Annotated in this window: 52 protein-coding genes and 4 pseudogenes; 33 read left to right on the top strand and 23 right to left on the bottom strand. The window is 68.6% G+C overall.

Features of this window, described 5'->3' with window-relative positions; all coding sequences use genetic code 11:
• Positions 1–275: 275 nt before the first annotated feature.
• Entirely contained in the window at positions 276–1,154 is an 879-nt protein-coding gene (locus tag ACTWQR_RS43410; RefSeq protein WP_443232800.1) for an alpha/beta fold hydrolase, read from the bottom strand.
• Between the two features lie 190 nt (positions 1,155–1,344).
• On the opposite strand from ACTWQR_RS43410, the gene ACTWQR_RS43405 reads away from it, so the two are divergent.
• The 3 genes from ACTWQR_RS43405 to ACTWQR_RS43395 all read left to right on the top strand — a co-directional run bounded on the left by ACTWQR_RS43405 (position 1,345) and on the right by ACTWQR_RS43395 (position 4,907).
• Complete coding sequence (locus ACTWQR_RS43405) at positions 1,345–3,333, top strand: BTAD domain-containing putative transcriptional regulator (RefSeq protein WP_443232799.1); 1,989 nt, start codon at positions 1,345–1,347, stop codon at positions 3,331–3,333.
• 693 nt (positions 3,334–4,026) lie between these two features.
• Entirely contained in the window at positions 4,027–4,206 is a 180-nt protein-coding gene (locus tag ACTWQR_RS43400) for a hypothetical protein (protein WP_443232798.1), read from the top strand.
• 227 nt (positions 4,207–4,433) lie between these two features.
• Positions 4,434–4,907, top strand: coding sequence for a carboxymuconolactone decarboxylase family protein (locus tag ACTWQR_RS43395; protein ID WP_443232797.1), 474 nt, complete (start codon positions 4,434–4,436; stop codon positions 4,905–4,907).
• A gap of 93 nt (positions 4,908–5,000) precedes the next feature.
• Here the strand turns inward: ACTWQR_RS43395 and ACTWQR_RS43390 are convergent, their stop codons facing one another.
• From ACTWQR_RS43390 to ACTWQR_RS43365, 6 genes are read right to left on the bottom strand one after another with little or no spacing between them, the layout of a single operon-like run.
• Complete coding sequence (locus ACTWQR_RS43390; protein WP_443232796.1) at positions 5,001–5,795, bottom strand: aminotransferase class IV; 795 nt, start codon at positions 5,793–5,795, stop codon at positions 5,001–5,003.
• Positions 5,796–5,826: 31 nt separating this feature from the next.
• Positions 5,827–7,005: an FAD-dependent monooxygenase gene (locus tag ACTWQR_RS43385; protein ID WP_443232795.1), complete on the bottom strand. Its 1,179-nt coding sequence runs from the start codon at positions 7,003–7,005 to the stop codon at positions 5,827–5,829.
• 1 nt (position 7,006) lies between these two features.
• The gene (locus ACTWQR_RS43380) at positions 7,007–8,599 is read right to left on the bottom strand and encodes a class I adenylate-forming enzyme family protein (protein ID WP_443232794.1); all 1,593 of its coding nucleotides are present in this window, start codon (positions 8,597–8,599) and stop codon (positions 7,007–7,009) included.
• A 41-nt stretch (positions 8,600–8,640) separates the two neighbouring features.
• Positions 8,641–10,200, bottom strand: coding sequence for an AMP-binding protein (locus ACTWQR_RS43375; protein ID WP_443232802.1), 1,560 nt, complete (start codon positions 10,198–10,200; stop codon positions 8,641–8,643).
• 5 nt (positions 10,201–10,205) lie between these two features.
• On the bottom strand, positions 10,206–12,359 hold the full coding sequence (gene pabB / locus ACTWQR_RS43370) for an aminodeoxychorismate synthase component I (protein ID WP_443232793.1): 2,154 nt from the start codon (positions 12,357–12,359) through the stop codon (positions 10,206–10,208).
• A gap of 26 nt (positions 12,360–12,385) precedes the next feature.
• Positions 12,386–13,018: an antibiotic biosynthesis monooxygenase gene (locus ACTWQR_RS43365; RefSeq protein ID WP_443232792.1), complete on the bottom strand. Its 633-nt coding sequence runs from the start codon at positions 13,016–13,018 to the stop codon at positions 12,386–12,388.
• Between the two features lie 222 nt (positions 13,019–13,240).
• Between ACTWQR_RS43365 and ACTWQR_RS43360 the strand changes: the two genes are divergently transcribed.
• A complete protein-coding gene (locus ACTWQR_RS43360; protein ID WP_443232791.1) occupies positions 13,241–14,032 on the top strand; it encodes a DUF3050 domain-containing protein in 792 nt (263 codons plus the stop codon).
• 606 nt (positions 14,033–14,638) lie between these two features.
• On the opposite strand, the gene ACTWQR_RS43355 is transcribed toward ACTWQR_RS43360, so the two are convergent.
• On the bottom strand, positions 14,639–14,971 hold the full coding sequence (locus tag ACTWQR_RS43355) for a hypothetical protein (protein WP_443232790.1): 333 nt from the start codon (positions 14,969–14,971) through the stop codon (positions 14,639–14,641).
• Positions 14,972–15,237: 266 nt separating this feature from the next.
• On the opposite strand from ACTWQR_RS43355, the gene ACTWQR_RS43350 reads away from it, so the two are divergent.
• The 3 genes from ACTWQR_RS43350 (at position 15,238) to ACTWQR_RS43340 (ending at position 17,205) form a co-directional block, all read left to right on the top strand.
• The gene (locus ACTWQR_RS43350; protein WP_443232789.1) at positions 15,238–15,918 is read left to right on the top strand and encodes an HAD-IA family hydrolase; all 681 of its coding nucleotides are present in this window, start codon (positions 15,238–15,240) and stop codon (positions 15,916–15,918) included.
• Positions 15,919–15,928: 10 nt separating this feature from the next.
• Entirely contained in the window at positions 15,929–16,846 is a 918-nt protein-coding gene (locus ACTWQR_RS43345; RefSeq protein ID WP_443232788.1) for a TIGR03619 family F420-dependent LLM class oxidoreductase, read from the top strand.
• A gap of 200 nt (positions 16,847–17,046) precedes the next feature.
• A complete protein-coding gene (locus tag ACTWQR_RS43340) occupies positions 17,047–17,205 on the top strand; it encodes a hypothetical protein (protein WP_443232787.1) in 159 nt (52 codons plus the stop codon).
• Positions 17,206–17,315: 110 nt separating this feature from the next.
• Here ACTWQR_RS43340 and ACTWQR_RS43335 read toward each other — a convergent pair whose 3' ends face one another.
• Positions 17,316–17,804 carry a TetR/AcrR family transcriptional regulator gene (locus ACTWQR_RS43335; protein ID WP_443232801.1) on the bottom strand — a complete coding sequence of 163 codons (489 nt, stop codon included), beginning with the start codon at positions 17,802–17,804 and terminating at the stop codon, positions 17,316–17,318.
• Positions 17,805–18,003: 199 nt separating this feature from the next.
• Between ACTWQR_RS43335 and ACTWQR_RS43330 the strand changes: the two genes are divergently transcribed.
• Positions 18,004–19,548 carry an MDR family MFS transporter gene (locus tag ACTWQR_RS43330; RefSeq protein WP_443232786.1) on the top strand — a complete coding sequence of 515 codons (1,545 nt, stop codon included), beginning with the start codon at positions 18,004–18,006 and terminating at the stop codon, positions 19,546–19,548.
• A 60-nt stretch (positions 19,549–19,608) separates the two neighbouring features.
• Here the strand turns inward: ACTWQR_RS43330 and ACTWQR_RS43325 are convergent, their stop codons facing one another.
• Positions 19,609–19,872: a hypothetical protein gene (locus tag ACTWQR_RS43325; protein WP_443232785.1), complete on the bottom strand. Its 264-nt coding sequence runs from the start codon at positions 19,870–19,872 to the stop codon at positions 19,609–19,611.
• Here ACTWQR_RS43325 and ACTWQR_RS43320 point away from each other — a divergent pair.
• Entirely contained in the window at positions 19,864–20,004 is a 141-nt protein-coding gene (locus ACTWQR_RS43320; RefSeq protein WP_443232784.1) for a hypothetical protein, read from the top strand. The two genes, ACTWQR_RS43325 and ACTWQR_RS43320, sit on opposite strands and share 9 nt — an antisense overlap.
• Positions 20,005–20,285: 281 nt before the next feature.
• Here the strand turns inward: ACTWQR_RS43320 and ACTWQR_RS43315 are convergent, their stop codons facing one another.
• Complete coding sequence (locus tag ACTWQR_RS43315; protein WP_443232783.1) at positions 20,286–20,759, bottom strand: TetR/AcrR family transcriptional regulator; 474 nt, start codon at positions 20,757–20,759, stop codon at positions 20,286–20,288.
• A 235-nt stretch (positions 20,760–20,994) separates the two neighbouring features.
• On the opposite strand from ACTWQR_RS43315, the gene ACTWQR_RS43310 reads away from it, so the two are divergent.
• Positions 20,995–22,437, top strand: coding sequence for an aldehyde dehydrogenase (locus ACTWQR_RS43310; protein WP_443232782.1), 1,443 nt, complete (start codon positions 20,995–20,997; stop codon positions 22,435–22,437).
• 168 nt (positions 22,438–22,605) lie between these two features.
• Positions 22,606–22,896 (top strand): annotated as a pseudogene (locus tag ACTWQR_RS43305) (transposase); the annotation flags it as partial.
• Between the two features lie 188 nt (positions 22,897–23,084).
• Here the strand turns inward: ACTWQR_RS43305 and ACTWQR_RS43300 are convergent.
• Positions 23,085–23,732 (bottom strand): dihydrofolate reductase family protein, encoded by a 648-nt coding sequence (locus tag ACTWQR_RS43300; RefSeq protein ID WP_443232781.1) that lies wholly within the window; start codon positions 23,730–23,732, stop codon positions 23,085–23,087.
• Positions 23,733–24,074: 342 nt separating this feature from the next.
• Between ACTWQR_RS43300 and ACTWQR_RS43295 the strand changes: the two genes are divergently transcribed.
• The gene (locus ACTWQR_RS43295) at positions 24,075–24,407 is read left to right on the top strand and encodes a hypothetical protein (protein WP_443232780.1); all 333 of its coding nucleotides are present in this window, start codon (positions 24,075–24,077) and stop codon (positions 24,405–24,407) included.
• A gap of 717 nt (positions 24,408–25,124) precedes the next feature.
• Positions 25,125–26,240: a peptidoglycan recognition protein family protein gene (locus ACTWQR_RS43290; RefSeq protein ID WP_443232779.1), complete on the top strand. Its 1,116-nt coding sequence runs from the start codon at positions 25,125–25,127 to the stop codon at positions 26,238–26,240.
• A 353-nt stretch (positions 26,241–26,593) separates the two neighbouring features.
• Here the strand turns inward: ACTWQR_RS43290 and ACTWQR_RS43285 are convergent, their stop codons facing one another.
• Positions 26,594–27,391 carry a hypothetical protein gene (locus ACTWQR_RS43285; protein ID WP_443232778.1) on the bottom strand — a complete coding sequence of 266 codons (798 nt, stop codon included), beginning with the start codon at positions 27,389–27,391 and terminating at the stop codon, positions 26,594–26,596.
• 46 nt (positions 27,392–27,437) lie between these two features.
• A complete protein-coding gene (locus ACTWQR_RS43280) occupies positions 27,438–28,643 on the bottom strand; it encodes an AAA family ATPase (protein WP_443232777.1) in 1,206 nt (401 codons plus the stop codon).
• A gap of 452 nt (positions 28,644–29,095) precedes the next feature.
• Here ACTWQR_RS43280 and ACTWQR_RS43275 point away from each other — a divergent pair, with 452 nt between their 5' ends.
• From ACTWQR_RS43275 to ACTWQR_RS43265, 3 genes are all read left to right on the top strand, one after another.
• Complete coding sequence (locus tag ACTWQR_RS43275; RefSeq protein WP_443232776.1) at positions 29,096–29,707, top strand: TetR/AcrR family transcriptional regulator; 612 nt, start codon at positions 29,096–29,098, stop codon at positions 29,705–29,707.
• Positions 29,708–29,750: 43 nt separating this feature from the next.
• Complete coding sequence (locus tag ACTWQR_RS43270) at positions 29,751–30,422, top strand: enoyl-CoA hydratase-related protein (RefSeq protein WP_443232775.1); 672 nt, start codon at positions 29,751–29,753, stop codon at positions 30,420–30,422.
• A gap of 96 nt (positions 30,423–30,518) precedes the next feature.
• Entirely contained in the window at positions 30,519–30,863 is a 345-nt protein-coding gene (locus tag ACTWQR_RS43265) for a hypothetical protein (RefSeq protein WP_443232774.1), read from the top strand.
• A 195-nt stretch (positions 30,864–31,058) separates the two neighbouring features.
• Here the strand turns inward: ACTWQR_RS43265 and ACTWQR_RS43260 are convergent, their stop codons facing one another.
• Complete coding sequence (locus ACTWQR_RS43260) at positions 31,059–31,673, bottom strand: TetR/AcrR family transcriptional regulator (RefSeq protein ID WP_443232773.1); 615 nt, start codon at positions 31,671–31,673, stop codon at positions 31,059–31,061.
• Between the two features lie 249 nt (positions 31,674–31,922).
• Between ACTWQR_RS43260 and ACTWQR_RS43255 the strand changes: the two genes are divergently transcribed.
• The 4 genes and pseudogenes from ACTWQR_RS43255 to ACTWQR_RS43240 all read left to right on the top strand — a co-directional run.
• The gene (locus ACTWQR_RS43255) at positions 31,923–32,567 is read left to right on the top strand and encodes an isochorismatase family protein (protein ID WP_443232772.1); all 645 of its coding nucleotides are present in this window, start codon (positions 31,923–31,925) and stop codon (positions 32,565–32,567) included.
• A gap of 75 nt (positions 32,568–32,642) precedes the next feature.
• A complete protein-coding gene (locus ACTWQR_RS43250; RefSeq protein ID WP_443232771.1) occupies positions 32,643–33,395 on the top strand; it encodes an SDR family NAD(P)-dependent oxidoreductase in 753 nt (250 codons plus the stop codon).
• A 47-nt stretch (positions 33,396–33,442) separates the two neighbouring features.
• Complete coding sequence (locus tag ACTWQR_RS43245; protein WP_443232770.1) at positions 33,443–34,795, top strand: FAD-binding oxidoreductase; 1,353 nt, start codon at positions 33,443–33,445, stop codon at positions 34,793–34,795.
• Positions 34,796–35,298: 503 nt separating this feature from the next.
• Positions 35,299–35,523: pseudogene (locus tag ACTWQR_RS43240) on the top strand (hypothetical protein); the annotation flags it as partial.
• Between the two features lie 204 nt (positions 35,524–35,727).
• Here ACTWQR_RS43240 and ACTWQR_RS43235 read toward each other — a convergent pair.
• From ACTWQR_RS43235 to ACTWQR_RS43215, 5 genes are all read right to left on the bottom strand, one after another.
• Positions 35,728–36,483: an alpha/beta fold hydrolase gene (locus ACTWQR_RS43235; RefSeq protein WP_443232769.1), complete on the bottom strand. Its 756-nt coding sequence runs from the start codon at positions 36,481–36,483 to the stop codon at positions 35,728–35,730.
• A 564-nt stretch (positions 36,484–37,047) separates the two neighbouring features.
• Positions 37,048–37,854 (bottom strand): SGNH/GDSL hydrolase family protein, encoded by an 807-nt coding sequence (locus ACTWQR_RS43230; RefSeq protein WP_443232768.1) that lies wholly within the window; start codon positions 37,852–37,854, stop codon positions 37,048–37,050.
• A 455-nt stretch (positions 37,855–38,309) separates the two neighbouring features.
• A complete protein-coding gene (locus tag ACTWQR_RS43225) occupies positions 38,310–39,020 on the bottom strand; it encodes an AAA family ATPase (RefSeq protein ID WP_443232767.1) in 711 nt (236 codons plus the stop codon).
• A 376-nt stretch (positions 39,021–39,396) separates the two neighbouring features.
• Positions 39,397–39,792: a VOC family protein gene (locus ACTWQR_RS43220; protein ID WP_443232766.1), complete on the bottom strand. Its 396-nt coding sequence runs from the start codon at positions 39,790–39,792 to the stop codon at positions 39,397–39,399.
• A 328-nt stretch (positions 39,793–40,120) separates the two neighbouring features.
• Positions 40,121–40,723, bottom strand: coding sequence for a hypothetical protein (locus ACTWQR_RS43215; protein ID WP_443232765.1), 603 nt, complete (start codon positions 40,721–40,723; stop codon positions 40,121–40,123).
• Between the two features lie 261 nt (positions 40,724–40,984).
• Between ACTWQR_RS43215 and ACTWQR_RS43210 the strand changes: the two are divergent.
• From ACTWQR_RS43210 to ACTWQR_RS43190, 5 genes and pseudogenes are all read left to right on the top strand, one after another.
• Positions 40,985–41,147 (top strand): annotated as a pseudogene (locus ACTWQR_RS43210) (RNA-guided endonuclease TnpB family protein); the annotation flags it as partial.
• 417 nt (positions 41,148–41,564) lie between these two features.
• Positions 41,565–41,924, top strand: a complete 360-nt coding sequence (locus ACTWQR_RS43205) for a DUF2637 domain-containing protein (RefSeq protein WP_443232764.1) — start codon at positions 41,565–41,567, stop codon at positions 41,922–41,924.
• On the top strand, positions 41,918–43,237 hold the full coding sequence (locus ACTWQR_RS43200; protein WP_443232763.1) for an alpha/beta fold hydrolase: 1,320 nt from the start codon (positions 41,918–41,920) through the stop codon (positions 43,235–43,237). Before ACTWQR_RS43205 ends, ACTWQR_RS43200 begins: the two co-directional genes overlap by 7 nt.
• Positions 43,238–43,449: 212 nt before the next feature.
• Positions 43,450–44,868, top strand: a complete 1,419-nt coding sequence (locus tag ACTWQR_RS43195; RefSeq protein ID WP_443232762.1) for an FAD-dependent oxidoreductase — start codon at positions 43,450–43,452, stop codon at positions 44,866–44,868.
• A gap of 248 nt (positions 44,869–45,116) precedes the next feature.
• Entirely contained in the window at positions 45,117–45,758 is a 642-nt protein-coding gene (locus tag ACTWQR_RS43190; protein ID WP_443232761.1) for a nitronate monooxygenase, read from the top strand.
• A 116-nt stretch (positions 45,759–45,874) separates the two neighbouring features.
• Here the strand turns inward: ACTWQR_RS43190 and ACTWQR_RS43185 are convergent, their stop codons facing one another.
• The 3 genes from ACTWQR_RS43185 to ACTWQR_RS43175 all read right to left on the bottom strand — a co-directional run bounded on the left by ACTWQR_RS43185 (position 45,875) and on the right by ACTWQR_RS43175 (position 47,941).
• Positions 45,875–46,852: a hypothetical protein gene (locus ACTWQR_RS43185; protein ID WP_443232760.1), complete on the bottom strand. Its 978-nt coding sequence runs from the start codon at positions 46,850–46,852 to the stop codon at positions 45,875–45,877.
• Positions 46,849–47,520, bottom strand: a complete 672-nt coding sequence (locus ACTWQR_RS43180) for a hemerythrin domain-containing protein (RefSeq protein ID WP_443232759.1) — start codon at positions 47,518–47,520, stop codon at positions 46,849–46,851. Before ACTWQR_RS43180 ends, ACTWQR_RS43185 begins: the two co-directional genes overlap by 4 nt.
• A gap of 160 nt (positions 47,521–47,680) precedes the next feature.
• Positions 47,681–47,941, bottom strand: a complete 261-nt coding sequence (locus ACTWQR_RS43175; protein WP_443232758.1) for a DUF3159 domain-containing protein — start codon at positions 47,939–47,941, stop codon at positions 47,681–47,683.
• A gap of 400 nt (positions 47,942–48,341) precedes the next feature.
• Here ACTWQR_RS43175 and ACTWQR_RS43170 point away from each other — a divergent pair, with 400 nt between their 5' ends.
• The 8 genes and pseudogenes from ACTWQR_RS43170 (at position 48,342) to ACTWQR_RS43135 (ending at position 55,908) form a co-directional block, all read left to right on the top strand.
• Complete coding sequence (locus tag ACTWQR_RS43170) at positions 48,342–48,977, top strand: TetR/AcrR family transcriptional regulator (protein ID WP_443232757.1); 636 nt, start codon at positions 48,342–48,344, stop codon at positions 48,975–48,977.
• A 339-nt stretch (positions 48,978–49,316) separates the two neighbouring features.
• Positions 49,317–49,976 (top strand): TetR/AcrR family transcriptional regulator, encoded by a 660-nt coding sequence (locus ACTWQR_RS43165; RefSeq protein ID WP_443232756.1) that lies wholly within the window; start codon positions 49,317–49,319, stop codon positions 49,974–49,976.
• Between the two features lie 61 nt (positions 49,977–50,037).
• Positions 50,038–51,942, top strand: a complete 1,905-nt coding sequence (locus ACTWQR_RS43160; protein ID WP_443232755.1) for a S9 family peptidase — start codon at positions 50,038–50,040, stop codon at positions 51,940–51,942.
• Positions 51,943–52,061: 119 nt separating this feature from the next.
• Positions 52,062–52,757, top strand: a complete 696-nt coding sequence (locus ACTWQR_RS43155; protein WP_443232754.1) for a DUF3159 domain-containing protein — start codon at positions 52,062–52,064, stop codon at positions 52,755–52,757.
• 317 nt (positions 52,758–53,074) lie between these two features.
• Positions 53,075–53,781 (top strand): annotated as a pseudogene (locus ACTWQR_RS43150) (flavodoxin family protein).
• A 24-nt stretch (positions 53,782–53,805) separates the two neighbouring features.
• Positions 53,806–54,711 (top strand): hypothetical protein, encoded by a 906-nt coding sequence (locus tag ACTWQR_RS43145; RefSeq protein ID WP_443232753.1) that lies wholly within the window; start codon positions 53,806–53,808, stop codon positions 54,709–54,711.
• A 147-nt stretch (positions 54,712–54,858) separates the two neighbouring features.
• A complete protein-coding gene (locus ACTWQR_RS43140) occupies positions 54,859–55,242 on the top strand; it encodes a hypothetical protein (RefSeq protein ID WP_443232752.1) in 384 nt (127 codons plus the stop codon).
• A 159-nt stretch (positions 55,243–55,401) separates the two neighbouring features.
• The gene (locus ACTWQR_RS43135) at positions 55,402–55,908 is read left to right on the top strand and encodes a DM13 domain-containing protein (RefSeq protein WP_443232751.1); all 507 of its coding nucleotides are present in this window, start codon (positions 55,402–55,404) and stop codon (positions 55,906–55,908) included.
• Positions 55,909–55,971: the final 63 nt, after the last annotated feature.

Genomic DNA, 55,971 nt, shown 5'->3' with positions numbered 1-55,971 from the left:
CGAGGACGGCTCTGAACGACATGTCAGACGATCTTCGCCGTGGACACCGGCCGACGACCAGCGCGAGTAACTCTCCCGACCCTCAAACCAGATCCGTGACCAGCAACTTCACGATGCACACCACTCATTCCCGCTCCGCCGTCTACGGCGCGCGAGTTCGATGGCCCGCTCAGGATCGGGCGTCGGCGGCCTCGCCCACACGGCGCCGTCCGTGTCCGGCGAGGCCACCGTTTTGCGCCGGGCAGCACCGCCGGGTGCTGCCGCGCGTCGCCGCGCTATCGTGCCAGCAGGTCCCGCAGGGCCTTGGCGATGTCGGCGGGAGCTTCCTCCGCCATGAAGTGGCCGCACGAGACGGTGGAGTGATGCAGGTCGCGCGCCCAAGTCGCCCACAGGGCAGCAGCTTCGTATCCGAGCGCGGCGCCCCAGTCCTGCTGGAGGACGGTCACCGGCATGGCCAGCTGGTTCCCCGCCGCACGGTCGAGCTGGTCGTGCTCCACGTCGATGCCGGCGGACGCACGGTAGTCGGCGACGATCGACGGCACGGCGTTCCGACAGGCCTCCAGGTAGGCGGCACGGACCTCGCCCGGGATGGCGTCGGGGTCGTTGGCCCAGACATCGAGGAAGTGGGCGAAGAACGCGTCGGCACTGGCGGCGATCATCTGCTCAGGCAGGCCGGGCGGCTGTGCCATGAGGTAGAGGTGGAAGCCGACGGCCGCGGTAGTGCCGTGCAGTGCTTCCCACATGTCGAGCGTGGGGAGCACGTCGAGGCAGGCCAGGTGAGTTATCACCTCCGGGTGGTCGAGGCCGGCGCGGAAGGCCACCAGGGCGCCGCGGTCGTGCCCGGCCAGCGCGAAGCGGTCGTGCCCCAGCTTCTTGGCGAGGGCGACGATGTCGTTCGCCATGGTCCGCTTGGAGTACGTGTCCGGGCCGTCCTCCTGGGGCTTGTCGCTGTCACCGTAGCCGCGAAGGTCGGGGCAGATGACGGTGTGGTCGGCCGCGAGGTCGGCGGTCACGTGGCGCCACATGAGGTGGGTTTCGGGGAACCCATGCAGCAGGACGATCGGTGCGCCGGAGCCCCCTGCGGCCGTATTGAGGGAAACGCCGTCGGCGACCGTTACGCGGTGGTAGTCGAATCCAGGGATGGTGGGTTGCATGAGTCCGCTCATCTCGATTGATCGCTGGTTCTCGTGATTGCTGGTTCTCGCCGGGCCGGTTGCGCGGCGCGGCCCGGTTTCCCGGTGTCTCCCAGCGTGCGGGGCACGAATTAGCAGCCGATGAACGCGCTGTACTTTGAGCAGGGGAGCGGGACGTAAGAGCGGATGGACGTAGGAACGGACGACCGACGTGCAGGTGAATTTTGGTGTCCTCGGTCCCGTGGCGGCCTGGGACGAGGCAGGGGATGCCCTGACCCTCAAAGGGCCGAGGCACCGCGCGGTGCTCGCCCGCCTGCTCATCGCGCGCCGACGCGTCGTCCCGGTGTCACGGCTGGTGGAGGACCTGTGGGCCGAGCCGCCGGCGGAAGCGGTGGGCGCGATCCGGACCTTCGTCGCCGGGCTGCGTCGCGCGCTCGAACCCGACCGGCCGCGGCGGGCGCCGTCTCGGCTCCTGGTCACCGAGGGACCCGGCTACGCCCTGCGACCCGCGCAGGACGAGGTGGACGCCTGGCGATTCGAGCACTCTGTCAATGCTGTCGCCGAGCTGCCTCCCTCGCAGGTCGTGGACCGGCTCACCGCCGCGTTGCGTTCGTGGCGGGGCCCCGCCTACGCGGACTTCGAGGGCGAGCCGTGGACCCGCGGTGAAGGCTCTCGGCTGACCGAACTGCGGCTCCATGCCGTCGAACGCCGCGCCGAAGCCCAGATCGCGCTGGGAACGGCTGCCGAAGCCGTCCCGGACCTGGACGCACACATAGCGGAACATCCGTGGCGAGAGGACGCCTGGCACCTCCTTGTACTGGCCTTGTATCGCTCCGGGCGTCAGACGGATGCGCTGTCCGTTGTCAGACGTGCACGACGGATGCTCAGTGAGCACTTGGGAGTTGATCCCGGTCCCCGGCTGCGCCGTCTGGAAGCCGACATCCTCCAGCAGGCCGACCACCTCGATCCCGGCCCCGGAGGTTCGGCCGCTCAGGTGTGGGCCCAGGCAGCGGCGGCATACGAAAGTACCGTTTCTTCCCGCGCGCGGACGCGCCTGGAGTCCACCGCCGGCCTGATGCGCACTCTGGCGGTGACCGGAGGCGGTGGGTTGGAGGCAGCACGTCGCCATCGGGTCGCGGCCGTGGCGGCCGCCGAACAACTTGGTGACCCCGAACTCACCGCCCGGGTCATCGGGGTCTATGACGTGCCCGCGATCTGGACCCGTTCCGACGACCCCGACCAAGCACGGTGGCTGGTGGGCGCGGCGGAGCGGACACTGCATCGGCTGCCGGCCGAGCAGCACCAAGCGGGGCGAGGCCGGCTGCTCGCCACCATCGCTGTGGAGTCCCGGGGCACGCTCCCCACCGAGCCGGCAGCCCCGGGAGCGGGTGCGCGCGCCTTCCAGGCGGCACGGCAGGCGGAGCACATCGCACGCCGGCTCGGTGACGCATCGCTGCTGGCTTTCGCGTTGAACGGCGTGTTCATGCAGTCGTTTCATCGTGCGGGTCTGGCCGGCCGACGTGATGCGATCGGAACCGAAGTGGTGTCCTTGTCCGCTCTCAACGACCTCACCACATACGAAGTGCTGGGCCATCTCATTCGCCTTCAGTCACGGTGCGCTCTGTCCGACCTATCGGGGGCCGACCGGCACGCGGCGGCCGCGGACGCGCTTGCGGAGCGGTATGAGCTTCCTCTCGTGTCCGTCTTCACCACGTGGTACCGGGCCCTGCGCACCGCCATGACCCAGCCGCTGCCCGCCGCTGAGGCCGCGTACCAGGACGCTGCCGTATGCCTCGACGGAGCGGGGATGCCCGGCCTGCAGCGAGGTCTGCTGCCGCTGGCCCTGCTAAGCCTGTGCGTCCGTCACGACACACCGATCCGCATGGCGGATCGGCACGACTGGGGCCCGTATGAACCCTGGGTACGTCCACTCCTGCTCGTGTCCGAAGGCTGGGACGAGGGTGCTCGTGAGGCGCTACGAGGCATCCCGTCCCCGCCACGTGATCTGCTGTTCGAGGCACTGTGGTGCTTCGTCGCGAAGGCAGCCGTCGCTGTAGGCGATCAGGCCGTCATTCAACGCGCCTATTCGCAGCTTGAGCCGGCCTCCTCCGAGTTGGCCGGTGCAGGTAGCGGTCTGATCTCCCTGGGGCCGGTGTCCGGTCACCTCGCGGTGCTGGCCGCGGTTCTCGGACGTCGTTAGCCGACTGGCGAAGACCCCATGGCGGCCTCGGCCGTCGGATTCGAGCAGAACACCAAGGGCGTCAACCAGGCGCTTGGGGTCAGGACTTCGGGCGAAGGGCCAGTTCGGGATTGCCCTTGCGCAGGGACTTGCGCCCGTCTCAGCCCGTGGCGGCGTGCCGCCGCCTTTTGCCCCGTCGGTGAGCGGGACAGAGGAAGCTCCTGCTGTGCTCGCGGTCATCGTTGGCAGCGCGGCTGCGGTGCCAACGCCTGTCCAGCGAGTAACTCCTCTGCAGAGGTTGCGATTCCTCGCGAGGCCGCGCTGTTCTCAGCGCCAGTGCCTCTTCGTTCACGCTCAACGGAGGGCTGTGCGCAGCGGTTCACGCCCCATGGCCTTGGCACTGCGCTGGTGCGGTACGGCGCACACGCCCTGCTTCCCGCCACTGGCCGGGCACGCGAACACCGGCGCTGCCCGGGGCACGGGCCGACGCGTCGGGGAGGGCGTCGCCGTCCAAGTCTGCGCCAGCTGATGCGGGTTCGGCCTTGCACGGCTGTTCCCTCCCACCGGCGCGGCCTGCGGGAATCGGCCTGCGGCCGGATGCGTGCCATGGGCGGCAACGCCCGGGCGGCCCCGTCCCCCGGTGTCGGCACCCGGGTCGTACTGAGGTGGGAACCATGACCGATCTCGGCGTAGGCGGGAGTGGTCGCCACCCGCTTGGCCAAGGGTGTCAATATCGGGCTGGTGGTGATCGTGGGCGTCTGGCACCTGGGTTTGGACACCCTGCTGGTGCTCAGGTACTGGCCTCTGTACGAGCCGCGGGCCGCGGCCACAGGCTCATGGCTGGCCCTCGCGGTCATCCAGACGGCCGGTTCCATCCTGCTGCATCCGCGCTGAGCGCGCACCGCGCGGATGCTTGCGGGGGCGGCGCTGGTCACCGGTATCGTCGCCACCGCCCAGGGCGGCACCGAACTGGTCAATCGGGTGTGGAAGGACGCAATTGTGCTGCCCACCGACGGGAGATTGCCGACGCCTTCGGCAGCCTCAAGCTGGATGAATTCAGAGACCGGCACTCACGGCCCGCATTGCAGAGATAGAGTCGCCTCATGCCAAAGAGTGAATCCATGGCCCGCGTGGCCCTCAAGAAAATAACCCCCGACGTCTCCGGAGCAATGGGCACCTTGCACGGTGCCGCTGTTTCTGCGGCGCAGGATGCCAAGGTCGAGCCGGAACTTCTCGAGTTGATCCGGATTCGCGCTTCACAGATCAACGGTTGTGCGTTCTGCCTCGACATGCACACGAAGGACGCCCGCGCCCAGGGCGAGAGCGAACAGCGGATCTACTCGCTGAACGCGTGGCGGGAGACGCCGTTCTTCACCGAACGAGAGCGCGCCGCGCTGGCGTTGACCGAGGCAGTGACCCTGGTGCACGACGGACACGTCCCGGATGCGGTCTACGCGGAGGCAGCGGAGGTCTTTGACGACGCGCAGATCGCCGCATTGATCTGGGCCGCCACCGTCATCAACGCGTACAACCGGATCGCGATCGCGACACGTATGGTTCCGGGCCCTTATCAGCCGGTCCAGAAGAAGGGCTGAGCGATCCAGGAGAATAGCTGAATCCAGGAATGGCTTATCGCGCCGGGCCGAAATGAATCGGTCCGGCGCGATCCTTTGTGAAACTTTACCGGTTCACGCGGTCGGCAGTGGCTCCATGATGTCGTCCAGCCATTTCCGCCATTCCTCGGCCCGCACGACCGGCCCCGCAATCATCGACCGGCCCTCCCAGGCGGACACCGGCCGAATTCCGTGCAGGGCATTCACCAGCCACACCTCCCGGCCGGTCAGCTCCTCCACGGTTCGTTCCCGGTGGGCCAGGCGAATCCCGTTCTGCAGCGCCTGCTGCTGGATGAGCCCCGCGGTGACGCCGGCCAGGACCGGCAACTGTTGCGGGGGAAGGCACAGAGTCTCGTCCTCCCACCACAGCATGCTGGAGGTCGCCGCCTCCAGCACGAGGCCGGAGGGGGCGATCAGTACCGCCTCCTCGGCGCCCTGTCCGCACGCCCGCTGTCGGACCCGGGCCAGGGCGTCCAGGTCCGGGCCCTTGCGGCGGGGAACCGTGCGCGGGTCGGGCTGACCCGCCGCCCACACCCGCACCTCCGGGGCGAGCGGAGGTGCGTGCCGCAGGAGCAGCCGCAGCTGGAGGGATCCCGCCACGAGCTCGACACGCGGAAACCAGGACCCCGTACGAGGCAGCGCGGCCGTCATGTCCTGCCAGAACTGGGTGAGTTGCTCGAGGGACGGCCCTCCGCACTCGCCGCAGGCCCGCAGGAAGCGCTCCCGGTGCCGGTCGAGACCACGCACCCGCCCGTCCCTGACCAGCCAGGAGTCGACGACCAGGAGCTGCGTGTCGGCCGCCAGGCCGGCGATCAGACCACGGCCGGGTACCCATGCCAACAGCCCTTCTGCGATTGCCGGTTGTGTCATCAACGAATCGTTCACCTCTCAGTGCGTCCGGTCAGTATTTGCGGCCGGCGCTCGCCGGTGAGCCGTGCCGGGGGCCGTACGGGGCATGTTCCAACCAGGCCCCGCACCACGGCAGTACGGGCGCGAGTGCCGCCGCCGCACGCTGTTTCGCCCGGACGATCCGGCGGCGCGGTCGCAGATGGTCCAGGGCTTCGCCCGCCGCCGCGCTGTTGAACAGGGCAGCCGCTCGTCGCGCCGCGGCGAACTCCGCGACCGCCTTCGTGGTGCCGGTGGCCACGGCGGTCGCCGCCGCCGCCGCGTCCGCGATGCCGCTGTTCATGCCGCGGGCACCGAAGGGCGGGAAGAGGTGAGCCGCCTCGCCGACGAGCAGCACGCGGTGATCGGGGTCGGTGAAGGTCGCCGCGACCTTGCGGAGGAAGCGGTAGGTCGACACCCACAGGATCCGCTCGGCATACCCTTCCCCCACTACCGCGGGCAGCCATTGGCGAACCGCCTCCTCGGTCCCGTAGGACTCCTGCGGGTCGTCGTCGCAGCACTGCAGGTCGATTTGGAAGCCCCCGGTGAAGGGCACACGCATGACGCTGCGGCCGCTGACGCCGGGATGTTCGTAGTGGAAGACCCGCTCCAGGGGCAGTTCGGCGCCCGGGATGTCGGCCACATCCACCACGACATGGAATCCCTCCGAGGTGGTGCCCTCCATGGGGATGCCCAGCTCCCGCCGGACCGCCGAGCGGGCTCCGTCGGCGGCGATGACGTGGGTGCCCGTCCAGCCGCGTCCGTCCTCGCTGCTCAGCCCGACCCCGGCGTCGGTGACCTTGATGCCCGTCAGGCGCGCGTCCCAGGCGAACTCCACCCCGGCCGCCTCGCAGGCGGCGAGCAGGAACCGCTCGGTGTCCACCTGACGCAGGCTGGTGAAGGGGGGCGGGAACGAGGGTGGCGGGAACGTCCGGGCGTACACCTCGCGGCCGCGGTACAGGGTGCGTTTGGTCTGCCAGGTCCGTCCGTACGACGTGATCTGGGCGGCGAGCCCCGGGCGCATCCCTTCGAGCAGGTGCAGGGTCTCTCTGTGCACGAACAGGGCGCGGCTGCCGGGGCGTTCGCGCCCTTGCGGGTCCGCTTCCAGGAGGGTGACCGGTAGTCCGTGGGCGCGCACGCCGAGTGCGGCCGACATGCCCACGGGTCCCGCGCCCACGACGATGACAGGGTTCACGTCAGGCGCCGCCGGGTTGTTCGGTGGTGACGGCCGCGCTCTCGGTGAGCATGCGGGTGATTTCCACCCGCTTGACCTTCCAGGTGGAGGTCATCGGCAGTTCGTCGAACCGCCACTGCCGTGGGTCGGCCATCGCCGGCAGGTCGGCGGTGGCCGCCTGCCAGCGCCGCGGGTCGAGGGGCTGTTCCCCCCGGACGCAGACCACTGGTACCGGCTCGCGGTCGGCGCCGGGCACGATGACGACTTCACGCAGTTCGTCGAGGCGGGACATCAGTGTGTCCTCGATCTCGAGGTTGCTGTGCACGGAGTCGATCTGGTCGATCTCACGATCGATCAGATACAGCGCGCCCCACCGGTTCCGGTAGCCCATGTCGCCCATCTGCCACCAGCCGCCGCCCAGTTGACGGTCGTATTGCTGCTGGGCGCCGAGGTAGGTGAGGATCCGGCCCCTGGTGCGGGCCTCGATACGGCCGGGCGTCCCGGGCTGGGCACGCCGTCCCGCGCTGTCGGCGATCCGGACCCGGGTGAAGCCGGGGATGCCGATGCCGACACGGCGGCCGTCCGCGCGGGCCGCGCTGCGCCGCGTGTACCACTGGAAGGCGACCGGACCCGTCTCGCTCTGCCCGTACAGCTGCATCAGCCAGGGCGAGCGCCGGCTCGACGCGCCGAGCAGCCGCTGCACGGTGCGCGGGTGGATCGCGTCGAAGGTGCTGCCGTACGAACGGACCCGGGCGAGCGGAGCGCCGGGCGCGTCGGCCAACTCCTCCCACAGCACGAAGGTGTTGGGGTGGGTCTCGACGATGCCCGGCCGGTGCCGGGCAAGCAGCGGACCTGCGGCGGCGGGCTCCGGGTCGGTGATGAACAGCAGCGGGCTGCCGAAGTGCAGCAGGACGCCGAGCAGATGGTAAAAGCGCGAGTGCACGAAGGACATGTGCAGCGCCGCTGTCTCGCCACGGGTCGGCCAGCCCATGGCCTTTTGCGGTACGAGGCGGTTCCACATGGTGTTCGCGCAGTGCACGGCGAGCTTGGGGACGCCCGTCGTGCCCGAACTGTGGGTGATCAGCGCCGGTTCACGGGGATGCAGCCGGACAGGTGAGTGGGGTGGTGCGCCGGCGTACTTGTCCAGTGGGACGGCTCCGGGTGCGTCGTCCACGCTGAGTGTCTGCCGAACGAGATCGGCGACGCCGATGTCCCGGAGTGGCCCGGTGAGTTTCGCCCGGTCCGTGAGCAGCCAGGGCTCATGCAGCCGCTTCAGAAGCCGGCCGACGACCGGTCCCTGCAGGCCCGGTGAGAGCAGGACGGGCACGGCGCCGATCCGGGAGACGGCGCAGGTCAGCAGGACGATGTCGACGTTGTCCGTCTTGTGGACGGCGACCTGTTCGGAGGGCCGGACACCGGCCTCCCACAGCCGCCCGGACAACTCGTCGACCAGGGCGGCCAGGACCGGATAGCTGAGGTCGAGCCCGAGGACGGGGTTGACGTCCAGCGGCCGGTCCAGGGTGACCGGGACGGCTCCGTGCCGGTCGGCGGCCTGCTGGAACATCGGGCCCAGATAGAACCCACGATCGGAGAACAGGGGCTGTGGTTGTCCCATGAGCCCTTTCCTTTCTGCGGTGTTCGCGGTCACGGCCACCGTCACCACGCACCTCGACGGACGAGGTGGCGGCGGAGTTTGCCGGTCGAGGTGCGGGGCAGTGACGGCACGACGTGGATGGTCCGGGGGGCCTTGAAGGCGGCGAGGTGCTCGCGGGCCAGCGCGATGAGTTCGGCCTGCAGGTCGGCCCTGGTCGCCGCGAACGCCGGGGCGGTCGTGGCCGCGACACCGATGACGACGTAGGCCCGCAGGGCGGTGGCGCCGCGCTCGTCGGTGACAGCGGCGACGGCCACCTCGCGTACCGCCGGATGCTTGCGCAGCACGGCCTCCACCTCCAGCGGGGAGACGGTGATGCCACCGACGAGCTCCATGTCGTCGGCGCGGCCCAAGTGGCGGTAGGTGCCGTCGCGTTCGCGCCGCGCGCGATCACGGGTGGCCAGCCAGCCGTCCACCAGGACGCGCTGCGTCTCCTCGGGAAGGTTCAGGTAGCCGGGCGTCAACGTCGCGCCTCGTACCCAGAGTTCGCCCTCCGTGCCGTCCGGCACCGGGTGTCCCGCGCCGTCCCGCAGTTCCAGTTCGAAGCCGGGAACGGGGCGGCCGACGGTGCCCGGGGTGTTGTCGTCGAGGCTGTTCGCGCAGAAGGCGTGCCCGGCCTCGGTGGAACCGATCTGTTCCAGTACCGGCGCGCCGAGCAGTTCGGTGACGCGCTCGCCGAGCCCGGCGGGCATGCCCTCGCCGGCCGACACCGCGGCGCGTACGGAGGCGAAGCAGGCCGCGTGCCCGTCGGCCCGGTCGGCCACCAGGGCGGCGTACGCCGACGGTACGGAGTAGAGAAGTGTCACCCGGTGGCGGGCCACGAGTTCGTCCACCGCGGCGGGCGAGGGGCGGCGGTCCACCAGGACGGCGGAGGACCCGGAGAAGAGGGGGAATGCGAAGGCGTTGCCGAAACCGTAGGCGAAGTACAGCTTCGACACCGAGAGGGTGACGTCGTCCTGGGTGATCCGCAGCAACCGCTCGCCGATGAGCTCGTGGTACGTCCCGGGGTCGCCGTGGCAGTGCACGACTCCCTTGGGGATGCCGGTCGTGCCCGAGGTGTACTGGATGTAGAGCGGGGTGCGCGGGCCGGCCGGGTGGGCGCCGGTGGTCGGCGGCGCGGCGCGGGTGAGCGCGACGAGTTGGTCCGCGCCGAGCCGCGTCCGCCCGGCGAACCGGTCTTCCAGGCCCGGCCCGGTCACGCACAGCGCGGCTCCGACGTCCTCGGCCATGAACTCGTGGTCAGCCGCGGGCAGTTCGGGATTGACCAGTACCGCGACTGCCCCGAGCCGGGCGGTGGCGAGGAAGGCCGTCACCCAGGCGAGGGAATCGGGCAGCGCGAGCAACACCCGGTCGCCGGGGCGGACGCCATGCTCGGCCAGGACACTCGCGGCGCGGGCCGCGAGGTCGTGCACCTCTGCATGGGTCCAGGCCCGGTGGCCCTGGTGGAACGCGGGCCGGTCGCTCCAGCCCCGCCGCTCGGCCAGCGCGGCGAGTCCGGACGCCAGGTTCCCGGCCTCGGTATCGGTGGGGCCGGCCGTGCCGGTGGGGCTCGGGGCGGAGGTCATCGGCGTCACCGGACCTGCTCCTGCAAGGAGACGCGCACGGCGGCCGTCGACTCGCCGTAGGCGCGCAGCTGCGCGGCGGTCTTCAGCAGCATCTCGTCGTACTCCGCTTCCGGGTCGGAGCCGAGGACGATGGCGCCGCCCGCGCCGAGGTGCATCCAGCCGTCCGTGAAGACGGCGGTGCGGATGACGATGCTGAGATCGGCGCCTCCGCCGCAGCCGAGATAGCCGAGGGCGCCGGAGTACACCCCGCGCGCCTCGGTCTCCAGCGAGTCGATGATCTCCATCGTGCGCAGCTTCGGCGCGCCGGTCATCGAGCCGCCGGGGAAGCAGGCTCGTACGCAGTCCACCACATCCGTGTCCGCACGGAGCCGGCCCTCGACGGTGGAGACGAGCTGGTGCACGGTCGCGTACGTCTCGGTGGCCATCAGACGGGAGACCCGTACCGTTCCGGTCTCGCACACCCGGCCCAGGTCGTTGCGGAGCAGATCCACGATCATCAGGTTCTCGGCGCGGGTCTTGGCGTCCGCGGCGAGTGACTCCTTCAGCCGGGCGTCCTCCTCCGGCCGGTCGCCGCGGGGTGCGGTGCCCTTGATGGGCTTGGCCTCGGCGATGCCGTCCCGAGTGATCCGCAGGAACCGTTCGGGGGACGAGGCGGCCACGTCCACGTCCCCGAACTTCAGGAAGGCCGCATAGGGCGCCGGGTTGATGCGCCGCAGCACCCGGTAGAAGGCCAACGGGTCGGGCGGCGCGGGTAACCTGGCGGCGTTGGTCAGACAGATCTCGTAGCTGGTGCCGGCCTTCAGCTCGCGCCGACAGGCTTCGATGTCGGCGAGGTAGGTCGCGCGGTCGCGGACCAGCCACGGTTCGACGGCACGCAGGCCAGGGTCGGAAGCGGACGGCGGAGTCGTGGCAGGCCCTGCCGACGACACGAAACTCAGCTGCGCCACCGCACTGTCGAGCCAGTCGACGGCGTCCCGCGTGCCCTGTGGGGTGTTCTCGGCCAGGCAGACGGCATAGGTGGATCCCTCGCGGTGGTCCACCGCGATCAGCCGGTCGGCGAAGAGCCAGCAGGCGTCCGGGGTTTCGGCCCGGTGACGGTTCGGCGAGCCGCAGTCGGCCTTCGCCTCGTAGCCGAAGTAGCCGACATAGCCGCCGGTGAAGTCGAAGGGCAGCTCGGCCGCGTCCACGTGACGGGTCGCCAACTGCCGCTTCAGGTAGTCGAAGACGCTTGCTCTGACCTTGCGCGGCGGCCGCCCGGGCCGCTCGATCTCGCAGCTGCCGCTCTCGACGTCGTAGCGTACGAACTCGGCCAGCGGGCCCGTGCCGTCGCCGAAGAACGAGAAGCGGGACTGCCCCTCCTCGACCCGGGAGCTGTCCAACCAGAACGCCCTGGGCGCGTCCGCGCACATCCGGGTGAAGGCCGTCTCGACGTCCACGGCGGTCGTGATCCGGCGGCTGTGCAGTCGGTAGCCGACGGGCGCCGCCCCGCGGGGGCGGGGCACGAACGCCGCGGACACAGAGGCGTTGTCTTGCGTACGCGGCTTCTCCGTACGGGCCTTGGTCATACGGACCGTGCGGGGCCGGGCCGCGGTGAGGCTCCGGAAGTTCAGGAACAGCCGGTGGCCGTACTCGGTGAGGACGGACTCAGGGTGGAACTGCACGCCCCACAGCGCACGGGTGCGGTGCCGCAGCCCCATCAGTACGCCGTCTTCGGACCAGGCGGTGCCCTTGAGACTCGCGGGCAGCGGCTCCCGCACGGCCAGCGAGTGATAGCGGACCGCGGTGAAGTCCTGCGGCAGTCCGCGGAACAGGTCCTCGCCGTTGTGCCGGATTCTGGAGAGATGCCCGTGCCGGGGCTGCGGTGCGGCCGTCACCCGGGCGTGCTCGCCGACCGCGATGCCCTGGTGGCCGAGGCAGACACCCAGGACGGGTATCTCGGACTCCGCGAGCACGCTGGCGCTGATCCCGAAGTCGCGCGCCCGACCCGGGTGTCCGGGCCCGGGTGACACCACCACATTGTCGAACTCCCGGAGATCCGGAAGTGCGTCGGCCGAGGCGTCGTTGAGGATCACCACCGGCTCCTCGCCATTGACCTCGGCAATCAGCTGGAACAAGTTGTACGTGTACGAGTCGTAGTTGTCGATGAGCAGGGTCTTCACCCGCCCACCCCCCTTTATTGTCGTTCTCAGCCTTGTGCGGCCCGTCGTTTGTGCCGTCCACGCATCGCCTGGAGGGGCGGATACAGCCATTTCTTGAAGAAACGCTGAAGTCGCGGCATGAGGATCCACGTAACAATGGCCGTGACGGCCAGACACAGCAGCAGAGTGCGGATGAGAGGGTTGAGGCTGCCGAGATAAGGAAGCACCGCCAAATTAAATATGAGCACAGGAGGGAAGACCGCGCTCATATTCACGAACCATAACTTCCATTTCGGTGGCGGACGCGGGGCCGCAGCGGTCGCGGACGCGGTTTCGGCCTGAGAATCGAACCAGGCCCTGGAGCCCTGCACGGTCCGCCGACCGGTCTCCCGGGCGAGCTTCTCCCCAGGGGCCTGCCACTGCGCCCGCTCGGCCGAGCCTTCCCAGGCCAGGGCGGAACCCTCGCTGATGAAGCGGTAAACCACATGCCACTCCGCCTCTCCGTCGACGAGCACGCCACCGCCGAGAAAGCCCGGCTGCTGCGCGCCGGCCCGCAGCACACCCCACCCCCAGGAGTGGAACTCGGCCTCGCGGCCCGGTACCACTCGATACGCGACGGTGACGGTAACGGAATTCCTGGTCACGCCCTTGAATACGGAAAGAGAAGGCTTGCTGTTCAACTCTCAACAGAGTTTTTGTGTGCAGCCTGGAAAGCGGTCATTTGTCACCCTTATGCCCGCCTTGACATCTTTTGCCACACGCTACTTCGGGTAACCTTCTCGAATTCCTGGAATCACTTGCCGGACTCTCGAACAAACCGGCACCATCGGCCTCCGGGGCACCGTTCTCCGGCGACACGAAGAGTCCGACAAGCCGGATCTGAAAGAGCAAGAAGGAGATCCATGTCCAGGTATGACTGGAGCGTGACCCACGAGGGAATCAACAGGGTGCGCGCCGAGATCGAACCGGCCCGAAAAGAAGTGACCGCCCACCCCATTTACCAGCGGATAAGCACCCGGGAACACATGGCGACCTTCATGGAGCACCACGTCTTCGCGGTGTGGGACTTCATGTCGTTGCTGAAGTCCCTCCAGCGGGAGCTGACGTGTGTGGACGTCCCCTGGGTACCCCGCGGCTCGCAGGTGAGCAGGCGGCTGATCAACGACATCGTGCTGGTGGAGGAGAGCGACGAGCTGGACGGCGGCTTCACCAGCCACTTCGAGCTCTACCACACCGGCATGGCAGAGGCGGGGGCGGACACCTCACGGCTGGACACGTTCCTCGCGCTGCTCACGGAGGGCCACGACGTGCCGACGGCGCTGCGCGTCGCCCAAGTGCCCGCCCCTGCGGCCGAGTTCGTCACCACCACGTTCGGAATCGTCAACGACAAGCCGCTCCACTGCCAGGCGGCGGCTTTCGCATTTTCCCGGGAAGACCTCATTCCGGACATGTTCGACCAGGTCATCAAGAAGGAGGGCGCCGACCGGTTCCCGATCTTCTGCGACTACCTCGCACGCCACATCGAGGTCGACGGCGAGGAACACACCCCCATGGCCATGGCCATGGTGGCCGACCTCTGCGGCGACGACGACACGCGCTGGCGAGAGGCCACGGAGACCGCGGCCCTCGCGCTGGAGGCCAGGTCCCGGCTCTGGGACGCGATCGCGGCGGCGATGGACCCGCTCGACGGCTGAATCCGAGTCGGCAAGGTCCTGCCCGCCGGTGGTGACGACGCACGCCGGAAACAGCGGGTCCGCCGAAGTGGCCGCGGACGATGTGCGGCTGGCCGGCGGCGACCATGTCGCTCGCGGTTCACCTGTTCTCTGCGAGGAGGCCTCGGCGTTCACGCCGGGGAGGAATCGCCTCCCGTGACAGCGAGGATGGTCCGTCCAGCACCGTCACCTGGTGCCCTTCGGCCGCCAGCAACAGCGCGACCAACGAGCCCACGGGTCCCGCCCCGCACACCACTACATGCATGCAAACCAGCCCTCCAACGCATCGACCGGCATGAGCATGGCTGCGATCACTGCTCATTTCCCAGACCGGTTTCTGCTCACTTCGCCGGGTTGCTCGCGTGGGTGAGGGCTTTGGCGCAGTAGGCGAGGACTACGACGGAGTACCGGCAGCGGCGGCGTCGTAGAAACCGTTCAGGTCCACGGGGTGGGAGTCGGCCCCAGCGCTGGCAGCGGTCGCCTTCCCGCCTCGGCGAGGAAGCCGTCCTGCTTCCACACCCGCTCCTCCTGCGGCGCGGCCGGTCAGAGGGTGATCCGGTGCTCCTCCATCACGGGTCGGCGTGAACGTCAGGAGGCAGCCTGCGGCGGCTCCGCCGGCGGGACCACCGGGCGGACTGCGTCAGCCGAATCGGAAGCGGCCCTTCGGCTGCGCAGCCAGTGGTACACCGGACTGACCAAGGTGGCGGCGAGCATGCCGCACCCGACCTGGAAAGCCCAGCGCAGCCAGCCGTCCGGGGCGTCCTCAGCCCGGTCCATGAGTACAACGGCGAGTGGGTGGGCGAACGCGGCACCGACCGCGACCAACCACACCGGACCCCTCCAGCGCCCGCGGGCGAGCGTGGTGACCGCGAGGGCGATCACGAAGACCGAGATCATCAGCACGGAGTAATTGATCTGCATCAGGCTTCCTGCCTTGTCGAGTGGGACGGATCGTGCGCCCGCAGCGCTTGAAACGGACAGATGGGAGAAGAGGTTCACCGAGGCGAGCTCCCGGACCGCACCCGACTCAGTCCAGGCGCTGAGTGCCGGCTGTTCGCCGGTGAGCAGCGGCCTGCAAATCTGCCCGCCCCGAGGTTCACACCCGACACATGTGCCTGGCCGTCGACACCCGCCGAGAAACATGACCTGGTGGAGAGCGGCCCGTGGGCACCTTTTAAGGTGTGAGTATGACCCAGCACCGCAAGGGCCTCGTCCTCGACTTCGGTGGTGTGCTGACAACACCTCTGCTGCCCGCCGCGCTCGCCTTCGAGCGACGCGACAGACTCGCCGAGGGAACCCTGCTCACCGGCCTCTACCTGGACCCCGAAGGGATCCGGCTGACCGAGGAACTGGAGCGCGGCACACTCACGCAGACCCAATGGAACGAGGCGGCGGCCGGACGACTCGGCATCCCGCCGGACAACCTGATGGGCCGTATCTTCGCTGACCTGCGCCCCGAGTCCTCGGTGATCGCCGCGGCCGCCGCCGCCCGCCGGGCGGGCATCAAGGTCGGCATCCTCTCCAACTCGGTCGGCCTGACTCCGTGGAATCTGTACGACGGCTACGACGTGGAGAAGCTGTACGACGCCCTGGTGCTGTCCGAGGTCCACGGCACGCGCAAGCCCGAACCGGAGGTCTTCCGGCTCGTGCTGGAGGAACTCGGCCTGACGGCCGAGGAGTGCGTGTTCGTGGACGACACCGAGCAGTATCTGCCGCCCGCGGCGGAGCTGGGCTTCGCCACCGTCCACGCCGTGGAGCCTGCCCGGACGGTGGCCGCGCTGGAAGCCCTGCTCGGTATCCCGTTGACGGACAAAGACCCGGACGAGGGCCCGAACCCGGACCTGGACATGGACCGGGTCACCCCTTGAGGAGACCCCTGTGAGACTGGGCCTGGCCCTGCCGACCTTCGGCCCCGACGCCCGCCCGGAAGGCATCCTTCGTGTCTGCCGCACCGCCGAGGACATGGGATACGACTCCCTGTGGACCGGTGACCGCGTCCTCGCACCCCGGGTGCCCACCGCCCCGTACCCGAGTTCCACCGGCGAGATGCCACGCGCCTACGAGAACCACATGGACCCCTTGGCCGCCCTGACGTTCGCTGCGGCCCACACGACACGGGTCCATCTCGGCACGAGCACGTTGAACGGCCTGTGGCAGCCGCCGCTCATGCTGGCCCGGTCCCTGACCACCCTCGACGTCCTCAGCCATGGGCGCCTGATCGTCGGCCTCGGCCTGGGCTGGATGCCTGACGAGTACACCGCGGTCTCCGTGCCCTGGAAGGGCCGCGGCGCACGGCTCGACGAGACCCTGGACGTCCTGGAGGAGTACTGGGCCAACGACGTCTTCGCGCACGAGGGACCGCTGTTCACCATCCCGGAGACCGTGGTGGGCCTCAAGCCGAGCCAGCGGCCCGGCCCGCCCGTGCTGCTCGCGGCATTCACTTCCGGCGGACTGCGGCGTATCGGACGGCGGCTCGGCGGCTGGCTGCCCGTGGCGATGCCGCTGCTCCATCTCATGGGCATGTGGGATGTCATCCAGAAGGAGGCGGTGCGGGCCGAACGCGACGCCGCCACCCTGCGTATGGCGCTGCGCGTCAACCCCGAGCTGACCGACAGGAAGACCGACCCGGACCGGATGCCACAGGCGGGCACCCTCGCCCAGTACATCGACTACGCGCGGGCCGCCGCCGAGGCGGGCGTGCACGAACTCTTCGTGGACTTCGGGCAGATACCGGCGACTCTCACCGAACGCGTCGACCTGGCCGGCCGTTTCCTCGAAGGGGTCCGCCGAGGCTGACCGTATGCGGCCTTCCGGCGCGGGTCCGGCGGCAGTTTTCGGCGTAGGTCCGACGGTACGACGGCAACGGTTCGCCCGTAAGCGGAATGTGTCGGACCCTTCGTTGGTTTCTCGGAGCGCTCACTCTTCGACCTCTCGATCCCTCGGCGCCGCCTGCGTCTCGGGGCCGAGGCACGTCGAACGCACCGATGGGAGAAGCCTTGACGCGCTCCACCGCCAGGAACGAGCCGCCTCGCCTCCGCCGCGTCCACCTGCCCGGTACCGTGCCGTCGCCCTCTCCGGCGGCCCCGCGGCCATGGGACGCGGAGGAGAAGCGGGAGGCCTTCGACGCGAACACGGCACGGCACGTCGTGGAATGACGTGAGCGGCGGTGGACCGTCCTGGTGACACCGCCGCTGCCGTCCCGCGCCGACGGCCCTCGCAAACGCCTGACGGGAGGTGTTTGCGAGGGCCGTCGCGTGTCAGGGTGTCAGGACGTCCCGAGCCCGTTCAGCAGGGTGTCGACGACCACGTCCGCGGCCTGCCCTGGGCTCAGTTCGGGCAGCTGCCGGGACACCAGGTGCATCAGCTGCGGTAGCAGCGTGCTCGCCCACCCTTCCGGGAGGCCGGTGCGCAGGAGGCCCTCGTCGGTGGCGCGCTGCAGGAAGGCGTCGACCTCGCGGACGGACGCGTCCCGGCGTGCGTGGACGCTGTCGTCGGCGAGCATGCGAGCGAGGTCGACGGGCCAGGTCCGGTTGACGGCGATGATGTTCTCGACGTAGCGGTGCAGGGCGACGGCGACGGGCGCCTCACGCAGTCGTGCGTCCTCGATGGCGTGCTCGATGGCGGTGAGGCGGGCCTCGTAGATGGCCGCGAGGAGGTCCTCGCGGTTGGCGAAGCGCCGGTAGACGGTACGCCGGTCGACACCTGCCTCGGCGGCGATGCTCGCGATGCTGGCGCCGGGATCGGCGGCGAGCATACGTGCGCCGGTGGTCAGGACGGATTCCAGATTGCGTGCTGCGTCGGCTCTCACCGGCCCGAGTTTAGTGCCGGAATGTGATGCCTGAGACATCTAGCGCCTCTCGGGAGTAGAACCCTGTCCGCTAAGCGCTACAGTGAAGTGACAGTTAAGAGAAGTTCCGTCATTCTCATGTTACTCTTCTAGAGAGGCACCTTCCATGTCGAAGGCATCCGAATCCCCATCACCCACGGCAGGCGGTGTCGCCGCCGCGATGAGCGCGCTGATCCTGGCAGTCCTTCTCGCGGCCCTGGACCAGACGATCGTCTCCACCGCGCTGCCCCGCATAGCGCAGGACCTGGACGGGTTCGACGACATCGCGTGGGTCAGCGCCGCATACCTGCTCGCCTCGACCGCGGTCACCCCGCTGTGGGGCAAGCTCGGCGACATGTTCGGCCGCAAGCGGCTGTACCTGGCCTCGACCTCGATCTTCCTTATCGCCTCGGTGGCCTGCGGCCTGGCACAGAATCTGCCCGAGCTGATCGGCGCCCGGGTACTCCAGGGCGCCGGAGGCGGCGGCATGATCGTGCTGACCTTCGCCCTCGTCGGCGACATCGTCGCCCCGAGCGAACGCGGCCGCTACCAGGGCCTGTTCGGATCGGTCTACGGTGTCGCCAGCATCGTCGGTCCCCTCCTGGGCGGCGTCTTCACCGACCAGCTCTCCTGGCGGTGGGCGTTCCTGGTCAACCTGCCCGTCGGCATCGTCGCCCTGACCATCGCCGCCCGGGCGCTGCCCGCGGCCACCCGGGGCGCGAAGGCCCGCATCGACTACCTCGGCGCCACCCTCCTGGCCACCATCGCCACCGGCCTGGTCCTCGTCACCTCCTTCGGTGAGCGCTGGGGCTGGGGCTCGCCGGCCATCGTCGGCCTGATCGTCGCCACCATCGCGCCGGCCGTGCTGCTGGTGCCCGTCGAGCGCCGCGTCGCCGCCCCGGTCCTGCCGCCGGCGATGCTCGCCTCGCGGACCGTGGTGTTCTCCTCGCTGATCGGCTTCTTCGCCAACGCCGCCATGTTCGCCGTACTGGTGTACCTGCCGACCTACTTGCAGATCGTCCACGGCGTCTCGGCCACCCTGTCCGGCATCTACATGCTGCCCCTGGTCGCCGGGCTGGTCGTCAGCCAGTCCCTGGCCGGACGCTGGGCCGCCCACGTCGACCGGCTGCGGAAGATCCTGCTGGGCGGGTTGCTCGCCAATCTCGCCGGACTGCTCCTGCTGGGCACCATCGGCGCGGCCACCAACACCCTCGTGCTCAGCGTCTACTTCCTGATCACCGGTGTCGGCATCGGCATGGTGCCCATGGTCGTCCTGACCGCCGTCCAGAACAGTGTGCCCGCCGCCGATCTCGGCGCCGCCAGCGCCGTGGTGACTTTCGCCCGCTCCATCGGCGCGGCCTTCGGAGTCGCCGTCTTCGGCAGCCTGCTCAACACCGGCTTCGCCGACCGCACCCATGCCCTGCCGACCGCGGGCGGCTTCGACGCCGCCCGCCCCGACACCATCGGCCATCTGCCCGCCGCCCTGCGCGACACCGCCCTGGACGCCTTCGCCCGCGCCACCGCCACCGGCTATCTCTGGATCGCCCCCACCCTCGCCGTCGGCATCCTGCTCGCGCTCTTCCTCAAGCCGACCTGCGAGGGCGGCGAGGCGGACCGCACCACCTCCGGCACCGCGGCCTCCGACGCCAAGGACGCCGCCCCCGCCGCCTGACCCACCGCACCCCACGCCCTCGACCGGCCGACGCCCTCACGGGTGCCGGCCGGCGGCGTTCTACGAAGCACTCTCCGAGAGCCTCTTGAGCTGGGCCAACCACGGGGAGTTCAGACGTTGCGCCCACAACGGGGACGACACCTGGAGCGACGTGGCTGCCGGACCGCGGACCACGTTCTCGGTCAGCACATGCATACCCACCTCGACCGCGGTGAGCAGCCAGGCCTGGTACAGCTGCACGCCGGCACCTGTGCCCAACCAGTCGAGCCGGTGCGGCGGCAGATGCCCACCCACGAAGATCTCGAACCAGTGCCGGTGAACCACACCTCGAAGGTCCTGGAGAGCGGCCCGGCCCGCACCCAGGTGATGCCCCGCACCCACTCCGGCCACCGCGCCACATCACTGAGCAGCGCAGAGGCCGTGGCGGGCGGGGCGTGCACGACGGCCTGCGCCTGACAGAAACTGTGGGCCCGATCGGGCGAGATCATGTGCGGTGTGGTGAGAGAACGGCCAGGGCGATCCGCCGCGCGGCGCAGCCACTCACACCCCGTTAACGAATGAACGAGCACCGGTGGTTCACACCCAGGCCCGGCGCAGTCCTCGCCGGCCGCCCCGCCTGACCGGCGGACTGCACCGGCACCGGGGCCGAGCGGGACACACACTCCCGCTCGGCCCGGTGTTTTCTGTAGCCGATGGCGTGTCGAATCTGATGATATAGATCGCAAAACGGATAAGTATCATGTGGCTTGAGGGCTCATGCCCCGCAGATACGTGTCGACCACCACATCCGCGGCCTGTCCTGCGCTCAGGTGTGTCAGCTGCTGTGCAGCCAGGTTCACGAGTTCCGGCAACAGGGACCCGGCCCACATCGGTGGCTGGTCCCGGCGCAACAACCCCTCCTCGGCGGCGCGTCGCAGAAAGGCGTCGACCTCGGCGAGGCAAACGTCCCTGCGCCGGCGGACATCGCCGTCGGTGAGCATGCGGGCGAGATCCACTGGCCGGGTCCGGTCGATGGCGACGATGTTCTCGACATAGCGGTGCAGGGCGACGGCGGCGGGGGCTTCACGCAGGTGTGCGTCCGCAAGGGCCTGCTCGATGGCCGAGAGCCGGGCTTCGTAAATGGCCGCGAGCGGCTCCTCGCGGTTGGTGAAGCGCCGGTAGACGGTACGCCGGTCGACACCTGCCTCGGCGGCGATGCTCGTGAGACTCACGCCGGGATCGGCGGGGAACATACGTGCCCCGGGTGGTCAGGACGGCTGCCAGATCGCGTGCTGCGTCGGCTCTCATCCTTCAAGAGTATCGCCCATGTGGAGCATTAGGCTGCCTAGAACCACATCGATGTGCGTTTACTGATTGGAACTGCTACATTAAGGTGGCAGTTAGGGCCTCAAAGGCTGACCGAGCTGATTCGCAAGCACCGACAGCGCACCGGAAGAGAGAAAGCACATGATCACCTATGACCGGCTCTTCATCGGAGGTACCTGGGCCGAGCCGAGCAACCCGAAGCTGCTCGACATCGCCTCACCGCACGACCAGTCCTTGGTGGGCCGTGCCGCGCAGGCCCAGCCGGCGGACATCGACCGCGCGCTTGCCGCGGCACGGGCGTCCTTCGAGGCGGGCGAGTGGCGCCTGACCCCGCCGACGGAGCGCATCGCGGTCCTGCGTCGCTTCAACGCACTGCGCGAGGAGAACGCCGAGAAGATCGCGCGCCTGATCTCGCTGGAGAACGGCTCGGCAGGCTGGTTCACCCGCGCCGGCCAGCCCGGCCTGACCCGGCAGGCGAACGCCTACCTCAAGGCGGCGGAGGAGTTCGGCTGGGAGGAGACGCTCGTGTCCTCCGACCCGGCGTCCCCGCTGCGCAGCGTGGTGCGCCGCGAGGCGATCGGCGTCGTGGCCGCCGTGATCCCGTGGAACTCGCCCTTCTCCTCGGCCACTTCGAAGATCATCCCCTCCCTGGTCGCCGGGAACTCCGTGGTCCTGAAGGTGTCCCCGGAGAATTCGCTGAGCATGGGCTTCCTGGCCGAGCTCCTTGAGCAGGTGGGTCTGCCCGAGGGCGTGATCAGCGTCCTGCCCGCGGACCGGGAGACCAGTGAGTACCTGGTCTCGCACCAGGAGGTCGACAAGATCGCCTTCACCGGCTCGACCCGGGCGGGCCGCCGCATCGCCTCGATCGCGGGTGAGCAGCTCAAGCGGGTCAGCCTGGAGCTGGGCGGCAAGTCCGCCGCGATCATCCTTCCCGACGCCGACATCGAGAAGGCCGTCGCGGGCGTGAAGTTCGGCTCCCTGCTCAACAACGGCGAGTCGTGCATCGCCCAGACCAGGATCCTGGCCCCGCGCAGCCGGTACGAGGAGGTCGTGGCCGGGCTCAAGGACCTGGTGGAGTCGCTGAAGGTCGGCGACCCCAACGACCCCGACACCTTCATCGGCCCGATGATCCGCCCCGACCAGCAGGAGCGGGTCCGCAACTACATCCAGCTTGGCATTGAGGAGGGCGCCCGCCTGGTCACCGGCGGCCCGCAGATTCCCGAGGGCCTGGAGAAGGGCAACTACGTCACGCCCACCGTCTTCGCCGACGTCGAAAACTCCATGCGCATCGCCCAGGAGGAGATCTTCGGCCCGGTCCTGGTGGTCATCGCCTACGACGACGAGGACGACGCCGTCCGCATCGCCAACGACTCGGAGTACGGCCTCTCCGGCGGCGTCTGGTCCTGTGACGACGAGCACGCCCTGGCCGTCGCTCGCCGTGTCCGCACCGGCACCATCACCGTCAATGGCGCCTCGGTCGCCTTCGACGGCCCGTTCGGCGGCTTCAAGGCCAGCGGCATCGGGCGTGAGTACGGGGCGGTCGGGCTCGGCACCTACACCGAGTACAAGACGATCACTGTCTGACCTCCGGCCGGGGAGCCCCACCGAGCAACCCATCATGATCGTCCCAACATGGAAGAAGTCTTCGAATGCATAAGAGTGGGAAGCAGGTACGAATACCTCAATCTCACTGGAAAGCGCGCGTTTGTCACCGGCTCGAACTCCGGGCTCGGTAAGGCCACCGCGAGGTACGCCGACTTCCGCGACGGCCTGAGCGAGCGGGGCATCAGCTATGTCGTGGCCGTCCGTTCGGACGTGAGCGTCCACCCGCACGACGTGCGACCCACCGCCCCGGCGTGGTCCGGAAACGGCCGCAAGCCGCAGCCCGGCTCCCGGCACAAGCCGTCCCCTGTGTCTGTTTTGGCCGCCGGCCACGGACGGCAGGCGTTCACCGAGGTGCCCTGGCGGGAAGGCTCTGGTGGGCCGATGCGCTCGCGCTTTCCGGCAGTGCGGGTGCGGCCGGCCGGGGTCAGGGCCCGCCGGGCCGTATGCGGGTCTGTTCAGTTAGGGGCTGTCCTTGAGGCGCACAACAGCCGGCAGGTCTGCTGCACGTGTGGTTGGTGGTTGTGGGCGAGTACCGGGGTCTGCAGTGGTAACTCGCCCACAACTACGCGTTCACCTGCTGGAACGCTCGCGTCGGCCGTGCTGAGGTTCCCGCGTTGTCTCTCGTGTCATTTGCGCCAGAAAAGGTGGTGCGTCATGCCGCTCGGGCTGGGCACGACCTCCATGTGAAACCGGTCCATCAGCTGTTCGGGCGAGTCCCAGAGGCGTAGCCCGGACCCGAGCTTCACCGGTGAGACGGCCACATGCATGGTGTCGACGAGGTCGGCGTCGAGGAACTCCCGGATGGTGGTCACGCCGCCGCCGAGCCGGACGTCCTTGCCCTGCGCGGCCTCCCGTGCCTGCGCGAGAACGGTGGCGGGGTCGCCGTCCACGAAATGGAACGTGGTGTCGGAGAGAGTGAACGATGGACGCTTGTGGTGGGTGAGGACGAACACCGGCGTGTGGAAGGGCGGCTCGTCACCCCACCAGCCGCGCCACTCGTGGTCGTGCCACGGGCCGCGCTGGGGTCCGAACTTGTTGCGGCCCATGATCTCGGCGCCGATGTTGTGGCTGAAGTCCCGGGTGAAGTAGTCGTCGAGGCCCCGGCTTCCCCCTGGCTCGGTGCGGTTGGGCCAGCTCGCCGTGGCGCCGGCCCAGGCGAAGAGCCTGCCCGGATCGATGTGATGGCCGAAAGGCCGCTCCAGGCTCTGGTCCTCGCCGGCGGCGACGCCGTCGCTCGAGACGGTGAAGTTCTGCACTCGCAGCAGCTGATCCATATGTTCCCTCATCAGGTCCTGTCGCCTCCTGGCGATGCGTCCTACATGAGGATGTCGAACGGGACGTGGCTGGATCGACAGCGGCGCCTAAGTTCTTTCAAAATGTGCCCGCGCGACCGTTCACCTGCGTCGTTCGGCGGCATCCCGTTGCCCGCTGGGTGCGGTGCCGAGTCGCCAAGAGGCGCGTGGACGGAGACTCTCGCGCCTCTGCCCGGGCACCACTGTGACCGGGGCGGCAACCTTCCATGTTCCGGCATCGCCGTCACCCTGGCTGACGGCCTCAATCGCGAGCATTACGAAGCGAGGGGCGCCGCCACTGCCGTGGCGTGCCGAGGGGGAGCTATGCGCATCGGATCACATGTTGACCTGTGCATGTTCATCTGTTCCATGCATGTGCGCTTCGAGGAACGGGCACCGGGCGTAGACGCCCTCCTCGCCGGTCGAAAGGACGTCTCGGCCCTGCGCGCCGCGGCTGAACTCCAGACCCGGGCCAGCCCCAAAGTCTTCTTCCACGAGACCTGCCACTTCTGGCAGGGCCTGCGGCTCCCCTTCCTGTACCGCTATGCCTGTCTCGCCGTACGGGCGGCCTATCAGGCCTTTGTCGGCGCTGACGCCACCTGGGAGGACCTGCACGACTGGATGTCCTCGTCCCCGACCTCCACCGCCTCGACCTGAAGCTCACCGTCAGGCTCGGGGAGGACACGCTCAACAGACGCGGGTACGGGGCCGGACCCGGAATCTGCATCCGGCGGTACGCAACCTGATGCTGCGGCATGGGGCACACCGCTTGTGGGAGCGCAGCTACGGGCCGCTGCGCGAAGCGGCCTGACCATGTCCGGTGCGTGCGCGGCTGTCGAGGGGGCCGGGAGCGTCCCCTCCGGGCGGACGATTCCCCGCCCGCGGAAGCCTGGCGGCCACGGCTGACGGCGCTGAGGTCAAGCCCGCTTGGCCATCGTCCCCGGCCGGTCCGGTTCATCCGAGGGTCGGGACGGCGTGCCGCGTGCGAGGCACGTCACGAGGGAGGTCCGGCTCCCCGTCCAGGACGGTGACGTCCGCTCAACTGCGCTCCGCCCCGCGCCGCGGAGGCCGTCACGGACCGCGGTGCGGCATGCGCCACAACGCCAGAAACATCGGTGCCGGTCCAATGAGACGCAGTTCACTCGGAGGCCGGCGGGCGTGGAGACGTGCAGGTCCAGCGGCCGGTGGCCGACGATCGCACGCCTCGGTCGCTGACGAGGGCCGCCTCCCACCGAACCGTTGCCGCTGAGCCTTCGTTTGCGGAGTGAGTACAGAGTGGCAAACGCTTTCCGCCCGCTTCCCCTGCCCACGCGTGACGTGGGAGTCGAGGGAGTCACGTTCGCCACACCATGCACGACATGAAGGGACCAATCCTTGCGTCACAAGAAGCGTGTGCTGACCCGCCGTAGCGTCCTCGGAGCGGCCGGTGTCGCGGCCGGCGCCGCCGTCGCGGTGCCGGTCTTCGCCTCCGCCGACACGGCCAAGGCCGCAACGCGCACGGAGCGTGTGCCCCGTACCCGGGCCAAGACCTTCTCGGGTGCCGCCGCGCGGGCCGTGGAGTCGGACTTCCCCGTCGAGTACGTCGGTGTCACCTGGACCGGGGCCCAGCGGGGCGCCGCCATCCGACTGCTCGACCAGGACGGCAAGGCCGGCGCGTGGAAGACGCTGCAGCCGGTCTGCGCGGCCGGGGCCGACGGGGACGCCGGGGACCCGGCGAAGAGAGCGAGCGTGCTGGTGCCCACGGGCGGGGCCGCCGGGTACGAACTCAAGGTGCCGGACGGGGCGACCAACGTACGCTCCACTGCCATCGACACGCTGAACGGCCCGACCTTCAACGTTTCCGTTGCCACGGAGACCGCGTCGTTCCAGGGAGTCGAGTACATCACCCGGGCCGGATGGGGCGCCGACGAGTCCCTCCGCTTCAAGGCGGACGGCACCGAGAACTCGCCGCAGACCTACTACCCGGCCCAGACGCTGACCGTGCACCACACGGCCGGCGCGAACGGCGACCCCGACCCGGCAGCCACCATCCGGGCCTACTACTACCTCCACGCGATAGTGAACGACTGGGGCGACATCGGCTACCACTTCCTGATCGACGAGGCGGGCCGCGTCTACGAAGGCCGTTACTCCGGCACGGACGGCCTCCCGGCCCACAACGTCGACAAGAAGATGGTGACCGCCTTCCACGCCGCCGGCTACAACTCGGGCAACCTCGGCATCGCCCTGCTCGGAACCTTCACCGGCCAGGGCCCGACGGCAGCGGCCCGCCAGTCGTGCACCAAGCTGCTGGCGGCCCTGTCCGGCTATCACGGCTTCGACCCTCAGGCCGCCGTCACCTTCGTCAACCCGGTCAACGGCGTCACCAAGAAAGTCCAGCTGATCAGCGGCCACAAAGACTGGCTGGCCACCGAGTGCCCCGGCACCGTGATGTACGGCGACCTCCCGGCCCTGCGCAAGGACGTCGCGGCTGCGCTTTCCGCCAGCTGAGACGCGCGGGCGGTGAGCCCACCTCCCCAAGAGACCGCAGGGCCATGGGCGCCGGGTCTTCGCCGGTGACATACGCGTCACGGGTGCGGTGTCCTCGTCCCAGGGCCGAAGCCGAGCGTGTGCCCGAAGCCGAGCGCGCGCCCGGCTTCGGGCAGCGCGGCCACTGGGCAACCGCCCCACCGCCGCAACAGCGGGTCCTGCTCCGGTACGGTCCGCGGACTGCCGCAGGGCTCGAACAAGAGGCGGCTGCGCCGGAGGGGATTGGACGCGAGCCTCTCGGGGCGCAGCTTCCTTTTGCTGCCGTGGGGATCGGCGACCGCAGGATCCGGTTCAAGAGCCCACGCGTTGCGCCGTCAGGGCGTTGGCTCACTCCGCTCCGGGAAAGGAATGGCTTCGCCCCGCAGTTCGTGGTGCCACAGCAGGTCACTGATGCGCTCGATCGCGGACGTAAGGTGGCGGCGATAGGTACTGAACGGCAACCCAAGGCGCTCAGCCGCCGTCTCCTGGGTGGGACTCCCGCGAAAATAGGTGACGGTCACGGCCCAGTGGCGCTTTTCGCCGCCCCGCTCGTCCAGCAGTGTCTCGGCGGCTTGCTGGAGCACTTCGGACAGATCGCGCCCGCTCTCGAGGACGATGCGGCTGCGGTTGAGGGGATTGCCGGAGAGCGTCTTGGTGTCGCGGAGTGTACGCAGCGCTTCCCGGATCGCCATGTCGAACTCGGGGCGGGACAGTACGACAAGTTCGCCGCGAGGTGAGACCCGCGCCTGCGCCATGGAAGAGCCCGACAGCACCGCGGCAGACTTCTCCCGCAGCCACGGGTCGGCGGGCTGCGCGCGCCAGTCATGGCCGAACAGCGCGTACCGGTGGCCCGCGACCTCGGGCCGCTCGTCGACCGGGACCATGTTGATGTCGCCGAGGTGGGAGTCCCAATAGCCGTTGTCCTGCATCACGATGTGGGACCAGGCAAGCCGGTCGGCTCGGATCATCTCTCCGGTTGCCCGCCACTGCATGTGAGTCATCGGGGCCGAGGGCAACTGATACACCTCGGGATACACAGCGAAACGGACCAGGCCCAGGTGTTCGCCGGGCCTGACGGGCCCAGCCGCGCGCGCATGCCGCCACGCTGCCGCGACGATGGGGTCGATGTCCACGCCCTCCGGTTCCTCCAGCCGTAGCCATGCGAAGAACGCGACGACCTCATTGGTGTGGGTCGAGCGGTACACATAGAAGGCCCTGGGCTGGCGTCCAGCCAGAACGCGGCGATTGCTCCCCCTCGGCCGCGCCTGCGAGTTCCAAGACCCGCTCACGAAGGGCCGGTTCGTAGGGCTGCTCCACTACCTGTCCGACTTCCCGCCAGTCGTTGAACTCCGACATGCGCCGGTCGGCCCGGTAGAGATAGATCAAGGCACCCGTGGCCTGGAGCATCTTCGCTTCGGATGCCGTACGGATCTGGGCGATGAAGTACCGCAGTATCTGCTCGTGCATGGCGGCGAAGCCGTCCGGGTCCCGCCAGCGCAGATCCGCCTCCAGCGCTTCCCGCACGGCATCGTGCGGGAAAACACCGGCAGCGGTCGTCTCCACGAACGGTTGGGCGCGGAGCCAGGAGAACAGCTCCGGGGCATCGCCATCCATGAGAGCCCGCAGCAGCGACTCGGAGGTGACGTGGGCGTGCGCGCAGATCTCCAGGGCCTTGCGGTGCCGGGGACTCGGCGTGTCCCCGATGAGTTGGGGCAGCATCGTGGGGATGACGTCCCGGCTTGGCTTCCAGTTGGGGGTGGTGGTTGCGTCCTTCATGGCCAGGGAGGCGGCCAGCGTGAGCGCCAGCGGGTTGCCGCCGGTGAAAGACAGCAGCGCCTCGTGCGTGTGCAGTGGCACGCCGCGTGCCGTGAGGAAGGCGGCGGCATCCCTGGGCATGAGATTACGCAATGAGGTGACGTGAAGCAGGCCGTCCCACCCCGGGTCGGCGGTCAAGCGCGGATCGGGGGCGAGGCGCCCCGCCACGACCACGATCGCCCCCATCGGCAGTTGGGGCAGGAAACGTTCCCACAGCCAGCCCTCAAGGCCCTGGCACCTCTCGAAGGTGTCCACCAGCAGCACTGCGTCCGGTGTGCTCAAGGCCTTCCCCGCCGCCTCCAGAAATCCCTCGGGAGTGGGCGTGAGCGTCCGGCCGTCCACTTCGATCACGTCGCGGCCCGCCTGGCGGGCTTCCTGGACGAAGCGGCGCAGCAGCGTCGACTTTCCGATGCCGCCGGGGCCGTACAGGTAGTGGACGGGGTACGCCCTTGTGTCACCGGCCAGGGCGGCCTTGAACAGCGAGAGTTCGGCTTGACGCCCGACGAACACCCGGTCGCGTCCGGCGGCCAGAGTGTCGGCGATGACGCCGCTGGGACTGCTCGTTGCCATGAAAAAAGTCTCTCCGTGAGATTCCGGCTCCACTGCGCAGGTTACGCCGGACACCTGAACTGTCCTTACGCGTCAGGCCAGTTCAGGTGTCCTGGCAAGGAAAGACCCTGGGGGAGGAGCTTCGGCCCGCAACGCTGTCGGTGTGCCGGCGGGTGCGGACGTCGCGAGCACATGTGCGCCCCGATGCCTCCGGTCATGCCTCGTTGCTACCGTCCGCGTTCCTGACACCATCGCGACGCGCTGCCACAACGAGCTGACAGGCCAACAGGTTCACCAACGCCCCACTCATTCCTCCGCCTTGAGACAGGAGTTGCGCAGCTCATGACGGGTCCCACTCCACACCGGTCTAATTAATGACCGCTTCAACCCCCTTGCATGTTCTATGCCATACCCCATAAGTTACCGACAGGTAGCTCGCTCGGCGGGCCACGTCGCCATGAGGAGGGGGGCGGATGAGCCCGCGCAAGCGTGACAGCCGTGGCCGGATGACCCTCAGTGCTGCCGTTCTGCTGCGTGAGTACGGGGCGAACGCGACCAGCGTCGACCGTGTGCTCGCACACAGCGGAGCCCCACGGGGCTCGGTGTATCACCACTTCCCCGGCGGGCGGACTCAGCTCATCGACGAGGCGGTGGCACTGGCGGGGGACTTCATCGCGGGCCTGATCAACGCCGCCATGCAGGCGGACGACCCGGTGGAGGCCGTCGACGCGTTCTTCGCGCTGTGGCGCGACCGGCTCGTGGAGAGCGGCTTCCGGGCCGGCTGCCCGATCGTGGCGGTGGCCGTCGAGACCAACGACGACGCACCCCAGCTCGCCCTCTCGGCAGCCGCTGTCTTCGCCCGCTGGCAGGAGGCCCTCGCGGGCCTGTTCGTCCGGCACGGCCTGACCGAGGAACGCAGCCGTCGGCTGGGCGCCTTCATCATCGCCGCGGTCGAAGGCGCGGTGATCATGTGCCGGGCCGAGCAGAGCACCGCCCCGATCGAAGCCGCCGCCGCCGAGATCCACGACCTGCTCCTCCACACCTTGCGCGACCGCCCCAGCACCGAACCCGGCCCTCGGCCATAGCCGCGGCCACTTCGCCCAGTCAGCTCACCTCGAAGGAATCGCCATGCCCTCGGTCGACCGCCACGACAACATCTTCGTCCTCGACCTCGGAGACGGAGAGAACCGTTTCCACCCCGACTGGCTCACTGCCGTCGGTGCCGCGCTCGACGAGGTGGAGAAGGCGGAAGGTCCCCGCGCCCTGGTCACCGCCGCCACCGGCAAGTTCTACTCCAACGGGCTCGACCTGGACTGGCTGTTCGCCCACGGTGACCAGTACCACGACTACGTCGTCTCGGTCCATGAGCTGTTCGCGCGGATGCTGTCGCTGCCGGTCATCACGGTGGCCGCGCTGCAGGGGCACACCTTCGCCGCCGGCGCGATGTTCTCCCTCGCCCACGACTTCCGCGTGATGCGCGCCGACCGCGGCTTCTGGTGCCTGCCCGAAGCGGACATCAACATCCCCTTCACCCCCGGCATGGCCGCTCTCATCCAGTCCCGGCTGGCGCCGCAGACCGCCCACGAGGCCATGCTCACCGCTCACCGCTACGGCGGCTCCGACGCCGCAGCGGCCGGCATCGTCGACCGGGCGGTCACCGAGGACGCCGTGCGCTCCACCGCTATCGAGATCGCCCAGGCACAGGTGGCCAAGGCCGGCGACACGCTCGGCACCATCAAGTCCCGCATGTACGCCCCCGCCCTGGCCACCCTTCGCGACACCACCAACCCGCTCGGCTGACCCCATACCTCACCGAACCGCACACCCCGCGCTCTGGGCTCTCTCCGTCGGGAACGGGGCTGCCCCAGCCGTCCACCGCCTGAGGAGACAGGGCCGATGACGGCCGGCACCGCCACCTGGCACAAGGGCGCGTGCATCCTGTGCGAGAACAACTGCGGCATCCAGATCCAGACCGACGGCCGTCGTTTCGCCAAGATCCGTGGCGACAAGGAGCATGTCGCCATCGCGGGCTACACCTGCAACAAGGCTCTGCGTCTCATCCGCGCCGCCCGCACCGACGGCCAGACCTTCGCCGCCGAGGGCACGGTCATCCACGCCGGCCGCCGCACCGCGACCGCCGAAGGCAAGGTGCTCGACGATCAGGGCAAACTGATCGCCCACGCCACCACCACCTGCATGATCCTTTGGGTCGCTCGCCGAGGTCGGCTTCACCTGCCATGAAGGTCGCTTTTCGTGTGGGCCGTCGCCGACTTGGACCAGCCGCTGCCGGACCACCATGCGATGTCGCCGGCGGAGCTCCTCGCTCTGCTGCCCGAGGGGCGCAGCGGGTGCTCTGCCTCAGCCTGTCGCCGCCGCTGGCCGTCGCCGTGGACATCGGGGGCCCCGGCCAGGGGGCGGCCGAGGACGAGGCGACTTTCAGGCCATAAGGATGTGGCGCAGGTTGGGGGTGAGGTGCTGGACGAGTTGTTCGTCTGTCATCTCGGCCAGCGGGCCGCTTTTGAAGAGGTACCGAGAGAACGTCACTCCGATGAGGTACGCCCCCACTGACGCCACGCGCTCCGGTAGTTCCGGTAGTTCCGGGCCGGGGATCACTTGCCGGTACATCTCCAGGCTGTCTTCCTGCATCGCGGTGAACAGCCGTTTGGCGGTCTCTTCCTCCGAGGCCACCGCACGCAGCATGGCCACGAACGGGTCGCTGCCTGCGCTCTGGGCCATGCGCCGGACGTAGGACCGGGCGATGCGTGCCGGGAGGGTCTTGGGGTCGCCGACCACTTCTGCCATGAGTGTGCGGGGGCTGGGGACTGCGGCAAGGAACAGCTGTTCCTTTGATGTGAAGTGCCGCAGGACCAGGCCGTGGGTCACTCCGGCCCGGCGCGCAACGTCGCGGATGGTCGTCTTGGCGTAGCCGAGTTCGGCGAAGGCGGCACGGGCGGCTTCGAGGATGGCGGCCCTGCTCGCTTCGGGGTCCCGCCTGCGTTTCTTGACCGGGACGACGTCCTGGTCGGGGAGGTTCGTGGGTGGCGTGTCCATGCTTTGAGTATACGCAAGGTTACTAATTAGTTGACCGAGTGGACACTATGGGACTCCATTTCGTTTAATATTTTGTGCCCTACATCCCTTTTCTTACGCTTTTTACGGCACTGTTAAGTGATCGGCTGGACATTAGTGCGGGAGGTCCGTAGGGTCATTAATGACCAGTTGGTCACTAGTGGTGCTCAGTGGGTCCGCTCGGTGACCGAACAGCTGCTGCCCACCACTGCACCAGAAAGAAGGCCCGTCATGGCACCTGAGCCCCTCACCCCGGCCAACACCACCGTCGTCCTCGTCGATTACGCCGTCGGTTTTGCGAACATCCTCGGCTCTCACGACCTTGCCCAACACATCAACAACGCCTCGGGGCTGGCCAAGACGGCGAAGTGGTACGAAAGCGGCCTCGTCGTGACCAACGGCCAGTCGACCAAGCCGTCCGGTCCGCTGTACCCAGAGCTGCTGGACGTCATCGGTGACCACCCGGTGATCGAGCGCACCAGAGATTTCAACGCCTTCCTGGACGAGCCGTTCGCACAGGCGGTCCGGGCGGAGAACCGTCCGAACCTGGTGATCGGCGGTATTGCCACGGACGGCTGCGTGCTGCAGACCGTGCTCGGCGGACTGCGCGAGGACTACCGCGTCCATGTCGCGGTCGACGCCTCCGCCAGCCTCACCGTCGAGGCGCACAACACGGCGGTTCAGCGCATGATCCAGGCCGGTGCCGTCCCCGTGACGTGGTTCTCCCTGGCCGCCGAATTCCAGCTCGAGCCCAAGTTCCACGACGCTCCGCACCGCATGCGCCTGATGCAGGAGAACGTCCCGGCCATGGCGATGAGCGCCCGTTCCTACGTCAATGCCCTCGAGCAGGGCAAGCGCGCCACCGCCGGCGTCTGAGACGGCTGACGCGAGCACCGGCCAATCACCCCCGTTGCGGGAATCGGCCCGCCCACACAGAAAGGACCTCGCTCCATGAGCGGCACACAGGAGGACCGGCTGCTGTCCGGCCGGACCGTTTTGGTGGCGGGTGCGACCGGTGGCGTCGGCGAGGGCATGACCCTCGCGCTGCTTCGCCAAGGAGCCACCGTCGTAGCCACCGGTCGCAACGAGAAGCGACTGGCCAGGCTCGCCGACCACGTCAAGGAAGCCGGGCCCGGCACCCTGCTCACCCACACGGTCAATGTCGGTGACGCCGACAGCGGGACGGTGCGCGCTCAGCTGTCCTCGCACGGACCCTTCGACGGCGCCGTCATCTCGATCGGCGACTGGGGAAACCCACAGCGCACCGGCATCCTCGACACCTCCGATGCCGAGTGGGAGGACATGATCGAGTCGAACCTGACCAGCCATTTCCACGCACTGCGTACGCTCACCCCGCTGCTGTCCCGGCACGGAGCACTGGTGCATCTGAGCGGATTCAGCGCGGACATCCCCTACCCGTTCGCCGCCCTCGTGGGAGCCACCAACGCGGCGAAGAAGTCGCTGGTGCGCTCGCTCACGGCAGAACTCGACGGCGCCGGTCCGCGCGTGTACGAGCTCATCATCGGTCCCGTCCGTACCCGCCCACGTACAGCGACAGGCGTGGACAACCCCGGTTGGTTCAGTGCCCAAGACCTCGGCACGCAGGCGGGCCGTCTCATCGCCCACAGCGGTTCTCACGCCGACGCCCCGCTGCAGTACCTGATCACCCGCGGCCACGGCGTGCGGACAACCCCGCCACAGTAAAGGACACATGCGGACCCCTGTACCCACACGGAGAACCGGAGGCATCCATGCGCACCACCGACAACCCACCACCAGCCCCCCTGATTTCCCTCCCCGACAGCCTCGCCGCCCTCGCGACACGACCGGGCGACAGCGACTACGAGAACGTGCGGCACACCTACACCCGCACCGGATCACCGGCCGCAGTGCTGCGCGTCCGCACACCCCACGACATCGCCGCCGCCCTGGCTCAGGCCCGCACCGCACGCGTACCCCTGACGGTGCGCAGCGGAGGACACGGCATCAGCGGCCGCTCCACCAACGACGGCGGCATCGTCGTCGACCTTTCCGGACTCAACGCCGTGCAGGTGCTCGACGCCCGATCCGGTCTGGTGCGTGTGTCAGCGGGGGCCCGCTGGGGAGACGTCGCCGCGTCACTCGCGCCCTACGGGCTGGCGCTGTCCTCGGGGGACACCGGGGACGTCGGAGTCGGCGGGCTGGCCACCGCCGGCGGTCTCGGCCTCATGTCCCGGCTGCATGGCCTGACCGTCGATCACATGCGCGCGGCTGAGCTTGTCCTGGCGGACGGTTCCCGGGTGCGGACCGACGCCGATCACGACCCGGACCTGTTCTGGGCGGTACGCGGCGCGGGAGCCAACTTCGGGGTTGCCACCGCGTTCGAGTTCCAGGCGATGCCAATGGGCGACGTGATCGCCGCGGTGACCGTTTTCGACGCCGCGGACACAGCCGCGTTCCTGACCCGGTGGGGGGCCGCCGTGACGGCGGCGCCCAGAACGGTCACCAGCTTCCTGACCCTTATGAGGGGTCCGGATGGAAAGCCCGTCGCCCAGACGATGACCGTGCACGCGGGCACAGACACCGAGATGGCCCTGGAGGCGCTGACACCCGTTCTGTCCGCCGGCCCCGTGCTGCAGAGGCAGGCCTTCGTCACTCCGTACCACCGGCTGGTACCGACCGCCCACGCGGCCCACTACGCGCAGCAGCCGCTCACGGTGTCGCGGTCCGGGCTGTTGGAGCACATCACCGAGCCTGCCGCCGCAGCCATCGCATCGGTGCTGGTGGCTGGAAAGGCCCCCATGGTGCAGTTGCGGTCCGTCGGCGGAGCGGTCAACGACACGCCCGCGACGGCCATGGCCTACGCCCACCGCACGCAGAACTTCTCGCTGATGGCCGCCACCGTGCCCGCACGGCGCGACGCCCTGGACCAGCAATGGGAGCGGGTCTACCCGCACCTGAAGGGGCTCTACCTCAGCTTCGAAACAGGCACCGGACGACGACAGTTGCAGGACGCCTTTCCCGGAGCCGTACTGGACCGACTCATGGTCCTCAAGTCGCGCTACGACCCCGACCACGTCTTCGACAACAACTTCGCACTGCCGTCGGCGGACCTTCCCGGGTGACACGTCCCACGGCATCTCCCGGGGCGACACCTCGACGCGAACGCGCTGGGTCAACGCACCCACCACCATTCCTCCGGCCAGTGCGGCCCGACAACCGATGACCAGCACACACCTCACCGAGTTCCAGCCCACCTCCACCTCGTGCGCACGAGACGCGGAGTCCCTCGATCCAGGCTCCCAGCTCGAACCCCTTCCGCCGACCGCATGGCCCGCACCCTGACGGATCAGCGGAGGACGCCGCGAACCCGGTCGCGGTTGCCGCGTGGTTTGGGCATGGGTTCGTAGGCCGAAGACGTGCATGGGCTTGCTTGCTCGAACCTCCGTGGCTCCGGCGCGAGTTGCTGACAGCGGCTGAACTTCTCCTCGTCTTTGCTCGTAGCAGCGTCCGGACACCCGCTTCCGCCGGGAGCTACGAGGAAGGTGGATGAATGTGAAGACCTGGAGTACTGGGGCCCTGACGTTTGTCGCGCTCACAATGACCACTGCTTGCGTGTCCAGCACCGATGAGGCGACGGGTAGTCCAGCGACTCGGCGACAGCTTCGGCGAAGGCGACGGCTCCGGCGGCCGAGGCCCCCGAGGCGAATGGCGCGGCTTCCGCCGGAACGCTTACGTTGACCAACAAGCCAAGCTCGGTCCGATCGTCACCGACGCCACCGGTTTCACTCTCTACCGCTTCACCAAGGACAACCCCAAGCCCCCCAAGCCCCCCAAGTCGGCTTGCCTGGGCAACTGCGCGAAGCTCTGCCCCCCCCCAGCCCCTGCGGGCGGCGCCTCGCTGCCACCGGGCCTGAACCCTGCCCCAATCGGCTCACTGACACGCCCGGACGGCACGAAGCAGCTGACGGTGGGCGGGAATGAGCCCCGCGGCAGCCGTCACAAACAGCACTGCATGGACGCCGAGCTGAGCCGGGACGTGCCGGACTCCGCCGGGTCAGCTCCGGTCGTCCACGGAGAGCCAGAAATCGCGCAGCGCCGCGGCCGCTCCCGCAGGGTCCTGCAGCATCCACCAGTGTCCGACCCCTTCGAGGACCCGCACCTCGGCCCCCAGATCGTGGGCGATGTCCTGGGACACCTCACCGTCGTCGAAGGGGTCATCGGGCGCGATGAGTACAAGGCCCGGTGCGGCTGTCTTGTCGAGGTCAGCGCTCCAGTGCGCCCACGGGTTGGGCAGCGCGGAACGGTAGAGCGCGAGGATGGCGTTACCCATGGTCTCGTCGAAGCGCTGGTGCATTGCCAGCGCGTGGGCCGGCGGCACACCGAGAGACCTCATCAGGCCCGCGGCGCTCATTGGGTCGTCCGGGGAGAGGGTCCGCGCGGTCTCGTTGAACGCCTCGCCCTCGCCCGGTGTCTGCCAGATCCGTGCGATGTCGTGCCAGACGTAGTTGGGGTGGAGGATGCTCGCGACATCGGCGGCCCAGCTGCGCAGCGGGACGTCGTACGCCGTGGCAATCCGGTAGGTCAGCAGGGCACCCCAGTCGTGGCCCACCAGGTCGATCGGGCCGGGGAGCCGGCGGAGCTCGTCGGCCAGCCACTCGACGTAGTTGTCCATGCCGAAACCGAATCCCTCCGGCGCCGGGGCACGGAATCCGGGCAGGCGGAGCGCGATGCTGTCGGTGTCGAGATGACTTCGAACCTCCTCCCAGAGTTCGCCTGTCTCGGCAACCCCGTGGACGAAAACGGCGGTCATATGATCTCCCTTTGTAGTGGTCACCATGTTGTCGGTGCCTGCTGGCAGCTGCTCATTTCCCAGACCGGAAGACTGCTCGGTTGGTACTCAGCGCACCCCTGTGATGCCGTGCCAATGCCTGACCCCCCGCCGGAATTGCTCCCCGCCGGCCTCTTGGGGTGCACGAGTTCAGGCACCGGTGGCCCCAGGCCGCTCTTCCCCCAAGGGACGCTTGGGTGTGTAGGCCACCGTCGCCAGGGCGCGTTTGTGATGGCTCGTGGAGCCACGTGATCGCCACGAGGCGGCCTGCCTACCGGCTGACACCGGCTCTCGCGGTCCGTTGGGAAGGGGGCGTCCACTCGGTGGAAGCGTCATCAGCAGGTGTCCGCGACGTTTCGAACCCTGGGCGCCGGCAGACCGGGGCGCCCATCTCGCCTACCTGGAGGTGGCCGAAGCACAGTCCGGTTCGCCCGCACGATAGCCGCGACCGCCGCCGCACCGACTCCCCGAAGTGGCGGTTTCGGCGGTCGTCACGACGTGGAAATCCGCACTCCGTGGGCGTCGGTGGGCGTCGGACAAGAGTGGCTAGGCCTGCTTCAGGGCCCGCTGGATCTGGTCGGCCATGACCATGTGCCCGGTGCGCGAGGGGTGCGCGGAACGGTTCGTCAGCGGCAACAGCGGTCCGACCCACGCCTCGTCCCGGGGCTGGCGCATGTCGTGGCCCTTGAACGCCGTGTAGGTGTCCGCGTAGACGGCGCCGCCCTGTTCCTCCTGACTGCGCAGCATCGTGTTGAGCCGCTTTGTGAGGCCGTCGAGGTAGGTCAGGTCACCCTTGGCCAGCGGCACGGAGGAGAAGTTGCAGCCGTTGCCCGTGGCCGGGAACAGGTTCGGATAGCCAACCACGGCGACGCGCGCGTCGGGACTGCGCTTGTGGATGTCGGTCAGCATGTCGCGGATGCGCCAACCCAGCAGGATCAGGCCGTCGTCGAAGTCGTAGCCAGCTGCTTTGAGCGCGTCCTTGCAAACGGTGCCGCTCAGCGTGGCCAGCACGCACTTCTCGAGGACGCTGGCGAACCCGAAGTCGTTGCCACCGAGCGAAACGGTGACCAGGTCGGTGTCCTTGGTGAGGGCATTGACCTGTGGCGGGGCCGAGTCCTGGGGGTTCCACAGCGAACGCGTGGTGGCACCGCTGCAGGTGACGTCTTTGAGCTCGGCCTTGTAGACGCCGGCGAGCAGCGACGGATAGTTGATCGAGGACCGGTTGCATGCGACGTTCGTCGGGCTGCCCAGACCTTGGCCCGATGCGTAGGAGTCGCCAAGGGCGACGTAACGGAAGCCGGAGCCCTGTGCGGAGCTGTCCGTCGCGGCTGCGGATACTGCTCCGCCGGACATGAGAGAAGTCGAAGCGGCGGTCACGGCCGCCGCAGCCACCGCCTTACGCCGTATCTCGGCAAGACGGCGTCGCAAACGATGCATTGAGCCCCCAAAGGAGTCGTAGTGAGTGTGCGTGGCGCTGAGGCACGGCTTTGGCAGCGCACAACGCGGTGCGAGGGCCTGGCCTCGCCACCCCTACGACCGATTGCCGGGAGTGGTTCACTCCCGGCTCACCGAACGCGCCGGGGAAGCTTCCAACAGAAAGAATCCGCGACGCTCCGCGTCGCCCACTGTCGGCTGCAGGGTCCTTCAGGAAGTTGATCAGTCACAGCAGCGGATCCGGTCTGGGCGCGGACTCCGTCGCGGTATGTCGGTGCTCGGCGACAGGCGTACCTGATGAGGCCGTACTGCGGATGCCTGATGCATGTCGTGTTGATCAGCTTGCCCAGGTGACAGTTGAGGGGGAAGCCCCCCTACGGTTCGACGATGTGCCGGAGATAGACGTGCGGGTCGGCGAGATAGCGGCGCCAGTGATCCACAACGCCGAGCTCCCGCCAGGCGACCCTCCGTATGCCGTGCTCGCCGACCTCGACGATGTCCGCGCCCGGCAGGGCAGTCAGCAAGGGGGAGTGCGTGGCACAGATGACTTGGCCACCATCCTTGGCCAACCGGTCGATGTGCCCGATCAGTTCGAGGCACGAAGAGAAGGAGAGTGCCGCCTCCGGCTCGTCGAGAACATAGAGCCCGGTGTGAAGGAACTTCCCGCGGAACGCCGCGAGAAAGCCCTCGCCATGGCTGACCGAGTCCGGCGAGAACCCCTCCCTGCCCAGGGCTTCCAGCGCGGTCTCGGCCCGCAGGAAGAAGCCCTTGCGGGCCGACCAGTTGGTGGCCATACGGCGCCCGCGCGAGGCGGCGTCGAACCTCATCCGCTCGCCGAGCGCCGACTTGCCACGGGGGGAGGCGTAGCGCCAGTCGTGGGAGCCGCCGTAGGAGTCCAGACCGAACCCCTCCGCCAGCGCCTCGACCAGGGTCGACTTCCCCGAGCCGTTCTCCCCGACCAGAAAGGTCACCGGTGCGGTGAAGCGCAGCCCTTCGTTGAGCAGCTGCCGGACGCAGGGCACCGACCAGGGCCAGGTGTCCTCGTCGTAGGAGGAGAGATGGGCATACGCGCGCTCGACAATCACTCGACCAGTGTCGCCCAGGACTCGCAAGACGTACGTGCCCCCCGCCTCGACGTCCACGAACTGAACTCTGAGCGTCCGAGTCGGCGAAACTCGCCAACTGTGGGGCCACACCCCTGTACCGCGTACTCAACGCGAAGTCCGTCACCGGTACCGCCGCGTGGTCCGTACGGGCGGCTTTCCCTTTCTCCAGCGTGGCGGCTAGGACGATGAGCCAGCGTCGTCGCACGGGTCCAGCGTCGGATGGATCACCAGGCCCGGCGCTGTCGCCGCAGACATCCGGTGCGCCCCCGGTGTGCGTACGGATGGGGAGTCGAGGAACGACACCGCCCAGGAACGGTGGCGGTGTGTGACGGGGTGCGGGGTTCCCGCTCGCGGCCTAGTTCTGCGGTGCCAGGGTGCGTAGGACGTCGAACTCGTTGCCCTCGGGATCGGCCATGACCACCCAGTTTCGGTCTGAACCCTGGCCCACATCCGTCGTGGTGGCGCCGAGGCCGAGCAATCTGGTCACCTCGTCCTCGGTGCTGCCGTCGATCGGGCTGACATCGAGGTGAAGTCGGTTCTTGACGGTCTTGCCCTCGGGCACCTGGATGAACTGCAGGGTGGGCGGCATCTGGCGGGCCCGAATATCCTCGACGGTCGGCACCCAGGAGCCGATCTCGACCTTGCCCTCGCTCCGGTCGATCACCTTGAAGTCCAGGACCGCGCACCAGAAGGCCGCGAGCCTCTCCGGATCATGGCAGTCAACGGTCAACTCGGTGAACCTACTTGTCATGACTCTCCCAGATAGCGCGGACGGGGCTCAGATTATGCCGCCCGTCCGACAGATCCGAGATCTTTCTGACCAGGGACAGGCTGACCCGGCATCACCGGAGTGGTGCAGGCGCCCGTTAGTACAGACGATGTCGTATTGGTCACCGCTGTGGCCGGGGCACGGGCCTGCTGCTGGTGCGGGCTGCCTGGGCGGCCGGAGCCACAGTCATCGGCAGCGCTGGTAGTAGCGAGGACGGGTTCGCGGTGAAGCTTCATGGCGGGCGCCCCGATCGAGACCGCCACCACGTGCGATGCCGGTTTCCGAAACGGAGCGGTGTGAGTTCGCCGGCTCACGGCATCGGGGCGGACGGGATGAACACTGACCACAGCATCTGGCTGAGGTGGTGGCCCTCCAGGAGCGGCAGGCCGCATGACTCTGCCGCGTCGGCGGTCAGGAGTGTCAGGTCGGCGCCGCCGTTGCGGACCTTACTGACCGCTTCGCCCTCGTGGAGCACGTCTTGCACGACGAACGAGGAGAACCGCTCGTGCAGCAGTTGCGCTGCCACCGCGGACAGGCCCGCAGGGATAGCCACCTGGGGCGTCGAGGCAGCGTGTTCTCCGCTCGAGACCAGGACGTAGTTTGTGCTGTGGACGAAGGCCGAGGAGAAGCGCAGGCGCGTGTCCTCGTAGAAGGAGACGATGTCCGAGCGGCCGTTGGGGATGAGTAGATGGCTCGTCAGGCCGTGCAACAGGGTATGTGCTGCTTCGTCGTATGACGCGTGCAGTTCGATGGAGGGCACCGGCCCGTCGCCGCGTTCGCACCACAGGTGCTCTGCTGCCTGGGCAGATGCGGACCGTGGGAGGCCAGCAGTCGCGATCGAGCGCACCGGGGCCTTGGCCTGCGGCCCTACGTCGATCCATCGCGTCTCGGTGGACCGCCCCGTGCCGATCACTGTGCTCTCCTTCGCTGGTGCTCTGTATGCCCTCTGCGCGGCCACCCCGGCGCCCGTGCAGGTCGAGGCGGGTGGGTGCTGCATGGCTCGTCTCCGCTGTGTGCCGGCTACCTGCATGTGCGGGACACGGAACCATCCGTCACAACGCGGGCTGATCGCTTTTGGTTCAGCGTCGGTCCGACCCGAGGTCGGCAATCGGTTGGGTGGCGATGTGGGTGCGGCAGCCGGACGGTAGAGGGTGGCGAAGGCCGACGGGCAATGTGTGCGTGTGGTGCGGGCCATGACCGGGACGTGAACGCGGCGAAGAACCTTTTGGCCGCCGGGCTGGCGGTGACCGTCTGTGGAGCTGGTGTAAGACCTCAACGGAGTTCTCCGGGCGGGCAGTCGGCGACGAAGCAGCAAGCGCCCACGGCGCGAGCCGTAGGAATCCCCTCTCGTTCACGAGGGAGGGGAAGTCAACAGGACTTCGACGGGACGTGTCAGACGACGAGCTTCACTGACGGGCTCTCCCGGCTGGTCGCACACGAAGTCGATCACTTGGACCGGGTGTTGTACGTCGCGCGGACGGCTCCCGGCAGCAGCACCATCTCGGTGGCCGAGTACAAGGGCACGGGACAGAACGGCGGGACAGTTCCTATTCCCGTGGGGTGGCCCGGGACTGAGCAGGACCTTTGCTGAGCTGGGCACTTGCGGTGTCGACCGTGCCGTGCTTCCCGCCAGTTCCCTGGTTCTCCCGCGAGTTCCCGGGCGAGTGTGCACTGATTGTGCACTGGGCGCGATCGGGGCGGACAGGGGATGAGGCGGCCGGAGGACGTCGGCGGGCCTCGTCCTGCCCGTCGGTGTGGGTTTGAATCCGACGCTTGGGTGCGGCCCCTGTGTGCTCTCGTGGTCGCGGGGGTCGTACGCGTCGTATGTGCATCAGCGGGACTTCGCGCTGCAAGGCGGAGCTGATGCGGTGACGTGTGCGTTGTGGCCGCTGTCTGTGGACGGGCTGCTGTTGCTGGCCACTGCAGGATTGCTGAAGCCTACGGAGGGGCGTGGTCGTCGGTCGCGATACGTCGTGTGGGTGGCTTTTCTGCTGGGAATTGCGGTCTCTTTGGCGGCAAATATTGCGGCAGCCGCCGCGTTGACGTGGAAACCGGTACACGAGACTCATGCACTGAGCTGCGGAATCGAGTCAGCTGTCGGCGGTGGATGGTGAGTTGGCCCGGAAACAGACCGGGTCTTGGTCGCAGACACGAGACCGGACCATCACCGGGCGTTCAGCAGCTCAATGATGGGTTCGCCGACAGTCGCCGCTTGGGGCGCACTCGCACTGCGACGGTGCGAAGGACCGGTCGTCTACAACTGGTGACTCTGCAGCTCAAGTTGGTCGATGACTTCCAGGGGCTGCGCAGGTTCGAGCCCCCGGCGCGGTCCGCGATGCCCTGGCAATCCGCGCCACCCGACGGCCCGCGGACCAGGCTGCTGCTTGCCACGACCTTCTTCGAACGAGCGGATACACAGGAGGCGGCTGCGCAGTGGCTCGGTCTGCCCTTCAGCACGTACAGACGGCACTTGGCGCAAGAGGTTGACAGAAAGCTGAGCGTTTCCCGAGTGAACCGGTTGGGGGCGGTCGCCGTTGTGTCAACGATGGCGGCGGGGACCGTCCGGCCGGACACTTCGCGTGCCTGGCCCGGCCGACCGGCACGCGGATCCGTCCGCGGATGGGCAGAGCCGATCCGTACGGGATCACTCAACCTCTCACGCAAAGGTAGCGATATGGCCGCGGTGTTCATTCATGGTGTGCCCGAGACTGGTCAGGTGTGGGACCGGCTCCGGGCCTGCCTCTCGACCGACTCGACGGCCCTGGACCTGCCCGGGTTCGGCGTGCCGCGTCCCGCCGGGTTCGGCGCGACCATGGACGAGTACGTCCGGTGGCTGGAGCGGGAGCTGCGAGAGATCGACGGACCGGTCGACCTGGTCGGGCACGACTGGGGCGCCGTGCTTGTGGCGGGGGTGGCCACGAACTCCTCTGTTCCTGTGCGGAGTTGGGCCATAGATGTGGCAAGCGCACTCCACCCCGATTATGTCTGGCATGACCTGGCCAGGCTCTGGCGGACGCCGGGAGCGGGGGAGCAGTGGGCGAAGGCCGTGGTCGAGGCCTCCCCGGGAAGTCCGGAAAGCCCCGCGGCAGGGCTCGCCGAGGCCGGTGTGCCCGCCGAGGACGCCACGGCGATGGGGGAAAAGCTCGACGCCACCATGGCGGACTCCATCCTGGACCTCTACCGCTCGGCGACGCCCAACCCGCACGCCTACTGGGAAGCCGGACTGTCCGCCCCCTCCGCCCCCGGGTTGGTTATCCAGGCCCTGCTCGACCCCTACGACGACCTGGCCGCCTCCGACGAGATGGCCGCCCGCCTCGAGGCCCGCACTCAGCGCCTCGAAGGAATAGGTCACTGGTGGATGCTGGAGGACCCCGACAGCGCGGCCGCCGCGCTGGAACGGTTCTGGGCCGCCGTCAGCGAAGGCTGACGGCCACGGCGGGCCGTGCAACTGTCCACTGCAACTGCTGCTGTCCACACGTCACGCCGACGGTCCGTGTGCCACGTCGGCGGTTCCTGCGTCACGCCGACGCGACGTAGCCGCCGCATGAGCAGCACCGACCAGCAGACGCGTCTGCGAAATGAACAACTCTGGCGCCCAGCTTGGGCGGCACCGACCGACAGAAGGAAAGAGAACGCTCAATGGTGCACACGTTAGTGCTGGGCGCCGGCCCGACGGGCCTGATGGCGGCGATGATGCTGGCCGTGGAAGGACATCGGGTCACGGTGCTCGACCGTGATCCCTCCCCGCCGAAGGGCGGGGCCGAGGAGATACGGAGCGGCTGGAAGCGGCCTGGCGTGCGCCAGTTTCCGCAGCCCCACCTGCTTCTGCCGGGTGGTTACCGCCTTCTGGCGGCCGAGTTTCCCGCGGCGGTGGAGCGCCTCGTCGGCCTGGGGGGAAGCCGGTTCAACATGATATCCGGGGCCTGGGACGTGGGAGAGACCGGCGGCCCGCAGCCGGGCGACGACCGTTTCGAAACCGTGGCTGCCCGGCGGCCGGTGCTGGAGGCGGCTCTGCTGGCCGAGGCGGAGCGGACTCCCGGTATCACCGTGCGGCGTGAGGCACAGGTCACCGGACTGCTCACCCGGACGGCCCGCAGCGCGTGGCGCCCGCATGTGACGGGTGTACTGATCCGGGGCGGTGAGCAGGTGGAGGCGGACCTCGTGGTCGACGCGTCCGGCCGCCACTCGCAGGTGGCCGCGATGCTGGCCGGCATCGGTGCCACACCGCACGAGGAGCGGGCGGAGGCGGGCCTCCGCTACTACACCAGGTACTTCCACTCGGCCGACGGCATGACACCCCGTCCGACACCGTCGCCCATATGCCACCACAACAGCGTCACTATCGGCACCGTTCCCGCCGACTCCGGCACATGGTCGGTGACGCTGGCGACCTCCAGCCGCGACCAGGAACTGCGCGGCCTGGCCGACATCGACGCGTGGCACCGGGCGATGAAGCTGTACCCGACCGAAGCCCACTGGGCCGAGGGGGAGCCGATCACCGGCGTGATCGCGATGGGCGGATTGGAAAGCACGTACCGTCGCTTCGTGGTCGACGAACTGCCTGTGGCCACGGGGATTGTGGCGGTCGGCGATGCCTGGGCCTCCATCAATCCCGTGTTCGGCACGGGTATGACCATGGGCTTCCGGCATGCCGCGCTCCTGCGGGACACACTGCGCATGGTCGGCGCCGACGATCCCATGGAGCTTGCCCTGCAGCTCGACGACGCCACCCAGAAGAACCTTGCGCCCGTGTGGGAGAGCATCGCCGCGTGGGACCGGCACCGTCTGGCCGAGATCGACGCCGAGACGCGGGGCGAGGCCTACAGCACCGACGACAACGACTGGAATGTGGACGTCGCTCTGAACATCGCCCGCTCGAAGGATCCCGCTATCGTGCGCGGCCTCTCCGACGTGGGCGGCTTGCTGGCCACTCCCGAGGAGGCCCTGGTGAAAACCGGTTTGGCGCAGAAGGCCGTCGAACTGGCCGCGGGCGCCTCCCGCTATCCCGATCCCGGCCCCGCCCGCCGGGAACTGCTGGCCGCCCTGGCGAACGACTGACACCAGGGGCAGGTGCGCGGGCGACGGCCTGAACGGCCGTCCTCCGCGTGCGGCGCCACGTCGGGCTTGTGGGCGCCCGCGCCCAACGCCTGCGCAGGTACGGTGCCGGGTGGGCGCCGAGGGTTCCCGTCAACGCCGCGCGGAACAGGGCGAGTTCCGCTCTCCGTCCGACGAAAGCCGGATCCCGGCCGGCCACCAGGGTCCGGGTCCGGGTCCGGCCGATCAGTCCACGAGGTGAGGAGCATGGCATGACGGGGCTGGAACGAGCGCTGGCGTTCTGCGAACGCTTCGGAATGCGACTGCCGGTGCTTCAGGCTCCGATGGCGGGGTCTTCCCCTGTCGAACTGGCCGTCGCGGTGGCGGAGGCCGGGGGAATGGGCGCCCGGGGCGCCCTGCAAGACACCCCGGATCGCATCGCGGCGTGGGTGGACCAGTTCCGCGCCCGGTCCTCCGGTCCCCTGCAGCTGAACGTCTGGATCCCGGAACGCCCCAGCAACCATCCGGAGGACCACAGGCGGCGCACCGACGATGCCCGGGCATTTCTCAGCCGTTTCGGTCCTCCTGGCGAAACCGCCCCGACGGACCCCCCGGTATTCGACGAGCAATGTGAAGCCCTGCTCCGCGCCCGCCCGACCGACCGTCGTCTCCTCGATCATGGGCCTGTTCGAGCCCGAATACGTACGACGCCTCTATGCCCTGGGCATCGCTCTTCTTCGTGGCCCCGCAATGGGGCTCCCGGCCTCCGGGCCAGGCACGGCGCCCCACCACCTGCCGTCGCCCGCATCGCGCCGCGTTCGCGCGCCGCGGGTGCCCCGGGGCAAGGCCCGGCTTGTTACGGGGCCATTCAGCACGTCCAAGCTCGCAACAGGGAGTCAGGGACTGTCCGGTGACGGGCACGCAGGGGTGTCGGCATACATGTACGCGGATGACCAGGCGAGTGGACGACGCAAACGGCTCACGCCTGAGATCACGCGCTCGGTGGTTCGATCGCGTCATCCCCACCGGATCAGTCCGCTGTGCTGCGGGCGGCGAGGTGTTGGAGGTGGGCGACCGTGCCGTTGCGACGGGCGCGCCGCAGTCCGTGCTTGGCCATGAGGCCGCTCGCGACCGTTGCGACAGTCCTGTGTGGCGGCGCGGTCAGGCCTTTGGACGTGTGGGGGGCGTAGAGGCCGCCGTCATCGGTGACAGTCAGCCAGCCGGTAAGGGTTCGCATGCTCAGTCCGACGCACTGAGGTTGGAATGCGTGGGCCAGGAATCCCGCTCGGCGTGATCCTGGTGGCAGTAGTCCGGGAGGTGCGGTGAGGCGCAACCCGCCCTCGTCGTGTCCGGTGACCTCCACCGGGAGGATGACGGGGTAGCCGTCGGCGCCCTGATAGGCCAGCAGGCGGTGCGGGAGGGTGGCGATCTGTCGGGCGAGCGTGGGAACGTCTGTCCGTGGCGTGGTGCCGTGTTTGGGTGGTTGTTGTTCGGTGGGCGGTTGTGGCCAGGAGGGCCCGGTGACCGTTACTGGTCCACGAGCCGAAAGATCAGGCCAGGTGGCGATTCGTTCCACCCCGATGTCGACGAAGGCGCGCTCCTGGTGGTACTCGCGAAGCAGCCAGTCCCATGCCTTGCCCCGCTTGGTTTTCCCGAGGAAAGGCTCGGAGGCGTCCATCAGCTGTGCCAGCCGCTGTGCCGGGGGCCGCAGGTCCACCGATGCGTTGCCCTGGGCGAGTATGTAGCAGCTGTGGGTGGCGAAACCATGCGCGCGTGTGTGGTAGGCGAGGGAGACGCGTGGGTTGCTCAGGATGCGCTCCAGTTTCTTCGGGAAGGCCAGCGAGGTGGTGAAGCTGACCTCACCCGTCGCCTGGTCTGCGACTCCTACCGGGGACACGCTGGTGACCACCGCGCCGCCGGCCGGGGTGAGGTAGGCGACCGCGACGGTCAGGTCGCCCTTGATCGCCTCGTGTGCCGCGTCGGGCCACGCGAGAGGGGAGTGCGTCATGAGCTCGTCCCTCGCAGAACTCGCAGGTCGGCGACCGCTTGGCTCCGCATGGAGGGAAGGAGCGCCCTCACCGGTTGCGGCATGTTCACGAGCATCGACTCCACTTCGGCCGGTGTGCCCACCTCGTCGAGGAATCCGATCATCAAATGCCCGGCCACGGGCGGCGTCGTGGCGATCACCCGTTGAGAGAACTCCTCCCACTGCGCGGGCGTGATGTGATCGCGCAACGCGGGGAACAGGACCGGCTCCTCGTGGGTCAGGTGGTCGCGCACGCTGTCACGCACCTCGACGGCCGCCTCGCGGAGCGCGGGTCGGACATCACCGTTCATACTGTCCCGGCCCTGGCTGTCACCATGCCCGGTTGCCCCTTCGGCATCGCCGGCTCTCTCCGCCCCGGTCACGGCGGCATCGGCGAGGCGGTCGAGTGCGTTGTCCAGAAGTTCGTGTTCCTCGCTGAGCTTGTGGAGTGCGTGCTCTGTGTCCGGCGCGGCCGCCACGATCTGCGGCCACAGCAATTCGTCTTCCGTCTCGTGGTGATGGCGCAGGTTCACCACAAGGAAGTCCCGCAACTGCGCGAGTGACTCGGAAGGTATCGAGGGGCGGCCGGCGGCGTCGGCGAGCAGGCCGGTGGCCAGCCGGTGGGTCTCGTGGACGAGTCGCGTTTCCATGATCGCCATTGAGTCGTGGTGGGCGGCCGTTTCCATAGTGGAGAACCTTTCGTAGACAAGTGCATGTACTGCTGATCCGTACAGATCTGCTCACTCGGTTCGAGGCCGGGGCGCGAACGGCGCTCGACGGTAGAGGAATCCGCTGTGTCGGCCGCTTTGCTCAAGCCGCTGGCCAGGGAGCACCTCCAGTCGCCTGCGGGAGTGGCGTGCAGCCCGCGGCGTTACGAGGAGGGCCAGGGCGAGCAGCGGACAACCCGCCGCGATCTTGGCGACCGCGAGCCGGCCAGTGGGGTCCTCGTCGTAGAGCCTTGGCCAACCCGGTCTTGTAGGCCACGAACGCTGCCACGGCGAAACCGAACAGCCCGGAGAGAGCTGGCTGGAGGGGCTCCTTGCGCACCAACCTCAAAACGGTGATCGCCATGGCAACGCCGATGGCGACGCGGCTTCGCCTTCGGCGGGACTGCCGCGTCGGGCTGTTGGTTTCGGGCCTTGGGGACAGAGTGTGCTGACTCAGTCATGGTGTGGATCAACTTGCCTCGGATAAAGGGACGTTGGTCATGTACTGGGCTGCGGCGTCGAGACTCTCGCTGCCTCGTGCCGCCTGCTGGAGCCGGGACCGGGCTACGGCCGTTCACCGACCCGGGTTTTGGCGCCCGGGGCTTACGGCGGGTCAGCGCATGAACCCCTGGACTGCTCCTTCGCGGCGCGTGCATGCCGAAGGCAGTGAACATCGGCGCGCTCGGGTGTGGACGATCCTAACTTTCAAGTTAATGCCTCTGCAATGATTACATAGGATATCCGGTGTCGGGTAGGTTGCAGATATGCCAGAACCGACCCGGGCCTATCGATCCAAGCGTCGCGAGCAGGCGGCCATTCAGACCCGCCAGGACATCCTGCGAGCGGCGCGCCATCTGTTTGTCACGCATGGCTATGCCCGTGTCACAGTGGCCGACATCGCGCGGTCTGCCGGCGTCGCGGTGAAGACGGTCTACGCGAGTGTGGGCACCAAGACGGAGGTCCTGCATGCCCTCCTGGCCGCGGACGTAGCGGACTCAGGGGCCGACGACGACCTTGGCGAGGTGCGCAGGATGCAGGACCTCTCATCCGTGATCGCCTACGTGGCCCACAGCATCCGCACCAACACCGAACGCTTCGCATCGTCATCGATCGACCTGCTTCTCTCGTCCGCGGCGAGCGACGAGAAGGCGCGCGAGGTGTGGGACTACGTCATCGCGCAGTACCGTCAGGCGCTCCGGGATATCGCGCAGCACTTGGTCGCGATCGGTGCCGTCGCTCCGCATCTGGACGTCGATGCAGTAGCGGATCGCCTGTGGCTCTGCTTCGGACTACGGGCATGGCGAGCTCTCGTTGTGGACTGTCACTGGAGCTACGACGCCGCCGAGCGCTTGCTCGCCCGCCAGGCCATCACCCTGCTCGAGGACTCCGAGCCGTCGTAAGGCATCGATACGGCCTCAACACCTGGCTCGCCCCTGACCTCCGTCACAGCGTTCCTCCCGCGAGGGCAACCCCGGGCATGGGTCGCCGAGAATTTCGGGATCGTAGGGCAGTTGCCCAATTAGCGCGCCATGCTTGACCGAAGCCGCGCGGCCGGCCCCAGGACACCGTCGCCGGACCTCAGGACACCGTCGTCATCGGGCACATCCGCTGGTCAAGCCGCTGTTGCGGCCCCTCGGGCATCCCGGAACCCAAAACACTTCAGGGTCGCGCACTTGCTCATGTGTCACTTAGTGACGTACTGTCGCTTGAGGACACAGGGGGAAGGGTGGCCAGGCGCCATGACGACGCAGGAGCGCAGCGGGGGAGGGATGAGTGAGCAGCGGCGTGCCCGGCTGCGGCTGGAGATCTCCCGGGAGGCGGCGCGCCTGTTCTGGGAGCAGGGAGTGGCCGCCACGAGCGGCGATCAGATCGCGGAGGTCGTGGGACTGTCCACGCGCACCATCTGGCGGCACTTCCGCAGCAAGGAGAGCTGTGCCGAGCCGATCGTCATGCAGGGCGTTGTCACCCTGATGACGGTGCTGCGCAGCTGGCCCCGGCACAGTTCCCTCGAAGACCACCTGGCCACGGAACTGGTCAGATTCCGTCACGAGGCGCCGCCCGTCGATCTTGCCGACGAGATGCTCGCGATGAAGATGATCCGGCTCGCCGACACCGAGCCTGCGCTCCGCACGGCGTGGCTGATGGCCTGCGACCAGACAGAACGCGAGATGTGCGTGATCATCGGTGACCGTCTCGAGCGCCCGTCCGGTGATCTGGAAGTACGGATGCACGCCGCGGCCTCCGCCGCCGTCGTGCGGGTGCTGGACGAGCACATCGGCACCGCCATCCTCGCCGGTGACGATCTCGCGGAGTTCGCCGACGTGACGGCCCTCTCCAGGCGTCTCGCCCATGCGATCCGCACCGCCACCGGCGGAGTCGTCGGCGACCCCGTCGACTGAGAACGCCGAGTACCGGCAAGCCCACCGACCGAACTGAAGCGAACCCAGGAGGAGTTGACGTATGTCCGCGACCCCGCGCGAGGTCCCGCGCCTCGCCGTCGAGGACTTCTTCGGCCCGCCGGCCCGTACCCGCGCATCGATCTCGCCGGACGGCACCAAGATCGCCTACCTGGCGCCGTGGCGGGAGCGGTTGAACGTATGGGTGGAGAGCGTCGACGCGGATGAGGAGGCGCGCTGTGTGACCGCGGACGACAACCGCAGCGTGCACACCTACCACTGGACGGACGATCCGCGGTGGCTGCTCTACGAGCAGGACGGCGACGGGGATGAGAACTGGCACGTCTACCGGGTCGACCTGGAGAATCCGCATGCCGAGGCGGTCGATCTCACCCCCTTCCCCGGGGCCACGGTCGCGGGTTTCGAGACGTCCGTCGCCCGGCCGGGCAGGGCGCTGCTGCATCTGAACCGCAGGGATCCCGCCGAGTTCGACCTCTACGAGCTCGATATCGCCGCGGGTGAGCTGACGTTGCTGGCGGAGAACCCCGGTCAGGTCGCCGGCTGGCTGCACACGCCCGACGGAGATCTGTACGCCCAGACCTGGACGGCCGACGGCGACATCGAGTTGGCGCAGTGGGACACCAGGACGGGGAAACCGCGCCCGGTCACCACGTTCGACGGCTCCGACTACCCGCTGGGCATCAATCCGTTCCAGCTCACCCCGGACGGCACCGGTCTGTGGCTCGGCTCCAACCGGGGCAGTGACCGGACCCGTCTGGTCCTGCTCGATCTGGCCACCGGTGAGGAGATCGAGGTCGACAGTCACCCGGACTTCGACCTGGACACGCGTTCCACCGTCTTCCCCACGCTGCCGTCGCCGCTCATCCGCAACCGGCACACCGGTGAGCTGATCGGGGCGCGTTACCTGGGCGAGCGGCAGGTGATCCATCCGCTGGACCCGCACTTCGCCGCGGTGCTGGAGAACCTGGAGAAGCTGTCCGACGGTGATCTCTCCGCCGTCTCGTGCGATGTGAGCGGGCGACGCTGGGTCGTCAGCTTCACCCATGACCGTGACCCCCATGTCACCCACTACTACGACCACACCACCGGGGAGAGCCGACTGCTCTTCCGGCCCCATCCGCATCTCGATCCCCGTGTCCTGGCGCCGATGACGCCGGTCACGATCCCCGCACGCGACGGGCTGCGCCTGCCCGCGTACCTGACCCTGCCCCTCGACGTCGAGCCGACCGGGATCCCGCTGGTCCTGCTGGTCCACGGCGGCCCCTGGCACCGCGACAGCTGGGGCTACAACCCCCTCGTGCAGCTGTTGGCCAACCGCGGATACGCGGTGCTGCAGGTCAACTTCCGCGGCTCGGCCGGCTACGGCAAGACGTTCCTCAAGGCCGCCATCGGCGAGCTGGCCGGGAAGATGCACGACGACCTCATCGACGCCGTCGAGTGGGCCGTCACGGAGGGGTACGCGGACCGGGACCGCGTCGCGATCTTCGGCGGCTCCTACGGCGGCTACGCCACCCTGGTCGGCGTCACCTTCACCCCCGACGTCTTCGCCGCCGCCATCGACTCCTGCGGCCCCTCCAACCTCGTCACCTTCCTGCGGACGGTGCCGGAGTTCGTACGGCCCCACCTGGTCAACAACTGGTACCTCTACGCCGGTGATCCGAGCGACCCGGAGCAGGAGGCGGACCTGCTGGCCCGCTCACCCATCAGCCGGGTTGACCAGATCCGCACACCACTGATGGTGGTTCAGGGCGCCAACGACGTCCGTGTCGTCAAGGCCGAGTCCGACCGGATCGTCGACGCGTTGCGTGCCCGTGGCGTCGAGGTCGAGTACCTGGTCAAGGACGACGAGGGTCACGGCTTCGTGAACCCGGACAACAACATCGACATGTACGACACGGCCGACCGTTTCCTCGCCCGGCACCTGGGCGGACAGCCGAGCGCGGAGTAGCCGACGCCCCGTCGGAGCCGACCTCGGAGCGAAGCACCGGGACCTGCGGCCGGCAATCCGCAGGGCAGTGCCCGCAAGCCGTACAGGCCAACGACTACTTGGTGAGTTGATCTCGCAACATGACTGAACCCATACCCCCCTCCCAGTCGGCGCCCTGCCCGGACGGACCGGGCAGGATCCCAGGGCGCCAGGCGAAGAAGACACCGCTGGAGCAGATGGGCGGCACGACGGGCCTGGTGTACGCGACGCTGCCGATCGTGGCCTTCGTGCTGGCCAACGCATCCTTCGGGCTGACGGCCGCCATCGGTACCGCCGTCGGCATCGCGCTGGCGATCTCCGTGCTGCGTCTGGTGCGCAAGGAGTCGGTGCAGCCCGCGCTCTCCGGTCTGTTCGGTGTCGCGGTCGCCGCGTTCGTCTCCTGGAAGACCGGATCGGCCAAGGGCTTCTTCCTCACCGGCATCTGGGCCAACTTTGCCCTCGGCGTGCTCTTCCTGCTCTCCGTCCTCGCACGCCGGCCATTGGCCGGAATCGTCTGGGGCGCCCTCAACGGCACCGGGATCGCCTGGCTGAAGGACAAGCCATCGCGGCACTACTACGACATCGCCACGCTCACGCTCGTGGGCGTCTTCGCGACCCGGGTCGCCGTGCAGCAGTGGCTGTACGACGAGGACCGCACGGGCTGGCTGGCCGTCGCGAGGATCGCGATGGGCTACCCGCTCCTCGCTCTGGCCTTCCTGGTGGTTCTGTGGGCGGGCCGGCGTTCGGGCAAGCGGCTGAAGGCCCTGGCCGGACAGCAGCCCGCCGGGTCGGTCTGACCGGCCCGCCGATGCCGACGCAGTTCGTCGCCCGACATGCAGAGCGGCGTGAGATCGACCGACTGGTGACCTCGGCGGCCGCCGGGCGTGGTGGTGCTTGCCGCGGCGGAGGCGGTCGGTGATCTCGGCCTACTGCGCCACGCGGCGAAGCTCCTTGAGCTGGATGTCGCAGGGCTCGCCGTCGCGCGCCGGACGCGGCCGGGCAGGTGGTCGTGTCCCTGGATGGAGTGCTGGCGATCGGGCACTCGGGAGAAGCAGGATGCGGCCAACTGCCAGGCCCACTTGTAACGTTCGGCGGGTCGGCCGCACTGAGGGGTATGAGCTATGACGACCTGCGTGCACTGTTTCTCAACTGCACGCTGAAGAAGAGCCCGGAGCGCAGCCACACGCAGGGCCTGATCGACCTCAGCTCGCGGATCATGGAGAAGCAGGGCGTTCAGGCCGATCACCTGCGGCCGATCGACCATGAGATCGCCACCGGGGTGTGGCCGGACATGACCGAGCACGGCTGGGAGCGCGACGCGTGGCCGTCGATCTACCAGCGGGTGATGGCCGCCGACATCCTCGTCATCGCCGGGCCGATCTGGCTGGGTGACAACAGCTCGGTCGTGTCGCCAAACTGGTCATCGAGCGGCTCTATGCCTGCTCGGGCCTGCTCAACGACGCCGGTCAGTACGCCTACTACGGGCGGGTGGGTGGCTGCCTGATCACCGGCAACGAGGACGGCGCCAAGCACTGCGCCATGAACGTCCTGTACAGCCTGCAGCACCTGGGATACACCATCCCGCCGCAGGCGGACGCGGGCTGGATCGGAGAGGCCGGGCCAGGCCCGTCCTATCTCGATCCGGGCTCCGGCGGTCCCACCAACGACTTCACCAACAGGAACACCACGTTCATGACGTGGAACCTGCTGCATCTGGCCCGGCTGCTCAAGGACGCCGGTGGCGTCCCGGCGCACGGGAACCAGCGGTCGCAGTGGGACACCGGGTGCCGGTTCGACTTCGAGAATCCCGAATACCGCTAAAACAGCAACGAAAGGCCGAAAACAATGACCGTCGAGACCGTCCCCACCTGCGCCTACCCGGGCTGCACAAACCCGCCCGAGCCGCCGGCCACCGACGCGCAGGGACCGGCGCCCCGCTATTGCGAGCACCCCGAGCACAACGCGCTCGGCGCGTTCAGGAAGTTCCGCGCCAAGCGACAGCAACGCAAGGAGGACAAGCGCGTGGCAGCCGAGGCCAAGAAGACGGCCAAGGAGGCGGCAAAGGGGGCCCAGGCGCCGGTCGCCGAGCAGTCCTGGCCCGCCACCTCCGGGCACGCATCCGCTGCCGGTATGGCGCACGGTGCGCCCGGGCACACGCCCGCTACGGAAGCGGTGCCGCAGGCGTCCCCTGGCGAGATGGTGCCCCTGCAGCCAGGACAAGCCCCCGTCTCCGATGCGTCCGAGCAGGCGCCGGCGGAAGCCGTGAACAGTGAAATGGCGGCGATGTCGATGGTCGACGGCGGCCATGTTGCTCAGTCACGCGACGCCCTCGTCGCGCTCATCGAGCAGCTCGCCACCGATCTGCCCGCCTACATCGAGGAGTTGGCGATCATCACGGACTCCGCGGCGGCCGAGGCCCGGATCGAGACGGTCACCCGCGCCTCCGCGCAGCGCATCCTGGCCGCCGAGGAGCGCGCCGCGCTCGCCGAGGAGGCGGGCGACATGGCCGTCGCTGCGCTCGATGCCGCGCAGGAAAAGTTCGCCGAGGAGACCGCCGCGATCCGCGAGGAGACGGCCCGCCAGGTGGCGGACGCCGAATTCGTCCGGGCCGAGCTGGAGCGCTACCGCGAGCGTGTCAGCATGCTCGAGGTCCGGCTCGACGCCGTCCGTGACGAGGCCGACGAGCTGCGCCGCGAGAAGGCCGCGCGCTCCACCACCGAACACGAACGGCCGCGCCCCGCTGAGCAGTAGTGCTGAACGGCCGTCGGCCCACGTGATTTCGGCGTTCCGGTCAAGAACTCCAGCCGCCGTGATCCCCGCTCCCTCCGACGCAAGAGCCGTGCATGTCGTCCAACGCGTCAGCGTTGATCCCGCAATTGATCAAGACAAAGGAGAACGATGCAGAAGGGCGCACTCAAGAAGTGGTCCGCCCGGATTGCGGCCTCCAACGTGATCGCGGCGACCGCCGCCCTCGTCCCGGCCGTCGGCGCCCAGGCCGGCACCCCCCATCAGTTCCGTCTCTGCAACAACGGCCGCGGCTACGACACCGTTGTCGAGTTTCCGAACCAAGGCGCCTACGCGTTCCGCGTGCTTGCCGGAAAGTGTCAGACCGTCTCGCCTCTTGTCGGGACTTCCAACGAGGCGGTCACGCTCTACGCGGTCCAAAGGAGTTGGAAGGGCCCTCGCAGCCACGTTTTCGCCGGGATCAGCTACGACGACCGGCGGGGCATCGACATCACCACCACGGGAACCTACGGAGCCGTCAACTGGAGCTGGCGGTAAGCGGAGTTCAAGGCAGGTTCGGCGCGGCAGCCCCGAACCTGCCCTGCGTGTCGGCAGACCGCCGAGCAGGAGCCGGCCGCTGCCTGGCGAGACCCGCCCTCTCGACGCCACGCCCGGCCACCGGTCCGGCGTGAACACCCAACAGAAACGGAAATCCTCATGAGCCGAACCAAGCGCACTGTCCTCTGGATCACCACCACCGCCGTCGTCGTCGTGGCGGCCGTCGGGCTCTACCTCTTCCAGCCCTGGCGGCTGTTCACCACGAATCGCGTGGATGAGGCGGCTCCCGTGGCCACCGGCCAACAGGGGGCTGCGGCCAAGCCGTTGGCAACCGGCAGCTTCATCTCCCACGAGCACGAGACCAGCGGCTCGGTGGAGGTCCAGCCGCTCGCAGACGGGGAGGCGAACCTGCGCCTGACAAACGTGCGTACCTCCGACGGCCCGGCCCTGCACGTGTGGCTCAGCGACCAGCCGGTCAAGCAGGACGGCGGCGGCAACCTCGACGACGGCACCCATGTCGACCTCGGCGACCTCAAAGGCAACGAGGGCAACCAGAACTACGCGATCCCGGCGGGCACCGACCTGAACAAGTTCTCCACGGTGACGATCTGGTGTGAACGCTTCAGTGTGTCGTTCGGCGCGGCCGAGCTGAAGCAGGGCGCCTGACGAACCCACGTCGCGCCGGAAGGCCGTGGGGGGGGGGGGGGAGACACACCCCCCCCCACCCTC

Source organism: Streptomyces sp. 2A115 (assembly GCF_052245575.1).
Lineage (GTDB): Bacteria > Actinomycetota > Actinomycetes > Streptomycetales > Streptomycetaceae > Streptomyces.
Note: the sequence above shows the minus strand (reverse complement) of the source record. Positions and strands in the feature narration are given on the sequence as shown.

Bases quoted from the DNA above. Each gene is read 5' to 3' on its own strand.
- ACTWQR_RS43335 (WP_443232801.1), bottom strand. From the start codon at position 17,804: ATGCTCGCCGCCGATCCCGGCGCCAGCATCGCGAGCATCGCCGCCGAG.
- ACTWQR_RS43260 (WP_443232773.1), bottom strand. From the start codon at position 31,673: ATGGACACGCCACCCACGAACCTCCCCGACCAGGACGTCGTCCCGGTC.
- ACTWQR_RS43140 (WP_443232752.1), top strand. From the start codon at position 54,859: ATGCAGAAGGGCGCACTCAAGAAGTGGTCCGCCCGGATTGCGGCCTCC.
- ACTWQR_RS43155 (WP_443232754.1), top strand. From the start codon at position 52,062: ATGACTGAACCCATACCCCCCTCCCAGTCGGCGCCCTGCCCGGACGGA.
- ACTWQR_RS43235 (WP_443232769.1), bottom strand. From the start codon at position 36,483: ATGACCGCCGTTTTCGTCCACGGGGTTGCCGAGACAGGCGAACTCTGG.
- ACTWQR_RS43295 (WP_443232780.1), top strand. From the start codon at position 24,075: ATGCGCATCGGATCACATGTTGACCTGTGCATGTTCATCTGTTCCATG.
- ACTWQR_RS43330 (WP_443232786.1), top strand. From the start codon at position 18,004: ATGTCGAAGGCATCCGAATCCCCATCACCCACGGCAGGCGGTGTCGCC.
- ACTWQR_RS43270 (WP_443232775.1), top strand. From the start codon at position 29,751: ATGCCCTCGGTCGACCGCCACGACAACATCTTCGTCCTCGACCTCGGA.
- ACTWQR_RS43200 (WP_443232763.1), top strand. From the start codon at position 41,918: ATGGTGAGTTGGCCCGGAAACAGACCGGGTCTTGGTCGCAGACACGAG.
- ACTWQR_RS43280 (WP_443232777.1), bottom strand. From the start codon at position 28,643: ATGGCAACGAGCAGTCCCAGCGGCGTCATCGCCGACACTCTGGCCGCC.
- ACTWQR_RS43165 (WP_443232756.1), top strand. From the start codon at position 49,317: ATGACGACGCAGGAGCGCAGCGGGGGAGGGATGAGTGAGCAGCGGCGT.
- ACTWQR_RS43310 (WP_443232782.1), top strand. From the start codon at position 20,995: ATGATCACCTATGACCGGCTCTTCATCGGAGGTACCTGGGCCGAGCCG.
- ACTWQR_RS43300 (WP_443232781.1), bottom strand. From the start codon at position 23,732: ATGGATCAGCTGCTGCGAGTGCAGAACTTCACCGTCTCGAGCGACGGC.
- ACTWQR_RS43245 (WP_443232770.1), top strand. From the start codon at position 33,443: ATGCGCACCACCGACAACCCACCACCAGCCCCCCTGATTTCCCTCCCC.
- ACTWQR_RS43145 (WP_443232753.1), top strand. From the start codon at position 53,806: ATGACCGTCGAGACCGTCCCCACCTGCGCCTACCCGGGCTGCACAAAC.
- ACTWQR_RS43180 (WP_443232759.1), bottom strand. From the start codon at position 47,520: ATGGAAACGCGACTCGTCCACGAGACCCACCGGCTGGCCACCGGCCTG.
- ACTWQR_RS43250 (WP_443232771.1), top strand. From the start codon at position 32,643: ATGAGCGGCACACAGGAGGACCGGCTGCTGTCCGGCCGGACCGTTTTG.
- ACTWQR_RS43410 (WP_443232800.1), bottom strand. From the start codon at position 1,154: ATGCAACCCACCATCCCTGGATTCGACTACCACCGCGTAACGGTCGCC.
- ACTWQR_RS43230 (WP_443232768.1), bottom strand. From the start codon at position 37,854: ATGTCCGGCGGAGCAGTATCCGCAGCCGCGACGGACAGCTCCGCACAG.
- ACTWQR_RS43350 (WP_443232789.1), top strand. From the start codon at position 15,238: ATGACCCAGCACCGCAAGGGCCTCGTCCTCGACTTCGGTGGTGTGCTG.
- ACTWQR_RS43170 (WP_443232757.1), top strand. From the start codon at position 48,342: ATGCCAGAACCGACCCGGGCCTATCGATCCAAGCGTCGCGAGCAGGCG.
- ACTWQR_RS43160 (WP_443232755.1), top strand. From the start codon at position 50,038: ATGTCCGCGACCCCGCGCGAGGTCCCGCGCCTCGCCGTCGAGGACTTC.
- ACTWQR_RS43220 (WP_443232766.1), bottom strand. From the start codon at position 39,792: ATGACAAGTAGGTTCACCGAGTTGACCGTTGACTGCCATGATCCGGAG.
- ACTWQR_RS43185 (WP_443232760.1), bottom strand. From the start codon at position 46,852: ATGACGCACTCCCCTCTCGCGTGGCCCGACGCGGCACACGAGGCGATC.
- ACTWQR_RS43265 (WP_443232774.1), top strand. From the start codon at position 30,519: ATGACGGCCGGCACCGCCACCTGGCACAAGGGCGCGTGCATCCTGTGC.
- ACTWQR_RS43360 (WP_443232791.1), top strand. From the start codon at position 13,241: ATGTCCAGGTATGACTGGAGCGTGACCCACGAGGGAATCAACAGGGTG.
- ACTWQR_RS43375 (WP_443232802.1), bottom strand. From the start codon at position 10,200: ATGACCTCCGCCCCGAGCCCCACCGGCACGGCCGGCCCCACCGATACC.
- ACTWQR_RS43175 (WP_443232758.1), bottom strand. From the start codon at position 47,941: ATGGCGATCACCGTTTTGAGGTTGGTGCGCAAGGAGCCCCTCCAGCCA.
- ACTWQR_RS43390 (WP_443232796.1), bottom strand. From the start codon at position 5,795: ATGACACAACCGGCAATCGCAGAAGGGCTGTTGGCATGGGTACCCGGC.
- ACTWQR_RS43195 (WP_443232762.1), top strand. From the start codon at position 43,450: ATGGTGCACACGTTAGTGCTGGGCGCCGGCCCGACGGGCCTGATGGCG.
- ACTWQR_RS43190 (WP_443232761.1), top strand. From the start codon at position 45,117: ATGACGGGGCTGGAACGAGCGCTGGCGTTCTGCGAACGCTTCGGAATG.
- ACTWQR_RS43380 (WP_443232794.1), bottom strand. From the start codon at position 8,599: ATGGGACAACCACAGCCCCTGTTCTCCGATCGTGGGTTCTATCTGGGC.
- ACTWQR_RS43135 (WP_443232751.1), top strand. From the start codon at position 55,402: ATGAGCCGAACCAAGCGCACTGTCCTCTGGATCACCACCACCGCCGTC.
- ACTWQR_RS43255 (WP_443232772.1), top strand. From the start codon at position 31,923: ATGGCACCTGAGCCCCTCACCCCGGCCAACACCACCGTCGTCCTCGTC.
- ACTWQR_RS43395 (WP_443232797.1), top strand. From the start codon at position 4,434: ATGGCCCGCGTGGCCCTCAAGAAAATAACCCCCGACGTCTCCGGAGCA.
- ACTWQR_RS43355 (WP_443232790.1), bottom strand. From the start codon at position 14,971: ATGCAGATCAATTACTCCGTGCTGATGATCTCGGTCTTCGTGATCGCC.
- ACTWQR_RS43275 (WP_443232776.1), top strand. From the start codon at position 29,096: ATGAGCCCGCGCAAGCGTGACAGCCGTGGCCGGATGACCCTCAGTGCT.